Consider the following 57,266-nt stretch of genomic DNA (forward strand, 5'->3'; position numbering starts at 1 on the left):
TCATGACTCCCATTGTCCTCCTCCGCACGGCCGCGGGGGCCGCCACGGGCCGGGCGGGGGAGGAGGACGGGGAGTCGGCGTCGGGGAGGAACGTCAGGACGCGTCCTTCACCATCCCGCGGACCGAGAGCTGGACGACCAGCGGCCGGTGGTCGCTCCCGGCGTCGTCGCGGTCGTCGACGACCTGGTAGCCCGAGACCTCCCAGCGTCCGGAGAAGAGGACGTGGTCGATCGGGGCGCCGAGCGCGGGCGGGACCGAGGACGGCCAGGTGCCCAGGGCGGCGCCGCCCGCGACGGTCCCCGCGTCGCGGCAGCCGCCCAGCGTGGCCGAGCCCGGCAGCCCGGTCCAGTGGTCGACCGTGGAGTTCAGATCGCCGAGGACCACGACGTCCTCCTCCGCGGAGCAGAGCGCGGAGACCGAGAGCAGATCGCTCCGCCACTCCGCGAGGCGCGAGGGGATCGGCGCCATGGTGTGCACCGCGGCGAGGACGGGGCGCTCGGGAGTGTCGGGGCGTGCGACGAGGGACGGTGTCGATCCGGTGACGACCGCGGCGGTGTCGACGCTGTAGCCGCCGAGCGAGGGGGAGAGCAGCAGGGCCGCCCCGTCGTCGGCGCCCGACCCGGCGTAGTGGAGGGTCATCGACATCCCCTGGGCGCTGAGCGCGTTCACGACGTCCTGCGCGTGCGTCTGCGAGACCTCGAGGAGGGCGATGCCGTCGACCGCGCTCTCCCGGGCGAGCGAGGCGATCGTGTCGACGGGCACGCCGTCGTGCAGCACGTTCCAGGTCGCGAGGCGCACGTCGGCGAGGCGGTGGGCGCGCGGAGCGGCGGAGTCGTAGCCCCGCGCTCCCTGCACTCCCGCGAGCACGAGCGCGAAGACGACGCCGAGCGCCGCGAGGGCCAGCGCGAGGCGCCTGACCGGAGCGACGAGGACCGCGATCACGACCAGGACAGCGGCGAGCCCGACGGCCGCCGCGCCCGTCGCGAGCCGGAACGGCACCAGCTGGGCGAAGGGGGCCTCCCGGGCGATCCCGAAGAAGCCGGGCGCCGCGACCACCAGCAGAGCGATCGCCACGATCACCGCCACCGCGGTCTTCACCAGTCTCGTCCCCATCGCCGCCCAGGCTACTAGGGCATCGGAGGGCTCGCAGGCGGCGCGTCTACGATGAGCGCATGCATGTCGACGGGGGCCGTTACGACCTCCACACCCACTCCGTCGTCTCCGACGGCACCGAGGCTCCGGCCGTCCTGGTGCGGGCCGCGGCCGCGGCCGGGCTCGCCGGAGTGGCGCTCACCGACCACGACACGACCGGCGGCTGGGCCGAGGCGCTCGCCGCGGCCGAGGAGGCGGGCATCGACCTGCTGCCCGGCATGGAGCTCTCCTCCCGCGTCGGCTGGGCCAGCGTCCACGTCCTCGCGTACCTCGTCGATCCGGCGGATCCGGGGCTCGTGGCCGAGACCGCGCGCATCCGCTCGGCCCGCACGCACCGCGCGGAGGCGATCGTCACCGCGATCGCGGCCGACTACGACCTCACCTGGGACGACGTCCTCGCCCAGACCAGCCCGGGCACGACCATCGGGCGTCCGCACATCGCCGACGCGCTCGTCGCCCGCGGCCTGGCCACCGACCGCTCCGCGGCCTTCGCGGGGATCCTCGACTGGCGCGGCGGCTACTACCGCCCGCACTACGCCCCCGACCCGGTCGACGCCGTGCGCCTGGTTCGCGCGGCGGGCGGGGTCCCGGTCATCGCGCACCCGGCCGCGAGCGCCCGCGGGATCGCGGTCGAGTCGATCCTCCCGCAGCTCGTCGACGCCGGCCTGTTCGGCCTCGAGGTCGAGCACCGCGAGAACACGGCCGACGGCAAGCGCCGCCTGCGCGAGCTCGCCGAGCAGTACTCGCTCGTCACCACGGGCTCGAGCGACTACCACGGCACGGGCAAGCCCAACCGCCTGGGCGAGAACACGACCGCGCGCGCGACCGTCGACGCGATCCGCTCCTCCGCCCGCTGAGTCGCGGAGAGCCGCTGACAGGCGGAGAGCCGCCGGATCACCGTGACCGCTGAGAGGCGGAGAGCCGCTGAGTCGCGGGAGAGCCGCTGAGACGCCGGGAGCCCGCCCTCCCGCGACGGATCGCGGGGGGACGGGCTCGGGGCGCGGAGGCTCAGGCCTGCGCGTCGGGGCGCGGCGAGCGGCGGCGCGACCGGGTGCGGCGGCGCGGCTCGCTGTTGCCGTCGTGATGCTCCTTGCTCTCGCTCGAGGGAGCGGGGCCGGTCTGCTGCGGAGCGGTCGAGTCGGCGGAGTCGGAGCGGGTGCGGCGACGCGGCGGCCGGTCGCCCCGCTCGGAGCGCTCGCCGCGGTCGGAGCGCTCGCCCCGGTCCGGGCGCGCGTCGGCCTTCGCCTCGGCGGGGATCGGGGTCGGCTTCAGCCGTCCCTTGGTCCCCGCGGGGATGTCGAGGTCGGTGTAGAGGTGCGGCGACGACGAGTAGGTCTCGACCGGGTCGGGCTGGCCGAACTCCAGCGCCCGGTTGATGAGGGCCCACTTGTGCAGGTCCTCCCAGTCGACGAAGGTCACCGCGATGCCGGTCTTGCCCGCGCGCCCGGTGCGGCCGACGCGGTGCAGGTAGGTCTGGTCGTCGTCCGGGATCGTGTGGTTGATCACGTGGGTGACGTCGTTCACGTCGATGCCGCGCGCGGCGACGTCGGTGGCGATCAGGATGTCCTTCTTGCCGGCCTTGAACGCCGCCATCGCGCGCTCGCGCTGCTCCTGGTTGAGGTCTCCGTGCACGGCCGCCGCGTTGAAGCCGCGGTCGTTGAGCTCCTCGACGATGCGGGCCGCGGCGCGCTTCGTGCGGGTGAAGATGACGGTCTTGCCGCGGCCCTCGGACTGCAGGATGCGCGCGATGACCTCGTCCTTGTCGAGCGAGTGCGCCCGGTAGACGATGTGCTTGATGTTCGCCTGCGTGATGCCCTCGTCGGGGTCGGTCGCGCGGATGTGGATGGGCTTGTTCATGAAGCGGCGCGCGAGCGCGACGATCGCGCCCGGCATCGTCGCCGAGAAGAGCATGGTGTGGCGGGTGGGCGGCGTCTGCGCGAACAGCTTCTCGATGTCCGAGAGGAAGCCCAGGTCGAGCATCTTGTCGGCCTCGTCGAGGACCATCACCTGCACGTTGGCGAGCGAGAGCAGGCGCTGCCCGGCGAGGTCGAGGAGCCGGCCGGGCGTGCCGACGACGATCTGCGCGCCGGCCTTCAGCTGCTCGATCTGGCCCTCGTAGGCCTTGCCGCCGTAGATCGAGACGATCTTGGTCGGCCGGTTGGAGGCCGCCAGCTCGATGTCCTCGGTGACCTGCACGGCGAGCTCGCGGGTCGGGACGACGATGAGCGCCTTGACGCCCGGCTCCGGGTCGGTGCCGAGGGCCTGGATGAGGGGGAGGCCGAAGCCGAAGGTCTTGCCGGTGCCGGTCTTGGCCTGGCCGATGATGTCCTGCTTCTGCAGGGCCAGGGGGATCGTCTGCTCCTGGATGGGGAACGGCTCGAGGATGCCCTTGGCGGCGAGTGCGGCGACGATGTCGTCGTCGATGTTCAGATCGGAGAAAGTCACGGAGTGAAGCGCCTGTCGTGTCGAACGGTCTACGCCCCTGTACGACTCCGGGCGCAGGGTCACCGATCCAGCGCCGGTGACATCCCGGCGAGTCTACTGCTCCCGGCCCCGCCGGCCCCGGAACCCCGCCCCTCCGGCGCCCTATGCTGAGGAAATGGCTGCCTGGTTCCGACGTCGACGTCCCCTGCTCGAGGTGCCCCGCCTGACGCCGCGCGGGGAGTCGAGCCAGAAGCGCGACCGCGTCGACCTCGCCGACCTCACCCCCGAGGTGCTGCCCTACCTCGGCCAGGTCGCCTACCTCCAGCTCGCGGTGTTCGAGGTGCTGGCGCGCGCCGTCGCCGAGACCGACGACCTCGCGGACAAGGAGGCCATCTCCTCCGCCGCCGGCACGGCGCTCGCGAAGCACCACGCCGTCGTCGCCGAGCTGCGCCGCCGCGACGTGGAGCCCGGCGAGGCCATGGCGCCGTTCCGCCCCGCGATCGACACCTTCGAGCGGCTCACCCGCGGCGCGGACCTCCACGAGACGCTGCTCTCGGCGTACATCACGGCGGGCCTGCTCGACGACTTCTTCATCCGCCTCACCGGCGGGCTGCCCACCGACGTGGGGCCGCGCATCGCGCAGACGCTCGGCGCGGACACGGGCGTCGACGGCGTGATCGCGATCCTCCGCCGCGAGATCGCCGCGGACGGGCGCCTGGGCTCGCGCCTGGCCGTCTGGGGCCGCCGCCTGGTGGGCGACACCCTCCTCGTGGCGCGCTCCGCGCTGATGGGCTCGGGCAACCACGACTCCGACGAGTCGCGGATCGAGCCGGTGTTCACCGAGCTCATCGCCTCGCACACGCGCCGGATGGACGCGCTGGGGCTCACGGCCTGACGGTTCCCGGCGTCGCACTGCCCCGGAATCCGGGACGACGGAGGCGCGGAAGTCCGAGGACTCCCGCGCCTCCGGCTCGGATCAGGGGGCGACGCGTCCCGAGAGCATCGCCTGCAGGGAGGCCTCGTCGCGGCGGGCGCGGCTGCGCCCGAGCGAGAGGCCGACCGGGACGACGACCACGGCGGTCGCGACGAGGGACAGGACCCAGATCAGGCCGCCGTCCCACGGCAGGCCCGCCCAGGTCAGTGCGACCCAGACGACTGCGGCGACGAGGCCGCCGATCGCCGGGACCAGCACGGAGCCGTGCAGGTGCCGGTGCGGCAGCCCGTAGCGCGCGGCGAGACCGATCAGGACCCCGAACAGGGTGATGAAGAGGAGCTCCACGACGTGTCCGCCCGGGACGCTCTAGGCGACGAAGCCGACGCGGCGCGACTCCTCGGAGCCGACCTCGACGAAGGCGATGGTGGCGGTCGGGACGATGTAGATCTTGCCCTTCTCGTCGCGGAGGCGGAGGACGGCGGTGCCGGCCTCGAGAGCGGTGGTCACCGTCTTCTCGACCTCGGTCACGGACATCGACGACTCGAAGTTGAGCTCGCGCGGGGTGTTGACCATTCCAATACGGATTTCCACCAGCAGTGCCTTTCGGGAGGGGACGAGGGTGTCAGGATACGGGACCGCGCTCGGACGACCGCGCCGGTTTCGCGGTGAGCGGAGCGGGCGGCCGGGGCTCCCGGCGGGGACGGGCGGGAGTGTCGGACCCGGTGGCTACCGTGGTCGTGTGACCGCTCCCGCGACCCCCGCTCCCTCCACCGCAGCCTCCGTCGGCGAGGCGCTCCCGGGCGAGCCCGCGGTCGTGCTGGACGACTCCCAGCGCGCGGTGCTCGCGCTGCCCGAGGGCCGCAGCGCCGCCGTGCTCGGGGCGCCGGGGACGGGCAAGACCACGACGGTCGTCGAGCTGGTCGCCGAGCGCGTCCTCGAGCGGGGGTACCCGCCCGAGTCGGTCGTGGTGCTCGCGGCCAGCCGCACCGCCGCCACCGCCCTGCGCGACGTGCTCGCCCTGCGGCTGGGAGTGCCGACCCGGGGCCCGCTCGCCCGGACCGCGACCTCGCTCGCGTTCGAGGCGGTCACCTCCTCCGCCAAGGAGCGAGGCCTCGAGCGGCCGACCCTCCTGACCGGCGGCGAGCAGGACGCACTCCTGTCGGAGCTCGTCGAGGGCCACCTCGAGGAGGGGACCGGCCCGCGGTGGCCGGAGGAGTTCAGCCCCGAGGTGCTGCGGCTGCGGACCTTCCGGACCGAGCTCCGCGAGTTCGGGATGCGGGCGACCGAGCACGGGCTCGACTCGGACGCGATCCGCGCCCTCGGGATCGACGCGGAGCGAGGGGAGTGGAGCGCGGCGGCCGACGTGCTCGACGAGCTGCGCGAGGTGGTCGAGTGGATGGCGCCCCAGGCGGGGACCCGCCTGGACGCTGCGGAGTTCGCGGCCTATGCGGCCGAGGCGATCCGCGCGGGCGAGGGCGGCGAGCGGATCGACGCGCTGCGTCTGGTCGTCGTCGACGACCTCCAGGAGGCGAGCGAGTCGACGCTCGTGCTGCTGCGGGCGCTGACGGAGCGCGGGGTGACCGTGATCGCGCTGGGCGATCCGGACGTGGCGACCAGCGCCTACCGCGGCGCGGCCTCCGACACGCTCGGCCGGTTCGCCGCGAGCATCGGCGCGTCCGACGTCGAGACGCTGGTGCTCGCGCGCGTGCACCGCCACTCGGCCGCGCTGCGGGCGGTCGTGTCCGCGGCCACCGAGCGGATCGGCACCGCGGCGGCCGGCCGGCAGCGGGCGGCGGTCGCGGCTCCGGCCCCCGAGGCGGGCCCGGCGCCCGTCCTGGTGCTGCACGCCCCGACGGCGGCGCGGGAGGCGGCGACGGTGGCGCGGCTGCTGCGCGAGCGGCGGCTGCGCGACGGAGTGCCGTGGCGGCGGATGGCGGTCGTCGTCCGCTCCGGAGCCGCGGTCCAGCCGCTGGTGAAGGCGCTCGCGGTGGCGGAGGTGCCGACCCGCTCCGTGCTCGCCGGACGGGCGCTGCGCGACGATCACGCGGCCCGGGCGCTGCTCGTGCTGGTCGGCGTCGCGATCGGCGAGCGGCCCCTCGACGCGGAACTCGCGGCGGAGCTGCTGCTCGGCCCTTTCGGCGGGGTCGACCGGCTGGGGCTGCGCAGGCTCCGGCTCGCGCTCCGGGCGGAGGAGCTGGCCGGCGGCGGCATCCGCGCGAGCGACCCGCTGCTGGTCGAGGCCCTCGCCGCGCCCGGCCGATTCGCGACCATCGACTCCGCTCCCGCCCGGCAGGCCGAGCGGCTGGCCGTGACGATCGACCGGGTCCGCCGCCTGCACGAGGAGGGGGGCTCGATCGAGGAGCTCCTGTGGTCGGCGTGGGAGTCCAGCCGCGTCGCGTCCTCCTGGCGCGAGCTCGCCCTCGGCACCGGCCTGACCGCCGCCGAGGCCAACCGCAACCTCGACGGCGTGGTCGCCCTCTTCAGCGCCGCGCGCCGGTTCGTGGAGCGGGCGACCGGGCACTCCGCGATCGGCTTCGTCACCGAGATCCTCGAGGCGGAGGTCCCCGAGGACACTCTCGCTCCGCGCTCCGTCGAGGACGCGGTCCTCATCGGCACGCCCTCCTCGGTCGTCGGCCTGGAGTTCGACGTCGTGGTGGTGGCGCGGCTGCAGGACGGCGTCTGGCCCAACCTCCGCCAGCGCGGCTCGCTGCTCGATCCGGACGGCCTGCTGCGGCACGCCCGCGGCGAGGGCGGACTGCCGCTCGACGCCCGCAAGGCCACTCTCGACGACGAGCTCCGGATGTTCGCCCTGGCCGCCTCGCGCGCCCGGCGGCAGCTGGTGCTCAGCGCCGTCGCGGGCGAGGACGAGACGCCCTCCCTCTTCTTCCGGCTCACCCCGCCGGACGCGCCGCGGCTCGATCCGGCCTCCGCGGTGCCGCTCACGCTGCGCGGGGCGGTGGCGGCGCTGCGCCGGACCGCCACCACACCGGACTCGACCGAGGCTCCCGCCGCCATCCGAGGGCTCAGCGCCCTGGCGCTCGCGGAGGTCCCCGGCGCCGACCCCTCCTCCTGGTCCGGGGTGCTCGAGCCCTCGACCACGGAGCCGCTCTTCGACGTCGGCGACCCCGAGCGTCCCGTCTCCGTCTCGCCGAGCCGCCTCGAGGCCTTCGAGCGGTCCCCTCTGGACTGGTTCGTCGACGCCGTCTCCGGCTCCACGACGAGCACGGCGATGGGGGTCGGCACCCTCGTGCACTGGGTCCTCGAGAACGCCGAGCGGCCCGATCCGCAGGAGCTGTGGGCGGCTCTCGAGTCGCGGTGGCCCGAGCTGGTCTTCGAATCGCCCTGGCTGGGGGAGCGGCAGAAGCGCGTCACACGGCGGCTGATCGACGGCCTCGCGGGCTACCTCGCCGACTTCGAGCGCGGGGGAGGCGTGGTGCTCGGCCGCGAGCAGCAGTTCGAGCTCGACGTCCCGCCCGCCCGGGTGCGGGGCTCGATCGACCGCGTCGAGCGCGCGCCCGACGGCTCCGTCACGATCGTCGATCTCAAGACGGGCCGCAGCACCCCCCGCAAGGACGACATCGCCGAGCACGCGCAGCTGGGCAGCTATCAGCTCGCCGTCGCCGAAGGGGCGATCGAGGCGGCCGACCCGGCCGACGGGGGAGGCGCGAAGCTGCTCTTCGTGGCGACGGGCGTGCGCGGGAAGCCGTACCGCGAGGTGGTCCAGGAGCGCTTCGGCGAGGAGGAGCTGGAGCGGCTGCGCGATCGCGTCCGCGCCGCGGCCCTGGGCATGGCGGCGGCGGGCTTCTCGGGCCTGCTCGACGCGACCCCGTTCTCCCCCGGCGACGCCCTGCGGTACCGCATCCACGCGGTGCCCGAGGTCCCGGGGGACGGACTCCTGGCGATCGACGAGGTCGACGAGACAGAGGACCTGGAGGACTCCGAGGAGCCGGGTCCCGATGCGCCGGCCGATCCTTCCGGCCCCGCCGACCCCGACCCCTCCGCCGTCTCCGAGGAGGAGCTGCCGTGATCGACGCCCTGACCATCGCTGAGCGCCTCGACCTGCGCCCGCCCACCGCCGAGCAGCGCGCCGTCATCGAGGCGCCGCTCGAGCCTGCCCTGGTGGTCGCCGGTGCAGGCAGCGGCAAGACCGAGACGATGGCGAACCGCGTCCTCTGGCTCCTCGCGAACGGCCACGCGGCGCCGTCGGAGGTGCTCGGCCTCACCTTCACCCGCAAGGCGGCGGCCGAGCTCGGCGAGCGCATCGGGCGGAGGATCGACCAGCTCGGCGCGGCGGGCCTGCTCCCGCTCGCGCCCGGGCAGTCGGCGCCCGACCCGTTCGAGGCCGCCACCGTCTCGACCTACAACGCCTTCGCGAACACGATCTTCCGCGACAACGCGGCCCTGATCGGCCGCGAGGGGGACGCGACCGTGCTCTCCGAGGCCTCCGCCTGGCATCTCGCGCGGGGAGTCGTGGCCGACACGGCCGATCCGCGCATCCTCGAGGTGGAGGCGGGCATCGACCGGCTGACCGACCTCGTCGTCTCGCTCGCGCACGACCTCGCCGACAACCTCGCCGATCCGGCCGCGGTCGCCGCGTTCGCCGAGGACTTCCTCCGCCTGGGCGAGCTGCCGCGCGGAGGCAGCGGCTCGGGGCTCTACCGCGAGCTCGAGAAGGCGCTGCAGGCCGTGGGCGCGCTGCCGGTGCTGACGGCGCTCGCCGAGCGGTTCCAGGAGGCGAAGGCCGAGCGCGGCTTCGTCGAGTTCTCGGACCAGGTGGCCCTCGCGCTGCGGATCGTCGACCGGGTGCCGCGGATCGTGGACGAGCACCGCGCGAGGTACCGGGTGGTGCTCCTCGACGAGTACCAAGACACCTCCGTGCTGCAGACCCGCCTCCTCTCGCGGCTCTTCACCGGGCAGGGAGTGATGGCCGTGGGCGACCCGCACCAGTCGATCTACGGCTGGCGCGGTGCGAGCGCCGAGGGGCTCGGCCGCTTCGGCACCGATTTCGGGGGAGCGGGCCGCTTCTCCCTCAGCACGAGCTGGCGCAACGGCCGCCGCGTGCTGACCGCCGCGAACGCGATCGTGGAGCCGCTGTCGGCGGGGAGCGCGGTCGCGGTCGACACGCTGAGCGCGGGTCCTCAGGCCTCCGAGCACCCGGTCGAGCTCACCTTCCCCGAGACGATCGAGGAGGAGGCGGACGACGTCGCCGCCTGGTTCGCCGGGCGCCTGCGCCAGAGCGCCGAGCCGCCGTCGGCCGCGGTGCTCTTCCGGGTGCGCGCGCACATGGACCGCTTCGCCGCCGCGCTGGCGAAGCACGGCGTCCGGTACCACATCCTCGGCATCGGGGGCCTGTTGCGGCAGCCCGAGATCGCCGACCTCGTCGCCGCGCTCACCGTGGTCGAGGACCCGGCCGCCGGCAGCGAGCTCGTCCGCCTCCTGGCCGGCGCCCGCTGGCGTCTGGGCGTCCGCGATCTCAAGGCGCTGCGCGACCTCGCCTCGTGGCTCGCGGCGCGCGACCACGCGCACAGGCTGTTTCCGGAGGAGGTGCGCGAGCGGATGCGCGCCTCCGTCACCGAGGGAGAGGGCGGCTCGATCGTCGAGGCCCTCGACTTCATCGCGGCGCGCCGCCCCGGCGACGACGGGCGCATCGACCACTCCGCGCTCGGCGGGTTCAGCGCCGAGGGCCTGCGGCGCCTGCACGAGGCGGGCACCCTGTTCGCCCGGCTGCGCGCCCGGGCCGGGCTCGACCTCCTCGACTTCGTCACCCTGGTCGAGCAGGAGCTGGGCCTGGACATCGAGGTCGAGGCGAACGAGTCGCGCGGGGACGGCCGCGCCAACCTCGAGGCCTTCCGCGAGGCGGTGGCCGGGTACCTGCAGACGGACGACCGCGGCGCCGGCACCGGCTCCTCCCTCCGCGGATTCCTCCGCTGGCTCGTCCTCGCGGACAAGCGCGACGGCCTGGCCCCGCGACCGGAGGACCCGGAGCCGGGGACGGTGCAGCTGCTGACGATCCACGGCTCCAAGGGTCTGGAGTGGGACCTCGTCGCCGTCCCGCGGATGGTCGACGGCGAGCTCCCCGGCACGCCGGTCGAGGGCTTCCGCGGGTGGGTCAGACTGGGTGCGATGCCCTACGCGTTCCGCGGCGACGCCGCCGAGCTCCCCGATCTCGCCTGGCGCGGCTGCAGCACGCAGAAGGAGGTCGTCGACGCGATCGGAGCGTTCGGCGACACCCTCCGCGAGCGCAACGAGGCGGAGGAGCGGCGTCTCGCCTACGTGGCCGTCACGCGGGCGCGTCACCACCTCCTGCTCAGCGGCTCGTGGTGGGCCGGCCAGGCCAAGCCGCGCGGACCGGGCGTCTTCCTTCGCGACCTCGAGGAGGCCGGCACGATCCCGCCGCTGCCGACCGAGCCCGCGAACGAGGAGAACCCGCTCGAGCGGGCCCCGCGCACGTTCCGCTGGCCCCACGATCCGCTCGGCTCCCGCGGCGACCGGGTCCGCGCCGCCGCCGCCCGGGTCCGCAGCGCCGAGCCCGCTCTGCTCGGAGCGCGCGGCGACGACATCCGCCTGCTGCTCGCCGAGCGGGCGGTGCGGCTGGCCGGGGGCGAGCGCACGCCGCTGCCCACCCGCATCCCCGCCTCCCGGTTCAAGGACATCGTCAGCACGCCGGACGAGGTCGCGGCGCAGCTGCGCCGGCCGATGCCGGATCGCCCCTACCGGCAGACCCGGCTCGGCACGACTTTCCACTCCTGGGTCGAGAACCGCTTCGGCGTCCAGGGCGGGGCGGAGGCGGTCGACACCTTCCCCGACGAGCTCGACGACGCCGGCCCCGCGAGCGTCGAGCAGGAGCGGCTCGACGCCCTGATCGCCACCTTCGAGCGCTCGGAGTGGGCCGACCGGCGCCCGGAGGCGGTCGAGATCGAGATCCACCTCCAGCTCGCAGGCCACGTCGTCGTCTGCAAGCTCGACGCGGTGTACCCGACGGAGGACGGCGTGCAGATCGTCGACTGGAAGACCGGGCGGGCGCCGAAGGACGCCGCCGACCTCGAGCTCAAGCAGTTCCAGCTCGCGCTGTACCGGCTCGCCTACTCGCGCTGGCGGGGGGTGCCGCTCGAGAGCGTCGACGCCGTGTTCTACTTCGTCGCCGACGACCTCGTGCTGCGGCCCGAGCGGTTCTACTCCGAGCGCGAGCTCGCGGAGTCGCTCTCCTCGGCGACGGGAGCGAGCCCGCGGCCGTGAGCGGAGGAGCCCGTGCGGGCTCCCGGCGTGCGGTTGAGCAGCTCCTCGACCTCCGAGACCTCCAGCACCGGGCCGGTGTCGGTCGAGAGGGGCGCGGAGAGGTCGCCGAGCACGCTGTCCACCAGCGTGTCGAGCATGGCGACCGCGTCGTCCACGATGGCGGAGTCGTCGGTCTCGGTGCCGTGCAGCAGCCAGCGGGCGAGTTCGAGCTCGGCGTAGAGCTGGGCGCGCTGGCGGATCGTGCGGTCCACTGCTCCCGCGCGCATCCGGGAGTAGGCGGAGAGCGCCGTCTCGGAGCCCGGGGCGCTCAGCAGCCAGTGCAGGTCGCGCGCCGGATCGCCGACCCGCAGCGCCGCCCAGCCGAGCACGGCCGCGACGACGTCGCCCGAGCGGAGGAAGGAGTCGGCGGTCATCGAGCCGTTCACCACGGTCGGGTCGAACTGCCAGAGCGCCTCGTCGGAGGAGGCCGACTCCCAGCGCGCGACGAGCGCCGCCGGGACGTGGCCGGTGTCGGCCGCGCGCTCGATCACCGCGACCGTCTCGTTCACGCTGTCGCGCGCGGTCGCGATCGGCAGGCCCGCCTCCTGGACGAACGACACCGGGAGCGAGTGGATCGCCCCGACGGCCCGGCCGATCGAGTCCGCGAGCCCGCTCTGCGCGGCCACGTCGTCGATGAGGACGCGATCTCCCTCGAGGTACTCGTAGACGACCGCGCGGGTGCCGTCGAACGGCGTCTGCCCGACGCTCTCCTGCAGATCGAAGGGCAGGCGGCTGCGGATGCCGGCGGTCAGCGCTCGGAGCGCGACGAGGTCGCCGAGCTGCTCCTGCTCCGCGAGCGCGGACGTGGGAACGCGCACGACGAGGCGGGCGCCCTCGCGCGTCGTCAGCAGGGCGGAGTCGAAGTCGCCGTGCGTCGAGGAGGTGAAGGGGCGCGCGGAGCGGACGTCGAGGCCCTCGACGGCCGAGGTGGCCAGCGCGGCTAGAGTGAGATGGGATCTGGCCATGGTTTCCAGGGTAGGCGGCTCGTGCCCGGCCGGCCCGCCGCCACGCGCTGTCCCGCCGATGCCGTCGAAGGCCCGCGACAGCGGTCCTCGCGGCCCCCGTCACGAAATGAGCCCCGGATGTCACTGCCCTTCGCCGATCGCCTCCCGCTCTCGCGACAGGCGGCCGACCGCGACGGCGTCGGACGCTCGCGGCCCGCGCTCTTCGACGAGCTGCTCGCCGATCCCGCCACCCGCGTGCTCGTCCTGCACCACGACCGGACTCTGGTCGAGGCCGACCGCCTCTTCCTGCGCCGCCCCGAGGACGTGACCGCCGGAACCCTCCGGATCTACCTCGGCCGCACGCTCGCCGAGGCCCCCGGCGAGCCGGTCGGAACCCCCGTCATCGCGACCGTCCTCACCGACGCGGCCGCCGCCGAGCTCGAGCCCGACGAGGAGCGGTGGAACGGCCTGCGCCCGATCGCCGAGCGCCTGAGCGACCGCGACGCGGGCCTGTTCACCGAGGCTCTCGCCATCGCGAACTGGCACGCCTCGCACGGCTACTCGCCCCGCAACGGCGACCCGACCGTCGTCGAGCAGGGCGGCTGGGTCCGCCGCTCGCCCACCGACGGCAGCCAGGTCTTCCCGCGCACGGATCCGGCGATCATCGTCTGCGTCCTCGACGCGGACGACCGCCTCCTCCTCGGCTCGAACGCGATGTGGGGCACCGGCCGCTTCTCCCTGCTCGCCGGCTTCGTCGAGCCGGGCGAGTCGCTCGAGGCCGCCGTGATCCGCGAGATCGGCGAGGAGTCGGGCATGCGCGTCGTCGACCCGCAGTACCTCGGCTCGCAGCCCTGGCCCTTCCCCGCCTCCCTCATGGTCGGCTTCACCGCCCGCCTCGCCGAGGACCAGTCCCCGGAGGATCTGCTCCCGGACGGCGAGGAGATCGTCGAGCTGCGCTGGTTCACCCGGCAGCAGCTGCACGACTCGCTCGAGTCCGTGCTGCTGCCCGGCCGCTCGTCCATCGCCCGCGCGATGATCGAGGACTGGTACGGAGGCGAGCTGGAGAACGGCCCGATCGCGTGACCCTGCTCGACGGACTCGACGAGGGGCAGCGCGAGGCGGCGGAGGCGCTGCTGGGGCCGGTCTGCGTCCTCGCGGGAGCGGGCACCGGCAAGACCCGGACGATCACGCACCGCATCGCGCACGGAGTGGCGACCGGCGTCTACACGCCCGGTCGCGTCATGGCACTGACCTTCACCAGCCGCGCCGCGGCCGAGCTGCGCTCGCGCCTGCGGGTGCTCGGCGCCGGGGGCGTCCAGGCCCGCACGTTCCACGCAGCGGCTCTCTCGCAGCTCGGCTACTTCTGGCCGCAGCTGGTGGGGGGCACGATGCCGCAGCTGCTCGACGGCAAGGCCCGCCTGCTCGGGCACGCGGCCGAGCGGCTCCGCCTGAAGCTCGACACGGCGACGCTCCGCGACCTCTCGGCCGAGATCGAGTGGCGGAAGGTGTCCGCCCTCTCGCTCGAGCAGTACGCCGTCGCCGCCCGCACGCGCCCCCTGCCCGGACGGCTCACCCTGGAGCAGACGGTCGCGCTCGTGGACGAGTACGAGGGGCTGAAGGACCAGCGCCGCCAGATCGACTTCGAGGACGTCCTGCTCGTGACCGCCGGGATGCTCGAGTCCGAGCCCGCGATGGCGATGCAGGTGCGCGAGCAGTACCGCTTCTTCGTCGTCGACGAGTACCAGGACGTCTCGCCGCTGCAGCAGCGGCTCCTGGAGCTCTGGCTCGGCGACCGGAGCGACCTCTGCGTCGTCGGCGACGCCAGCCAGACCATCTACTCCTTCGCGGGTGCGCGGGCCGACTACCTCCTCGACTTCCCGTCCCGCTGGCCGGCCGCCACCGTGGTGCGTCTGGAGGAGAACTACCGCTCGGCCGCGCCGATCGTGCAGACCGCGAACCGCCTCATGCGGGGCAGGCCCGGCGCCCTCTCGCTCCACGCCGTCGCCGCCGCCGAGGCGCCGGAGCCCGCGATCGACGCCTACCCGGACGACATCGCGGAGGCGCGCGGGATCGCGGCGCGGGTCGCGGCCGACATCGAGGCGGGGGTGCGCCCCTCCGACATCGCGGTCCTCTTCCGCACGAACAGCCAGTCGGCGGTCATCGAGCACGCCCTGCACGAGCGGGGAGTGAGCGCGCACATGCGCGGCGGCAAGCGCTTCTTCGACCTCCCCGAGGTGAAGCAGGCCGTGATGCAGCTGCGCGCGGCGTCCGTGTCGATCAGCGGCGAGCCGCTGTTCAAGTCGGTGAGCGACGTCCTCCGCTCGCTCGGCTGGAGCGCCGAGCCCCCGTCGGCGCCCGGTGCGGTGCGCGACCGGTGGGAGTCGCTGGACACGCTGGCCCGCCTCGTCGACGAGGCCCCTGCCGGATGGACCTTCCGGCAGTTCACGGACGACCTGATCGCACGCCAGCAGGCGCACCACGAGCCGGACCGCGGCGCGGTCACCCTCGCCACGCTGCACTCGGCGAAGGGCCTCGAGTGGGAGTCGGTGCACCTGATGGGGCTCGCCGAGGGCCTGCTGCCGATCTCGTACGCCGCCGGCCTCGAGGCGATCGACGAGGAGCGGCGCCTCCTCTACGTCGGCATCACCCGGGCCCGCCGGCGCCTGCGCCTGTCATGGGCGCGCTCGACGGTCGGCCGCGTCACGCGGAGGGAGCCGTCGCGCTTCCTCGAAGAGCTCGGCACGCGCACTCGGGGTGCGGCTCCCGCTCCCGCACGGTGAACGCTCCGGAGGCGTCGCTGTAGATCCGCTCGGCCCCGCGGAGCCCTCGCCAGCCCGCGAGCAGCCGCCGCAGCACGGCGTCGGCGGCCGCCACGGCGATCGCCGCGCTCGCGAGCGGCGTGCGGGTGGGGGCCGTGCGGCCGAGCACCTGGATCACGAGGCGCGCGCGATCCGGGTCGAGGTCCATCCGGTCCCGCTCGGCGCAGTGCAGGCACGGTCCCGAACCCGGCTCGACGAGGGGTCCGAGGCGCACCGATTCGTCGCCGAACACCACCGCCAGGTGCGGCACATCGGCCGCGAGCCAGTGCGCGGCGCGGGCGGGGGCGACCGTGAAGTCGGCGATCAGCACGGCGAGGTCCGGCGTCCCGTCGTCGGCGACCAGCGAGCAGCCCTCGCTCCGGAGCAGCGTGCGCAGTGCGTCCGGTGCCGCGCCCGTCCCCTCGACGACGACCCGCGGTGCCGGGGGAGGGTCGCCGGGCTCGACGCTGCGCAGCAGGACCGGCCGGAGCGCCTCGAGCACCTCGTCGACCCGCGCCTCGCTCGCTCCGGCGCGCGCCGCGATCAGGCGGACGGTGCCGGCGCTGGTGCCCACGCGGAGGGCGTCGAGCAGCAGCTCCTCCGGGTAGCCGACGCCGTCCAGCACCGCGTGCGGCCGGTCGAGGCCGAGCTGCACCGCGGTCGCGGAGCGCCAGAGCAGGGGGAGTCGGGGATCGAGCCGGAGCACCATCCGGCGATCATGGCCGAGACCGGCCCGGCGCCGCGCGAGTTGTCCACAGGCGGGCGCCGGACGGGGGGTCAGACGGGGCGGTCGCCCGTGGGGGAGGAGCCGCGGTCGTCGTCGTCCGGCGAGCCGGCGTCGTCGGTCGTGTCCGGAGCGTCTCCGGAGGCGCCGTCGCCCTCGCGCGGCATCGTGCCGTTCAGCAGGTCCTCCAGCGCGCGGTCCATCTCGTCGGGCTCCGGGGTCTCGCCGCGGGCCTCGGCCGTGAGCCGGGCGACGAGCGCGCTCGGGTCGTCCAGGTCCTCCGAGCCGGGGAGCAGGTCGGGGTGCGACCAGAGGGAGTCGCGGGCCTCGGGCCCGACGGCGTCGGTCACGGCCTGCCACATCGCGGCGGCCTCGCGGAGGCGGCGCGGGCGCAGCTCCAGGCCGACGAGGGTGGCGAAGGCGGATTCGGCCGGCCCGCCGGAGGCGCGGCGGCGGCGGACCGTCTCGGCGATCGCCCCGGCGCTGGGCAGGCGGGTGGTCGCCGCCGCGGTGACGACGTCGACCCACCCCTCGATGAGGGCGAGGACGGTCTCGAGGCGGCCGTGCGCGGCGAGCTGCTCCTCCGTCTTCGGCGGGATGAGCGCGCCGGAGGTCATCGCGTCGCGGAGCTCCTCGGGGTTCGACGGGTCGAAGCCCTCGGCCAGCTCCTCGAGGCGGGTGGTGTCGATGCTGATCCCGCGCGCGAAGTCGGTGATCTGCGAGATGAGAGCGAGACGGAGCCACTTGCCGTGCCGGAAGAGGCGGGCGTGCGCGAGCTCGCGGACCGCCAGGTACAGCTGCACCTGGTCGAGCGGGATGTCGAGGCCCTCGCCGAACGCGGCGACGTTCTGCGGCAGGATCGCCGCGTCGTTCTCCTCCAGCAGCGGGATGCCGATGTCGCCGCCCGAGACGACCTCGGCGGCGAGCTGCCCGACGACCTGGCCCAGCTGCAGGGCGAACAGGGTGCCGCCGATCCCGCGCATCATGCCCTCGGCACCGGCGATCATCGCCTGCATCTCCTCCGGGGCCTGCTCGCGGAGCACGCGGGTCAGCGCGTCCGAGATGCTCAGCGCCACCGGCTCGGCGAGCTGGGTCCAGACCGGCATCGTCAGGGAGATCCACTCGAGGCGGCTGATCGAGCGCGGCGTGCGGCTCAGCTCGGAGACGTACGCGACCTCGTCGAGCCAGAGCGCGGCGACGCCGAAGGCCGCGTCGATCGGAGCCCGCACGGAGTCGGACACCGGCGCGGACTCGGCGCGCGCGAGCTGCTTCGCCTGCTCGAGCGAGAGCGTCCAGTTGACGCCGCCGTCGCCGTTCTGCTGCATCGCGCTCTGCAGCTGCGAGAGCAGGTTCTGCAGGGCCACCGGGTCGTTCGGCAGTCCCGCCGCTCCGGCGAGCTGCGAGGGGTCGACCGGGCCGTTCCCCGAGAGGAACTGCCGCAGCATCTCCCGGAACTCGTCCTCGGAGCCGCCGCCCGCTCGGTCCGCACTGTCGCCATCGGCCATCGGGATCAGCCCTCCGTCGCTCACGTGAATCCGGTCGCCGCACCGCCTCCGCGGCCCTGCACAGGGCGCCGGTTCCGGCGCGACTCCCAGTCGTGCAAGCTACGTTAGCCCGAGCGCCCGGGGCCTCGGCGTGCAGAGCACCGCTCGGGCCCAGCCCGCTTCCGCCCGCCGCGAACATCCCGGCGGAGCCGCTCCACCCGTTGCCAGAAAGGCCCCCGTGTCGCTGTTCTCCGACGACCCGCGCCCCTCCTCCTCCCCGCGCCGCCCGTGGGTCGGACCGGTCGTCCTCCTCTCGGGTGTCGCCGTCGTGGTCGGTCTGGGCGTCGCGCCCGCCCCCTACGTGATCGAGCAGCCCGGCCCCGTGTTCGACACCCTGGGCAGCAGCAAGGACGTGCCCCTCATCTCGATCCCGGACCGCACCACCTACCCCACGGCCGGCACGCTCGACATGCTCACCGTGTCGGTCGTCGGCAACCCGCAGAGCCTGCCCACCTGGGTCGAGGTCGCGAGCGCCTGGTTCGACAGGACCAAGGCGGTCGTCCCGGTCGACGCGATCTTCCCTCCCTCCTCCACGGTCGAGGAGCGCGACGAGGCCAACCAGGCCGAGATGACCGACTCCCAGCAGGAGGCGATCGCCGCCGCGCTCACCGAGCTCGGCTACCCCGTCGAGCAGCGCGTCTCGGTCGTGCAGGTGCCCGAGGGCTCCCCGGCCGAGGGCGTCCTGGAGGCGGGGGACGAGATCCTCGCGGTCGCGGGCACCCCCGTCGCCGACGCGACCGCCCTGCGCACGACCCTGCAGACCCTCGGCACAGGCTCCCCGGTGCAGGTCAGCATCGAGCGCGAGGGCGCCCGGCAGGAGGTGGAGGTCACGCCGCGCGACTCGAACGGCGCCGCCGTCATCGGCGTCCTCCCCGGAGCGGCCTTCGACTTCCTTTTCGAGGTCGACATCCAGCTGGACGACGTGGGCGGGCCGAGCGCGGGCATGATGTTCGCCCTCGGGATCATCGACAAGCTCACCGAGGGCGAGCTCAACGGCGGGCGGAGCGTCGCCGGGACCGGCACGATCGACGCGGCCGGCGAGGTCGGCGCCATCGGCGGGATCCGCCAGAAGCTCTACGGGGCGGAGGGCGCCGGAGCCGAGTACTTCCTCGCCCCCGCGACCAACTGCAACGAGGTCGTCGGCCACGTCCCCGACGGGCTCGACGTGCTCGCGGTCTCGACCCTCGACGACGCCCTCGCCGCACTGAAGGGCATCGCGGCGGGCGACACCTCCGGGCTGCCGGACTGCAGCACCGCCGCTCCCCTCGACTGATCCCGCCCGCCGACCCCGGGTCGACGCCCAGGTGAGCCGGACAGCCGTCGCATAGCATGGGTGGCCTCCCCTCACATCTCGACAGCAAGAGGCCCTCACGTGAGTTCCACAGCAACCGAAACCCCGCCGCGGAAGAGACGGAGCGTCCTCGCCGTCACTGTCGTGGTGGTGGCCGTCCTGGTGGTGGCGTTCTTCGTCTTCGCCGGTCTGTACACCGACATCCTCTGGTACGACCAGCTCGGCTTCCTCTCCGTGCTCACGACGCAGTGGGCGGCGGCGGGCGGTCTCTTCGTCATCGGCTTCGTCGCCATGGCGGTGCCGGTGTTCATCAGCCTGATGCTGGCTTACCGCCTCCGGCCGGTCTACGCGAAGCTCAACTCGCAGATCGACCGCTACCAGCAGGTCGTGGAGCCGCTGCGGCGCCTGGCCACCTTCGGGATCCCCGCGGTGCTCGGCCTCTTCGCCGGCGTCTCCTCCGCCACCCGCTGGCAGACGAGCCTCACCTTCTGGAACCGCACGCCCTCGGGCACCACGGATCCGCAGTTCGGCCTCGACACGTCGTTCTACCTCTTCGAGCTGCCCTTCTACCAGAGCATCGTCGGCTTCGCGTCGGCGGTCCTGCTGATCTCGGCGTTCGCGACCCTCGCCACCGGCTACCTCTACGGAGCGATCCGGGTGAACGGCCGCGAGATCCGCATCTCGAAGGCCTCGCGCATCCAGCTGGCGGTCATCGCCGCCCTCTACCTCGCCGTGCAGGCGGTCAGCCTCTGGCTCGACCAGTACGCGACGCTCGCGCAGCAGGGGCCCCGCATCACCGGCGCCACCTACTCCACCGTCAACGCGACGATCCCGGGCCTGCAGATCCTGGCCGGCATCGCGGCGCTGGTCGCGATCCTCTTCGTCGTCACCGCCTTCATCGGCCGCTGGCGCTTCCCGGTCATCGGCACCGCGCTGCTGATCGTGTCGAGCCTGCTCGTCGGCTCCCTCTACCCGTGGATCGTGCAGAAGTTCCAGGTCGAGCCCAACGAGCGCACGCTCGAGCAGCCCTTCATCCAGAACAACATCGACATGACGCGCCAGGCCTACGGCGTCAGCGACGTCGACGTCATCCCCTACGACGCGACCACCGACGCGGAGCCGGGCGCCCTGCGCTCGGACGCCGAGACCACCGCGAACATCCGCATCCTCGACCCCGCCGTCGTCACCGACGCGTTCTCGCAGCTGCAGCAGTTCCGCCAGTACTACAAGTTCGGCGACACGCAGAACGCGCTCGACGTCGACCGCTACTCCATCGACGGATCGACGCAGGACGCCGTGGTCGGCGTCCGCGAGCTGAACCTCAACGGCCTCGGCACCAACCAGACCTGGTACAACCAGACGCTGGTCTACACCCACGGCTACGGCCTGGTCGCCGCGTACGGCAACCAGCGATCGGCCGACGGCGAGCCGGTGTTCATCGAGTCCGGCGTCCCGACGACGGGCGACCTCGGCGACTACGAGCCGCGGATCTACTTCGGCGAGAACTCCCCGCCGTACTCGATCGTGGGCGGCAACGACTCGCGCGACATCGAGCTCGACTACCCCTCGGGCACCGACGGCGCGCAGCAGACCTACACGACCTTCGACGGCGAGGGCGGCCCCGCTCTCGACAACGTCTTCAAGAAGCTCGTCTACGCGATCAAGTTCCAGTCCGAGCAGATCTTCCTGTCGGACGGCGTGAACGACGACTCGCAGATCCTCTACGACCGCGATCCCGTGCAGCGCGTCCAGAAGGTCGCGCCGTACCTCAAGCTCGACTCCGACGCCTACCCGACCGTCGTCGACGGCCGCGTGAAGTGGGTCGTCGACGGGTACACCACCTCGGCCGACTACCCGTACTCGGAGGTGCAGAGCCTCTCGCAGGCGATCGCCGACACGAACACGCAGCAGCAGTTCCCGACCGACGACGTCAACTACATCCGCAACTCGGTGAAGGCGACCGTCGACGCGTACGACGGCAGCGTCACGCTCTACGCGTGGGACACCGAGGACCCGATCCTGCAGACCTGGCAGAAGATCTTCCCGACCACGGTGAAGCCCGTGAGCGACATGTCGGGTGAGCTGCTCAGCCATGTCCGGTACCCGGAGGACCTCTTCAAGGTCCAGCGCGCGGTCCTCGGCACCTACCACGTGACCGACGCGGGCTCCTTCTACTCCCGCGAGGACGCCTGGGCGACGCCGAACGACCCGACCAGCGGAGCCGCGACCACGGCCGCCGCGACCGGCACCAGCCTGCAGCCGCCGTACTACCTGACGCTGCAGACGCCGGATCAGGACGTGCCGTCGTACTCGCTCTACTCGACGTACATCCCGGCGAGCGTCCAGGGCGCGCAGGCCAGCCGCAACGTGCTGACCGGCTACCTCGTGGCCGACTCCGACGCCGGCTCGACGGCGGGCTCCGTGGCCGACGGCTACGGCACGCTACGCCTGCTCGAGCTGCCGAAGGACGACACGGTGCCCGGCCCCGGCCAGGTGCAGAACGCGTTCACCACCGACCCGACGGTCGCGAACGAGCTGAACATCCTCTCCCGCGGCGACACCACCGTCACGAGGGGCAACCTGCTCACGCTGCCGGTCGGCGGCGGCCTGCTCTACGTCCAGCCGATCTACGTGCGCTCCAACGGAGACACGAGCTTCCCGCTCCTGCAGAAGGTGCTGGTCGCGTTCGGTGACGACATCGCCTTCGAGGACACCCTCGACGCGGCCCTCGACAGCCTCTTCGGCGGCGACTCGGGAGCCGACGCGGGCGACACCGGCACGCCGACGACTCCGGACGCCGGCACCGGCACCTCGGGCGGCGACACCGGAGGCGACGCGGGCGGCACGACCGGCGGCACCGGCTCCACGCCGGCCACGGGCGACCAGACGGCGCTGCAGCAGGCGCTGAACGACGCGCGGGACGCCCTCACGGCTCGCGAGAACGCCCTCAAGGCGGGCGACCTCACCGCCTTCGCGGCGGCGGACGAGCAGCTGACCGAGGCGCTCTCGCGGGCGCTGCAGGCCGAGGGCGGCCAGTAGCCCGCATGGTGCAGGTCGACCGCGGCGAGCACCTCCGCTCGGGGGAGTGGCTCGAGCTGAACCGCACGTACTGGGAGGAGCGCACCGGCGAGGGTGCGCTCCACCCGGAGCTCGTCACCGCGGCGCTCCTCGACCCCGGTCCGAGGATCCTCCAGCTCGGCTCGGGCGACGGGCTCGACGCGCTCGAGCTCGCCGAGCGCGGCGCCCGCGTGGTGGGCGTCGACTTCTCGATGCCCGCCGTGCGCCGAGCACGCGCCGGCGCCGCGGACAGGGACCTCGCCGGCTCCGCCCGCTTCGTCTGCGCGAACCTCTACGAGCTGCGGCATATGCTGCCGGAGCCCGACTCGTTCGACGTCGTGGTCTGCAGCGCCGGCGTCGTCTCGTGGCTCCCCGACCTGGAGGAGTGGGCGCGGCTGGTGGAGTGGTTCGTCGCCCCCGGCGGCGCGGTGCTCGTCGTCCCGTCGTCGTCCGCTCTCGTCGACGCCGACGTCCGCACCTGGTCGCGCACCTCGTCCGAGCTCGCAGCCGCCCTGACGGCGGTCGGGCTGAGCGTGGACGGGAGCGCCGTGCTGCGCGCCGCCAAGCCCGCCTGAGACCGGAGCCCGCTCCCACCGCCGCGTCGATTTGCACCGGCGCCGGAACGCGTGTAATGTTTCTTCTTGTGCCGCGGGGTGGAGCAGTTCGGTAGCTCGCTGGGCTCATAACCCAGAGGTCGTAGGTTCAAATCCTGCCCCCGCAACAAGAAAGCGAAAGCCGGTCCTGAGAAGGGCCGGCTTTCGTCGTTAACACGGGTCGCGGACGTGCTGCCCGCGGCTGACGGTGTTCGGGCCGAGACCTAGTCGCCCTCGATCACGCTCAGCACGTTGCCCGCCGGATCGCGGAACCAGCAGATCGTCGGCCCGTGGCCGCGCATCACTCCGTCCGCATCGGTCGGCAGCGACGGGTCGTCGTAGATCGCCGTGGTGACGCCTGCCGCGTGCAGCTCGGCGACCGCCACGTCGACGTCCTCCACCGAGAAGTTCAGGATCGTGAACGACGCCGGCTCGTGGTCCGGCTTCGGGTACGCGATCGCGCGGCCTCCGCCCGGCAGCCGGATGTCGAGGATCCCCATCGCGTTCAGCTCGACCTCGAGCCCGAGCACTCCGCCGTAGAAGGCCCGCGCCGCCTCCACGTCGTCCACGCTGAAGCCGCTGAAGGCCCTCTCGCTCCGGATCATCGCCGTCCTCCGTCCCGCGGCCGCACCGTCGCGCCCGCTCCGCTCCGGACGCTACTCCGGTCGCCCGTCCGCGTCACCGTCGGATCCGCCCGCGGCGCCGCCAACCGCGAGCCGGTCTCGCGCGACCCGCATCCGCGGACCGGCCTCCCGACGCTCCGCGCCGACGCGTGTGCCGGACCGGCCCGCACGTTAGGCTCGACCCCGATGCGAGGGGTGCTGCTGTGAGGGACGAACGCGGAGACGACGGCTCGAACGAGGGGCTCGGCGGCCGCCCGACCCGGCGGAGCCCGCGGCAGGCGCCGCACGCGCTGCCCGCGGCACGCGTCGCCACTCCGGTCCTCACGCCCGTCCGCCCCGTGCGGCGCCGCCGGGGCCGTGTCTTCCGCGCGACCGTGAGCACGGTCGCCCTCGCCGCCATCGCGGGCCTCGTGGCGGTCTCCGCGCTCCCCGCCTACTCCTTCGACCCGGCACCCGATTCGCAGGCCGCCGTCGAGGCCGCCGCCCGCGTGCAGGCGCTCGGCAACCAGAAGCTCACCGTCGCGCCGACCGCGGTCCAGGAGCAGGTCATCCGCGACTCCTTCACCGCACCGACCCAGGCCCAGCTCGACGAGGCGGCCGCCCAGGCGCGCGCGCTCGCCGCTGCCGAGCAGGCCGCCCGCGACGCCGAGACCGCCCGCCTCGCCCAGGAGGCGCAGGCCGCGGCAGGCACGACCGGCGCGGACGGCGCCGCCGCGGGCAGCGGCGGCACCAGCACCTCGGTCACGCCCCGCGAGGAGGGCGACGACTACCCCTGGCGCGACCAGCTCACCGACGACCAGGGCGGCGGCCTCTCGCCGCTGCGGTACTACTACCGCGAGTGCGTCGACTTCGTCGCCTGGCGGATCAACCGCGACCAGGGCTCGACGAGCGCACCCTTCAAGTGGACCTGGGGCAACATGACCCCGGGCGGAGGCAGCGCCTACGCGTGGGCCGGCCAGTGGGCCTCCCACGGCTGGGTGACCAGCAGCACGCCCGTCCCCGGCGCGGTCGCCTGGTTCACCGGCAACCACGTCGCCTACGTGCAGGCCGTCAACTCCGACGGCACGGTCTCGCTCGAGGAGTACAACTGGGGCAACGACCACGCGTACCACAAGCGCACCATCCCGGCCTCCCAGGTCGCCCTCTTCCTCTACCCGCCGAGCTGATGACCGGCGCCGTCGGCATGGCCGTGGCGCAGTTCGCCCCATCGACGGACCGGGAGGCGAACATCGCGACGATCGGGCGCCTGGCCCGGATCGCCGCCGAGCGCGGCGCGAGCCTGGTGGTGCTGCCGGAGTACAGCTCCGCCTTCACCGATCCGCTCGGGCCCGAGCTGGTCGCGGCGGGCGAGGCGCTCGACGGCCCGTTCGTCACGGCTCTCGCGGCGCTCGCGCGCGAGCTCCGGATCCACCTCGTGGCGGGCATGGTCGAGGCGGTGGACGGGCGCCGCATCGCGAACACGCTCGTCGCGCTCGACCCCGAGGGCGCGCTCGTGGCCCGCTACCGCAAGCTGCACCTGTACGACGCCTTCGGCCAGACCGAGTCGGAGTGGGTCGCCGCGGGGGAGATCGCCGCACCCGAGACGTTCGAGGTCGGCGGCCTCGTCGTCGGGCTGCAGACCTGCTACGACCTGCGCTTCCCGGAGGTCAGCCGCTGGCTGGTCGACGCCGGGGTCGACGTCATCGCGGCACCGGCCGAGTGGGTGCGCGGCCCGCTCAAGGAGGCGCACTGGCGGACGCTGGTCACCGCCCGCGCGCTCGAGAACACGGTGTACCTCGTCGCAGCCGACCAGACCCCGCCGATCGGGGTCGGCACGAGCATGATCGTCGATCCGATGGGCGTCGAGACCGTCACCCTCGGCGAGGTCGAGGATGTCGCCGTCGCCTGGGTCTCGCGCGAGCGGATCGACGCGGCGCGCGCGAAGAACCCCGCTCTGGCGCTGCGGCGCTTCCGGGTGCTGCCGCTCTGACCGCCGCCCCCGGCCCGACGGCGCCGGGCAGCCGACCGAATCCGTTGAGGCCGGCTCCTCAGCGCGCCATGCGGGCGAGGCCCGCGACCGCGGTCTCCAGCACCTCGAACCGCTTGCAGAAGGCGAAGCGGACGAGCGAGCGGTAGGGAGCGGCGTCCTCGGGGCGGCAGAACGCCGACACGGGCACCGCCACCACTCCCGCGAGATCCGGGAGCGCCCGGCAGAGCGCGACCCCGTCGTCGTAGCCGAGCGGGGCCGCGTCCGCGACGACGAAGTAGCCGCCCGAGGAGGGCGCGACGCCGAAGCCCGCAGCAGCCAGGCCCGCCGACAGCAGGTCCTTCTTGGCCGCAAGAGTCTGCGCCGCGCCGGTGAAGAAGGCGTCCGGGAGCCCGAGCCCGAGGGCGACGGCCCCCTGGAACGGCGAGCCGCTGACGTAGGTGAGGAACTGCTTCACGGCGAGGACGGCCGTGATCAGCTCGCGCGGGCCCGTCACCCAGCCGATCTTCCAGCCCGTGGTGCTGAAGGTCTTGCCCGCCGAGGAGACGGACAGCGTCCGCTCGAAGGCTCCGGGAAGGGAGGCCAGCGGGACGTGCGGGGTGTCGAAGCGCAGGTGCTCGTAGACCTCGTCCGTCAGGATCACGGCGTCGTGCCGCTCGGCGAGCCGCACGATCAGCTCGCGGGTCTCGGCCGGGAGGACGGCACCGGTCGGGTTGTGCGGGTCGTTCACCAGGATGACGCGCGTGCGGTCGCTCACCGCGGCGGTCAGCTCGTCGTGGTCGACCGCGAAGGAGGGGCCGCGCAGGAGCACGGTGCGGTGCACCCCTCCGGCGAGGGCGATCAGGGCTCCGTAGGCGTCGTAGTGGGGCGTGAAGGTGACGACCTCGTCGCCCGGCTCGAGCAGGCCCAGCAGAGCCGCGGCCAGGGCCTCGGTGGCGCCCGTGGTGACGAGGACCTCGCCGTCGGGGTCGAGGGCGATCCCGGAGAAGCGCAGCCGGTGCGCGGCGATCGCCTCGCGCAGGACGGGGAAGCCGGGACCCGGCGGGTACTGGTTGAGCCCGGACGCGATGGCGTCGCGCGCGGCGTCGAGGATCTCGCGCGGGCCGTCCTCGTCCGGGAAGCCCTGGCCGAGGTTCACCGCTCCGGTGCGCAGGGCGAGCGCGCTCATCTCGCTGAAGACGGTGGCGGCGACATCGCCGCCGGGGCCGAGGAGGCCGGCGCCCGCCGCGGCGCGGGACCAGGATCCGGGAATGCTCACGTGCCCAGTGTGCCCGCTCGAGCAGCCCGGCCGGTTTCATTTCCCGCTCGCAGGCCCGTCATAAGAAACCCCCAGGTACGATCGCCAAGCTATCCCCGCTTGGAAGGAGCAGCACCCATGACCGAGAGTCACGAGGGTCCTCGTCAGCCGGAGGAACCCACCACGCCGACGGAGTCCGGCGCCCGAGAGGCGACCGAGCGCACCCCCGGCGAGAGCTCCGGAGCGTCGTCCTCGACCACCGGGCCCACCGAGCCGATCCACCGGGGCGGAGCGCACCGCGAGAGCGAGAACCCGACCGTCCCCTACCCCTCCTCCTCGGCCCCCCAGCCGCCGTACACGCCGAACGCGACGGCCGGCAACGAGGCGCAGCCCGTCTCCCAGCCCGCCCGCTACGGGCAGTACGCGCCGCCCGCCGCGAACACCCTGCACGGCTCCGAGGAGCCGCCCTCCTCGAGCCCCTTCGGCCCGGGCGCCGAGTACACCCCCGCCCCCACCGCCACGAAGCGCCGAGCCGGAGTGGGCGTCGTCGCGGCGCTCGCCATCGGCGCGGTCGTGGGCGGAGTCGCGGGAGCCGGCGTGTTCGGCCTCTGGTCCGCCTCCAACGGCGGCGGGACCCGCGTGGTCTCCGCCGGCGGCTCGCAGACGATCACGGTCAACAACGCCGAGGACGCGACGACCGCCACCGCGGTCGCCGCCAAGGCCACTCCGAGCGTCGTCACCATCGCGGTGAGCGGCAGCTCGTCCGCCGGCACCGGCTCCGGCATCGTGCTCTCGAAGGACGGCTACGTCCTGACCAACACCCACGTGGTCACCCTCGACGGCGAGATCGCGAACGGCACCGTCTCGGTCACGACCAGCGACGGCCGGATCTTCGACGCGACCGTCGTCGGCACCGACCCGACCCTCGACCTCGCCGTCATCAAGCTGACCGGCGCGACCGACCTCAGCCCGATGACGTTCGCGGATTCCACCAAGATCAACGTCGGCGACACGGCGGTCGCCATCGGCGCCCCGCTCGGCCTCTCCGGCACCGTGACCGACGGCATCGTCAGCGCGCTCAACCGCAGCATCCAGGTCGCCTCCTCGGCGGCTCCGGACGACTCGGGCGACAGCTCGAGCGGCGGCACCGAGAGCCCGTTCAACTTCGACATCCCGGGCCAGCAGGCGCCGACCCAGGCGAAGAGCACCATCTCGCTGCCCGTCATCCAGACCGACGCGGCGATCAACCCGGGCAACTCCGGCGGCGCGCTGCTCGACAGCGACGGCGAGCTGATCGGCGTGAACGTCGCGATCGCGAGCGCCGGCCAGTCCTCCTCGAGCGGCCAGTCCGGCAACATCGGAGTCGGATTCGCGATCCCCAGCGCGATCGCCGAGCGCATCGCGAAGGAGATCATCGCGAACGGCTCCGCCTCGCACGGCCTGCTCGGCGCGAGCGTCTCCGACTCGACCGCGGACGTCCTCGGCGCCCGCATCGAGGAGGTCTCCGGAGGCGGTGCCGCGCAGGCGGCCGGTCTCGCCAAGGGCGACATCATCACCGCGATCGACAGCACTCCGATCACGAGCGCGTCCGACCTCACCGCGCAGGTCCGCGCGCAGGCCGCGAACGCCGCGGTCGAGCTGACCTACGTCCGCAACGGCCAGAGCTACCAGGCGAAGGCGACGCTCGGCCAGATGGCCGCCGGCTGACCCTCCGCCGCCGCGCACAGCCCCTCGAGGATCCGTCCCCGGGGGGCTGTGCTCCGCCGCCGCGCACAGCCCCTCGAGGATCCGTCCCCGGGGGGCTTTTCCGCGTCCGGGCCCGGCCCGGGGCGCGGCGCTCCCCGCTGGTAGGGTGGTGGATCCCTGCGCCCGCGCTCCTCCCGCACGAACTGGACCCATGCAGCACGAGATCCCGGAAGACGACCTCTCCGACCTGCCCGGCGTCTCCTACGTCATGCCCGTCCTCAACGAGGTCGCCCACGTGCGCGCCGCGGTCGACTCGCTGCTGCACCAGGACTACACCGGCCCCTTCGACGTCGTCCTCGCCGTCGCCCCGAGCATCGACGGCACGGAGCAGCTCGTCGCCGAGCTGAGCGCGGCCGACCCGCGGATCCGCGTCGTGCCGAACGAGGTCGGCTCCACTCCTGCGGGCCTCAACGCCGCGATCCGCGCCTCGCGCCACCCGGTCGTCGTCCGGGTCGACGCGCACTCCGTCCTGCCGCCCGAGTACGCGCGCACGGCGGTCGAGGCGCTGCAGCGCTCCGGAGCGGCGAACGTCGGCGGAGTGATGGCGGCGGAGGGCCTCACCCCGTTCCAGCGCGCGGTCGCCCGGGCCTACGGCTCCCGCATCGGGCTGGGCGGCACGCCCCACCACGTGGGAGGCGAGGAGGGCCCGGCCGACACGGTGTACCTCGGCGTCTTCCGCCGCTCCGCCCTCGAGCGCGCCGGCCTGTTCGACGAGCGCTTCAAGCGCGGGCAGGACTGGGAGCTGAACCGGCGGCTGCGCGAGCGCGGCGAGGTCGTCTGGTTCACTCCGCGCCTCACCGTCACCTACCGGCCGCGGCCCTCGATGCGCGCGCTGCTCCGGCAGTTCCTCTCGACCGGGATGTGGCGGGGCGAGCTCACCCGGATGTTCCCGGCCTCGCGGTCGCTGCGCTACTTCGCTCCGCCCGTGCTCGTCGCGATGCTCGCGATCGGGCTGCTCGTCGGGCTGGCGGGAGTCGTCCAGGTGCTCGCCGGAGCCGCGCCCTGGCTCCTGCTCGGGTTCGCGGTGCCCGCCGCCTACCTCCTCCTGGTGGCGGCGGCCACTCTCGTGGTCGCGCGGCCGGACGGCGCGCGTGCGATGCTGTGGTTCGCCGTGGTCATCCCGGCGGTCCACGTGGCCTGGGGGACCGGCTTCGTGCTCGGCTTCGCCGGGCTGACCAGCAACATCTCCGCCCACCGCCACCAGCCGCGGTCCGACTCGCCGAGGGGCGCATGACCACGACGACGAGACCCCGCTCCATCGCCGAGCTGCGCGCCGTCGCGCAGCCCCCGGAGGTGCGCGGGCGCCGCAACGCCGAGCACTGGACGGCGTCGCTCTACCTGCGCCGCTTCTCGCCCTACCTGACCTGGCTGCTGCTGAAGACCTCGATCTCGGCGAACGGCGTCACCGGGCTGATGATCCTGGTCGGCTGGAGCGCGGCGGCAGCCCTCCTGATCCCGGGGATCGCCGGAGCGGCGCTGGCGCTGCTCCTCGGCCAGCTGCAGATGCTGGTGGACTGCTGCGACGGCGAGGTCGCGCGCTGGCGCCGCACGTCCTCGCCGGCGGGCGTGTTCCTCGACAAGGTCGGGCACTACACGACCGAGGCGCTGATCCCGATCGCGCTCGGGCTGCGAGCGGCGGGCGTCCCGTTCGAGGCGCCGGCGGACTTCCTCTGGACCACGATCGGCTTCGCCCTGGCCCTGGTGATCGTCCTCAACAAGGCGCTCAACGACATGGTGCACGTGGCGCGCGCGAACGCCGGTCTCACGAAGCTGGCCGACACGAAGGGCGAGGCGGTGCCGTCCTCGTCCGGGCTGGCGGGGCTTCGCCGCGCGGCCCGCTTCCTGCCCTTCCACCGCCTCTACCACTCCGTCGAGCTGACGATGCTGGCCTTCGCGACCGCCCTCGTGGGCCTCGTCGTCGGAGCGGGCACGGCCGACCGGGTCCTCGTCGGGGCGCTGCTGCCGCTCGCCCTCCTCGCCCTGGTCGGCCACTTCGTCGCGATCATGGCGTCCAAGCGTGTCCGCTCCTGAGCCGCGGGTCGGCGTCGTCGTCCTGACGCAGGGGACCCGGCCCGACGACCTCGCCGCGGGGCTGGCCGGCGTCTTCGCGCAGGAGGGCGTCGAGCTGGACGTCGTCTGCGTCGGCAACGGCTGGGAGCCGGACGGCCTGCCCGAGGGAGTGCGCGCCCTGGCGCTGCCCGAGAACCTCGGCATCCCGGCGGGCCGGAACGCCGGAGTCGACGCCGTCGCGGGGGAGTACCTCTTCTTCCTCGACGACGACGCCCGGATCCCGTCCCCCCGCTTCCTCGTCGACGCGATCGCGCTGCTCGCCTCGAACCGCCGCATCGGCCTGGTGCAGCCCCGCGTCGACAGCACGGACGGCACGCCGAGCCCGCGGCGCTGGATCCCGCGGATCCTCAAGGGCGACCCCCGCCGCTCCGGCCCCGTCTTCTCGGTCTGGGAGGGAGCGGTCGTGCTGCGGCGCGACGTGTTCGCCCGGACGGGCGGCTGGGCGGCTCCGTTCTTCTACGCCCACGAGGGCATCGAGCTGGCCTGGCGGGTCTGGGACACGGGTCGCACCGCCTGGTACGCGGGAGAGCTCGTCGCCCAGCACCCGGTCATCCAGCCGACCCGGCACGCCGACTACTACCGGCTGAACGCGCGCAACCGCGTCTGGCTCGCCCGCCGCAACCTCGCCGCACCTCTGGCGCTCGTCTACGTGGGGTCCTGGACCGCGATCCAGTGCCTCCGCTGGCGGCGCGACCCGGCCGCCCTGCGCGCCTGGTTCGCCGGCTGGCGGGAGGGATGGCGCTCGGATCCGGGCGGCCGGCGCGTCCTCTCGGCCCGCACGGTGCTCCGGATGGCGTTCGCCGGGCGTCCGCCGATCGTCTAGCATCGGGGAATCCGCCCCCGCCGGGGCCCCCGAAAGGACGACGGTGTTCGATTCGACCCAGCTCTCCCCGCCCGAGCGCGCCGAGGCGGAGGCGACCCCTGCCGGACCGGACCTCCTGACGGCGGTCCGCGAGCGCCTCGGCGCTGTCGACGACGAGTTCTCCGGCCGCCTCGACGAGCACCTCCCGCGCCTGGTCGATCTGCTCGCCACGGTGTACGCCGGCCGCGACGACCTCGAGGACCAGCTGGTCGCGATCGTCGAGCTCGCCGCCGCCTCCTGGGAGGAGCGGCCCGAGGAGCTCCGCGCGCTCGACCGCGCCCGCGAGCAGCACCCGACCTGGTTCCTCTCGAACAAGACTCTGGGCGGGGTCTGCTACGTCGACCGCTACGCGGGCGACCTCGAGGGGCTGCGCGCCGAGATCCCGTACCTCCGCGAGATCGGCCTGAACTACCTGCACCTGATGCCGCTCTTCGATGCGCCCGAGGGCGAGTCGGACGGGGGCTACGCCGTCTCGAGCTACCGGCGCGTGCGGCCGGACCTCGGCGACATGGAGCAGCTCCGCGGGCTGGCCTCCGAGCTGCGTGAGCAGGGCATCGCACTCGTGGTCGACTTCGTCTTCAACCACACCTCGAACGAGCACGAGTGGGCGCAGCGCGCGCTCGCCGGCGAGCAGCGCTTCGAGGACTACTACTGGATCTACCCGGACCGGGAGCAGCCCGACGCCTTCGAGCGCACGACGCGCGAGATCTTCCCGGACGACCATCCCGGCTCCTTCGTTCAGCTGGAGGACGGGCGCTGGGTCTGGGCCACGTTCCACCGCTACCAGTGGGACCTCAACTACTCCAACCCCGAGGTGTTCCGGGCGATGGCGGGAGAGATGCTCTTCCTCGCCAATCAGGGCGTCGACGCCCTGAGGATGGACGCGGTCGCGTTCATCTGGAAGGAGCTCGGCACCACCTGCGAGTCGCAGCCGCAGGCGCACCTGCTGCTGCGCGCGTTCAACGAGGTCTGCCGCCTGGCCGCTCCGGCGCTGCTGTTCAAGTCCGAGGCGATCGTGCACCCCGACGAGGTGATCGAGTACATCGACGTCGAGGAGTGCCAGCTCTCGTACAACCCGCTGCAGATGGCGCTCACCTGGGAGGCGCTCGCCACCCGCGACGTCCGTCTCCTCTCGCAGGCCCTCGAGCGCCGGCACGCCCTCCCCGAGGGCACGGCCTGGGTCAACTACGTGCGCGGGCACGACGACATCGGCTGGACCTTCGCCGACGAGGACGCCGCCGAGCTCGGGATCGACGCGGCCGGCCACCGCCGCTTCCTCAACGACTTCTACACGGACCGGTTCGACGGCACGTTCGCCCGCGGAGTGCCGTTCCAGGAGAATCCGCGCACCGGCGACCGCCGCGTCTCGGGCACCACCGCGTCCCTCGCCGGAGTGGAGGCGGGCGACGCCTACGGGATCGACCGCGTGCTGCTCGCGCACTCGATCGCCCTGAGCACCGGCGGGCTGCCGCTGCTCTACCTCGGCGACGAGGTCGGCCAGCTCAACGACCACGGCTACCTCGACGACCCGACGACGGCCGGCGACTCGCGCTGGGTGAACCGGCCCCGCCGCCCCGTGGAGCGCTACGACGAGCGCGAGGTCCCGGGAACGGCCGCGAGCGAGGTCTTCGGCGGGCTGCTGCACCTCATCGCCGTGCGCAAGGCCGTGCCGATGTTCGCGGGCACCGAGCTGAGCGTCTTCGACCCGGTCAACGACCACGTGCTCGGCTACCAGCGCCCCGGCGACGGGGAGTCGGTGCTCGTGCTCGCGAACGTGTCGGACGAGGTCCAGGAGGTCGCGGCCGAGCGGTTCGGCGGGTTCGCCGCGGAGGCGGTCGACCTGGTCACCGAGATCGCGGTCGACCTGCGCGAGGGCTTCCGTCTCGCGCCGCTGCAGTTCGTCTGGCTGAGGGTGACCCCGGCCTGATCGGACCGCGCGAGGCCCCCGGCGCGGGGGCCGTCGCCGGTACCCTGGGGCGGATGACTCCCGCTCCCCGTGCCCTGCTCGCCCGCCTCCGCACCGACGGGCGACTCGCGCGCAAGGTGGGCGGCGAGCTGCTCGCGGCCCGCCGGGCCCGCCACGCGGTGGCCCGGCTGCTCGCGGAGCGCGGGCCGCTGCCCGAGGGCCGGTTCGAGATCGGCGTCTACTTCGCCGACGGCGACATCAACCTGTACCAGCTGCGGCAGTGGTACCGGCCGCTGGCCGAGCTGGCGGAGACGCACCCGGTCGTGCTGCTCAGCCGCAACGCCGGCGCCGCGGAGGTGCTGCTGCGCGAGAGCCCGGTCCCCGTCGCCTACGTCCGCTCCGTCGCCGACCTCGAGGGCACCATCGCGAGCCAGCCGCTGCGGATCGTGCTCTACGTCAACCAGAACGCCCGCAACTTCCAGATGATGCGCTACGGGCGCCGCTGGCACGTCTTCGTCAACCACGGCGAGAGCGACAAGATGTACATGACGACGAACCAGTTCAAGGCGTACGACTACAGCATGATCGCCGGGGACGCCGCCCTCGCCCGGCTGCGCCGTGTGCTCTGGGACTACGACTTCGACAGGCGCACCCTCGCCATCGGCCGTCCTCAGGCGGACCACTTCGCCGGCGCCGTGCCGTTCACGCCCGACGAGCGCCGCGTGGTGCTCTACGCGCCGACCTGGGAGGGCGACCGCCCCGCCGCGGGCTACGGCTCGATCCGGAGCCACGGCACGGCCCTCGTGCGCGGGCTCCTGGCCGACCCGCGGTTCCGGCTCGTCTACCGCCCGCATCCCCGCAGCGGCGCGGTCGACTCCGACTACGCCGCGGCCGACCGGGCGATCGTCGCGATGATCGCCGCCGCCAACGCCGCCGATCCGCGCGCCGGTCACGTGCACGACACCGGTGCCGAGCTCGGCTGGCAGCTCGCCGCCGCCGACCTCGCGATCCTCGACGTGTCGGCGATGGTCTACGACCGGCTGGCCACGGGGCGCCCGCTGCTGGTCACCCGGCCCGTCAGCGCCGAGGCCGAGGTCGACGAGAGCGGCTACCTCGGCGACGCGGAGTGGCTGCACGCCGAGGACGCCTCCGCGATCATCGCGCGGATCGACAGCGCCGAGCACGATCCGGAGTCGGTCGAGCGGCTGGAGCGCTGGGTGCACCGCTACTTCGGCGACACGTCGCCCGGAGCGGCCACGCGGCGCTTCCACGAGGCGATCGAGCACCTGCTCACCGAGTGGGAGCGGCACGCCGCTCTGCACCGGGGCGACGGCGCGGTCGACGACCACGATCCGGAGGGCTGAGCGGGCGGGAGCACCGCTCGAACGGCCGCGTCAAGGGTGGGCCGGTCGCCGGGCGGCCTCCCGGCGCCCCGCTACGCTCGTCCCATGATGACCCCGCGCGCCTTCGCCCGCTCCCGCCGGCGCCGGTCGGCACCCGCCCAGCCCGCGGTCGAGCCGGACATCGTGGTCTCCGCCGACCCGGAGAAGCCGGTCTTCACGATCCGCTCCTTCCGCATCGGCCTGTTCGGCGCGCTCGGCGTGCTGGTGGCGCTCGTCCTGGGCGGCCTCGTCGTGCAGCTGGGCACGGTGCTGACCTACATCTTCGTGGCGCTGTTCTTCGCGCTCGGCCTCGATCCGCTGGTCTCCTGGCTCGAGAGCAAGCGCCTGCCGAGGCCGCTCGCGATCACGGCGGTCTTCGCCGCGGTGGTGCTGATCTTCGCCGGCCTGCTGGTCTACATCATCCCGATCCTGGTCGAGCAGCTGACGATGTTCGTCACGAGCGCCCCGCAGATCGTCACCGACATCGCCTCGCAGCAGTGGGTGCTCGACCTCGAGCAGCAGCTGCGCGGCGTGATCGACATCGACGAGCTGATCGAGAGCGTCCAGAGCTTCATCGGCAACCCCAACAACCTGCTCTCGCTCGGCGGCGGACTGATCGCGGTCGGGACCGGGATCGCCAGCGGCGTGACCGGCGCCGTCATCGTGCTGATCCTGACGCTGTACTTCCTCGCGTCGCTGCGCTCGATGAAGGCCGTCGCCTACCGCTTCGCCCCCGCCTCGCACCGCGCGAAGGCGCACGAGGTCGGCGACGAGATCACCGGTGCCGTGGGCCGCTACGTGGTCGGCCAGGTCTCGCTCGCCGGCGTGAACGGCGTGCTCACGTTCATCCTGCTGCTCTCGATCGGCGCCCCGGTGCCGGCTCTGCTGGCCTGCGTCGCGTTCCTCGGCTCCCTGATCCCGCTGGTCGGCACGCTCTCGGGCGCCGTGATCATCTCGCTCGCCTGCCTCCTGGCCTCGCCGCTGACCGCGCTGGTCGCCGCGATCTACTACCTCGTCTACATGCAGGTCGAGGCGTACCTCCTCAGCCCCCGCATCATGAACAAGGCCGTCTCGGTCCCCGGTGCGGTCGTCGTGATCGCGGCGGTGGCGGGCGGCACCATCGCGGGCGTGCTCGGCGCCCTGGTCGCGATCCCGGTCGCGGCCTCGGTGATCATCGTCGTGCAGAAGGTCGTCTTCCCCCGTCAGGACGCCAAGTAGCGGACCGCACCGCGACGGCCGGTCCGCTCAGCGCCAGGGCGGCACCGCGCCGTCGACCGCGGCGCTGAAGCGGCGGACCGACTGCGGGACCGCGACGCCCTCCTCCGCCGGCACCGGCGCGAGCGTGCGGGTGACCAGCGGCACGACGCCCGCCCAGACCCCGGCCTCCGGCTCGTCGCCGGCTCCGTGCGCGCGCACCTTCAGGCTCGCCTCGGCCAGGGGGAGGCGCAGCACCAGCGTCGCCGCGATCTCGCGGGCGGTGCTCGCTCGCACCTCCTCGTCGCGCCCCGGGAGGAGGCGTGCCACCAGCAGATCGAGGGCCCGCGCCTTCTCCTCGCCCTCCAGCACCTCGGCCCGGCCGATCACCATCGCCGAGCGGTAGTTCATCGAGCTGTCGAAGGTGGAGCGGGCGACGACCAGTCCGTCGACCAGCGTGACGGAAGCGGTGAGGAGCGAGTGCCGCGCCGCCTCCCGCAGCAGTCCTCCGCCGCTCGACCCGTGCAGCAGGAGGGAGTCGCCGTCGCGGGCGAAGAGGATCGGCAGCACGATCGCGGCGCCGTCCCGCACGACGGCGACGTGGGCGACGAGCGCCTCGTCGAGCAGGGCGTGCAGCTCGGCGGGATCGGTGCGCTGGCGGTCGCGGAGACGGGAGACGCGGGTGCGGTCGGTGACGGGGAGGCTGTCCATGTCGGAATCGTCCCGCGCCGACTGGATCTGCCAGGATGCCACTGGGCCGCGATCGGAGTGGTCCAGAGCGGAGCGGTCGATGGCGTCGGGCGATCTGGAGATCCCGCTCCTCCTCGGGCCGTCGCCGCGCGGCTCGGTCCGCGCCGGGCTCGCCGAGGCGCTGCGCCAGGCGGTGCTGGACGGGCGCTACCGGGCGGGCGATCCGATCCCGTCGAGCCGCGTGCTCGCCGAGCGCCTCGGCGTCTCGCGGGGCTCCGTCGTCGCCGCGGTGGATCAGCTGGTGGGGGAGGGCTACCTCGTCGCCCACCCGCGCGCAGCGGTGACTGTCGCCTCCGACGGACTGCTGGCGCCGGCGCCGCAGGAGCCGCGGCCGGAGTCCAGGGAGACCGTCGTCCAGCCCGCCGCGGCGGACCTGAGGCCGGGCCGGCCGGACACCCGCGCCCTCGACACCCCGGAGTGGCGGGCCGCCTGGCGCCTGGCGCTCGCCTCGCCGCCCTCGGCGCCTCCTCGGGGTTCCGGGGACCCGGCCCTGCGGGAGCAGATCGCCGAGCAGCTGCGCCGGTCCCGCGGCGTCGACGTGCAGGCGTCGGACGTGGTGGTGACCAGCGGCACCGCGGGCGCCGTCGCGCTCCTGGCCCGCGCCGCCTCGGCCTCGCTCGGACGCGAGGTGCGCGTCGCCGTCGAGGACCCCGGCTACCCGGCCGTCCGGCGCCGCCTGCGCGCCGACGGGCACGAGGTCGTCGGCGTCCCGGTGCGCGGCGACGGCATCGACCTCGACGCTCTCGCGAGCTCCGGCGCGGACGTGGTCGTCGTGACTCCGTCGCACCAGTACCCGACCGGAGGCAGGCTCGCCCTCGCCGAGCGCCTGGAGCTGGTGCGCCGCGCGTCGGCCGGCCCCCTGCTCGTGGTGGAGGACGACTACGACAGTGAGTTCCGCTACGTCGGCGCCCCGCTGCCCGCGCTCGCCTCGCTCAACTCCGGCGGCGGAGTCGCCCATGTCGGGTCGTTCTCGAAGACCGTCTCGCCGTGGCTCCGCATCGCCTACCTGGCCGTTCCGCCGGCGTCCTGGCTCCGCGGGGCGCTGGCCGGCCTCGACGACGAGAAGGACGCCTCCGCCTCGGGTCCGACGCAGGCGGCGCTCGCGCAGTTCATGGCGAGCGGGGCGTTCCGGAGGCATCTCACGCGCTCGAGACGGCGCTACGCCCACCGCCGTGAGCTGGTCCACGCATTCGGGGAGTCGGTGCCGTGGGGGCGCGCAAGCGGACTAGACGGGGGTCTGCACGTCGTCCTCTCCCTGCCCGCGCCTCTGGACGCGCAAGCCGTCGCAGCCGCACTGCTCCGGGAGGGACTGCTCGTCGCCACTCTGCACGAGTACGCCCTGTCGGGACGGGCTGCGACCGAGGCGCTGGTCCTCGGCTACGGCCATGTCGGCGACCTCGAGCTCGCTGCGGCGCTGGACCTCGTCGACCGGACCGTCCGCGCGCTCGCCGCCGGGGCCGTCCGTGGTATCCCTGGAGGATGACCCGCGACTCCGCCCTGCACATCACCGACGATCCCGACGCCGACGCGCTGCTCAGCCGCGACCCGCTGGCGCTGCTGATCGGGATGCTCCTCGACCAGCAGGTCGCGATGGAGACGGCCTTCTCCGGGCCCCGCAAGATCGAGGAGCGCCTCGAGGCGGAGGGCGCCTCGTTCGACGCCGCGTCGATCGCGGGCTTCGACGAGGACGCGTTCTCGGAGCTCTGCCGGACTCCGCCCGCGATCCATCGCTACCCGGCGAGCATGGCGGGGCGCGTGCAGGTCCTCTGCCGCGCTCTGGTCGACGACTGGGACGGCGACGCCGCGGCGGTCTGGACGCGCGACGAGCCCGACGGCCGCACGGTCCTCGCGCGTCTGAAGGCGCTGCCCGGCTTCGGCGAGCAGAAGGCGCGGATCTTCCTCGCCCTGCTCGGCAAGCAGCGCGGATTCTCGGGGGAGGGCTGGCGCTCGGCCGCGGGCGCCTACGGAGAGGAGGGCGCCTTCCGCTCGGTCGCCGACATCGTCTCTCCGGAGTCGCTGACGAAGGTCCGCGCCACCAAGCAGGCCGCGAAGGCCGCCGCCAAGGCGGAGAAGTAGGGCCGGGGGCGGCGGCCGGATGGATCGAGCGCTCGACGACGGTCCCGGTCACCGTCTCCGCAGTCGCAGGCCGAGCAGCCCGGCCCGATGATCCCCGCCGCCACCGCCCGGCTGCGCTTCCGTGAGATGACCGCCGAGGACCTCCCCGACATGGCGGACCTGCTCGGCGACCCGGTCGTGATGCGGTACTACCCCGCGCGGAATGACCGCGAGCAGGCAGCCGCCTGGATCGAGTGGAACCGGCGCAACTACCGCGAGCACGGCTTCGGGCTGTGGATCGTCGAGACCCTCGACGGCGAGTTCGTCGGCGACTGCGGGTTGACCTGGCAGCGCGGCGACGGCGGGATCGAGCTCGAGGTCGGCTACCACGTGCGGGCCGGTCTGCACGGCCGCGGCTACGCCACCGAGGCGGCTGCGGCCTGCCGCGACCTCGCGCTCGCCCACCGCCTCGCGGGACGACTCGTGGCGCTCGTGCACCCGGACAACGCCGCCTCGAGGCGCGTCGCCGAGAAGACCGGCCTCCGCGTGATCGCCGAGGACCGCGACGGCGGCGGACTCGTCCGCACCGTGCTCGGGATGCCGCTCGTCGGGCCCGGGCGCCGGCCTCGGGAACGCTGACCGAACGCCTCCGACGGCTCCGGACCACAGCGCGCGGCCCGCGCCGAGCAGGATGGTCTGAGCTAGATCCGGTCCTCCAGCGCCGCGATCAGCGCCGCGCGGTCCTCACGGAGGATCGAGGCCCCACCCCCCGGCACGGTCCGCACCTCGACGCCGCGGGCGGCGAGGACGCCGCCCAGCGAGCCGTGGCCCAGCGGGTCCTCCGGCATCACGGCGAGCGTCGGCACGGGGAACGTCTCGGGGGCCTCGGCCGCACCCCGTGCCGTCAGCCCGCCGGCGGAGTCCTGCTCCCAGAGCGCGTGGGCCGACACGTCGAGCTCGATCTGCTCGTCCGTCCAGATCGGGTGGCGGTGGCGGAGGGAGCCGGCGTCGCCCTTCTCGACGTGCGCGACCGAGCCGCCGCGGTGGAGCGCGCTCGTCAGTCCGCGGGCGTCCGAGAACGCGGGGTCGAGCAGGACGAGCCGGTCGGCGCCGTACTCCGGGGCGAGCCGGGTGGCGACGACGGCGCCGAGGCCGTGGCCGATGACGAGATCGGGGGTCTGCAGCACCGAGGCGCGGACGTCCGACGCCCAGCGCTCCGGCGAGTACACGGGCGACGCCGGCGAGCCGCCGTGACCGGCGAGATCGGGGGCCACCACCCGGTAGCCGTGCTCGTGAAGCGTCGGGACCAGGGCGTACCAGATCCGGGAGTCGGAGCCGAGGCCGTGGAGGAGGAGCGCCGTCCGCTCGCCCGTTCCGCCGTAGTCGCGGACGAACAGCGCCAGCGGCTCGGCCGGCGCGGCGGCCAGCGCCTTCCGCTCGGCGCGGGTCGGCTCGAGCACGAGGGTGTTGCCGAACGCCTGCGGTGCCGGCCCGAACGCATCGCGCGCGCTGTGGATCACCTTGCGGCCCAGCATCGCGTTGCCGACGCCGCCCAGTGCCGCTCCGATCCCGAACGGCATCGCCCGGCCGACCAGGCCCGCGCCCTGCTGGGCGAGGAAGTGCTTGGCGAAGGACTTCTTGGCGCGGTCCGCCAGCTCGCCCACGAGGAAGGACGGCAGGCCCTTCGTGACCACGGAGCCCCAGTACTGGTTGAGGCCGCTGCCCCCGCCGACGGCCTGCCCGGCCACCTGGCGCACCATCTCGCTGCCGGAGGAGCCCATCATCAGCGTGAGCACGAGGGCCCGAGCGCGGTCCGGGTCCTCGAGCGGGATCCCGTGCACCTCCGTCACCGACTGCGCGAAGAGCGCGCTCGCCTCCAGGAACCCCGCCGCTCCCGCGCCGGAGAGGGCCACCGAGGCGGCCGTGCCGATGCCGGGGACGACGGCGGTCGCCCCGATCGCCGCGCCTCCCGCGGCCACGCTCGAGAGGTACTGCCGCTCGAGCGACGTAATGATCTGCTCCGGAGTCGCCCCGGGACGCCGGCGCCGCAGCAGGCGGATGTTCGCCAGCACGGCCGGGCGTTGCACCGCGAGGAGCCGGTCGAGCAGCTTCGCCAGCTGCGCGTTCTCGGAGCCGTCGGCCTGCTCCACCTCGCCGGCCCTCTCCACGGCGCGCTCGCGCTTGCGGTCCTTCTGGGCCATGTCGTGCACTCCTGCGTCCTCGGGCGCCGCGTGCGGGAGGGGTCAGTCGTCGGAGACGGTGCCCTGGACGGGCGGGCCCTCGGCCGGCGCCGTGCTGCTCCGCGGTGTCGGCGCGTAGTCCTCAGCGTAACGCGCGAGCACCTCCTCGATCGGCGCGTCCAGCACCAGGCGGCCCTTGTCCAGGTAGAGGCCGCGCGTGCAGAAGCGGCGGAGGTCGCGCTCGTTGTGCGAGACGAAGAAGAGGGTGCGGCCGGAGGCGAGCAGCTCCTCGATCCGCGCGTAGCACTTCTCGCGGAACGCCCTGTCGCCGACCGCGAGCACCTCGTCCACCAGGATGATCGGCTCCTCGAGCCGCGACACGACGGAGAAGGCGATCCGCACCTTCATCCCGCTCGAGAGGTGCTTGTAGGGGGTGTCGAGGAAGTCGCCGATCTCGGCGAACTCGATGATCGAGTCAAAGCGCGCGTCGACCTCGCGCTTGGACATCCCGTGGAGACCCGCGGTCAGGTAGACGTTCTCGCGGACGCTCAGGTCGGCCACGAAGCCGCCGGTGATCTCGATGAGCGGAGCGACGCCCCCGCGCACCTCCACCGCGCCCTCGTCCGGCAGCACCACGCCGGCGACGAGCTTGAGCAGCGTCGACTTGCCCTGACCGTTCCGGCCGACGACACCGATGGCCTCGCCCGCCCGCACCTGCACGTCGAGCCCGCGGATCGCCCAGAACTCGCCGGGCCGCGAGCGGCGGGAGCGGCCGGCGAAGAGGTCCTTGAAGGAGCGGCGGCCCCGCCGGTTGCGGCGGAAGCGGATACCGAGGCCGCGGCACTCGATGACCACGGGGGCGTCGGTCATCACAGCTCCTTCAGCACCGCGCGCTCGGAGCGGCGGAAGACGACGAGGCCCAGTACCAGCACGAGCACCGAGAGGCCCGCGGAGGCGAGGATGAGCGGGACGTCGAGCTCGCTCTCGAAGAACGCGGAGCGGTAGAGGGCGAAGATCCCGCTGAGCGGGTTGAGCGCCGCGAGCGGCCGGATCTGCTCCGGCAGGTTGGCCGTGGAGTAGATGATCGGCGACGCGTAGAAGAGGAACCGGAGGACGAGCTTCACGGCCCGCTCCAGATCGCGGAAGAACACCACGAGGGGGGCCACCAGCAGACCCACGCCGAGCGTGAGCACCGCCTGCAGCAGGATCGCCACGGGGAACAGCAGCGCCGCCCAGGTCAGGTGCGCGCCGGCGATCACGGCGAAGAGCACCAGCACCGGCAGGCTCGCCACGAACTCGATGCCCTTCGAGAGCACGATCCGCCCGACCCAGATGGTCCGCGGGATCGACGTCGACCGCACCAGCTTCGCCTCGCGGAGGAACGCGCGGGTCGCGTCGGAGGTCGCCTGGTTGAACCACATCCACGGCAGCAGGCCCGCGAGCAGGAAGACGATGTACGGGTCCTCGCCGACGGTCCGCTGGAAGACGACGGTGAAGACGAAGAAGTAGATGCCCGACATGACGAGCGGGTCGAGAACCGACCAGACGTAGCCGAGCGCGCTCGTGGCGTACCGGACGGTGAGGTCGCGCCTGGTGAGCAGCCAGAGGGAGTGGCGGTAGCGCCAGGCCCGGGAGCGCCGGTGGCGCAGGGCCGTCTCGGTCGCGAGGGTGTCGGCCGTGCTCACTGCGCGACTCCTCCCGTCGGCTCCGCTCGAGCCGGGGGAGGAGCCGGGAGCGTCAGACGAAGAGGTTCGCGCGCTCGAGGTCCTCGGCGAAGTCCACCTCGACGGCGTAGAGGTCGGAGATGTCCATCGGCTCGACGAGCAGGCGGTCCTGCTCGATCGCCAACTCTATGCCACGCTCGAAGTAGTCCTGGGCGTCGACCCGGGCGAGCTGGCGCACCAGCGCGGCCTTGTCGGAGGCGGACACGTAGTTGATCCCGACCGCCTCGCCGAGGCCGCCGCGCACCGTCTTGGAGAGCTCCTGGATGAAGCCCTCGGCGCTCGTCGTGTACTTGACCTCCTCGTCCGACACCTTCGAGGTGTTGACGGTGACGAAGGAGACGTCCTTCGCGATCAGCGCGGCCGCGCGGTCGAGGATGCGCGGGTCGAAGACGACGTCGCCGTTCATCCAGAGCACGCCGCCCTGCCCGCTCGCCTGCAGCGCGCGGAGGAGGCTCTTGGAGGTGTTGGTCTGGTCGTACTGCTCGTTGTAGACGAACGTCGCCGAGGGGAAGGCCTCGATGATGTGCTCGAGCTTGTAGCCGACGACGATGCTCACCGGGACCTTCGTGCCGAAGGCGTGGTGGATGTTGTCGAACTGCTGCTGCATGATCGTGCGCCCGTCGCTGAGCGGCGTGAGCGGCTTGGGGAGGGAGCGGCCGAGCCGGCTGCCCATCCCTGCGGCGAGGATGACGACGGTGGCGGGGCTGCTGCTCGTCGAACCTGTGTGCATCATCGTGTGTTCTCCTCGAATTAACCGCTGCGTCTCGATCTGGTCGACTCCTCGGGTAGAGACCTAGTGTACAGTTCACGCCCCCCGGGGCCAGGGTGGTTGACCTCTCGCCGTGTCGCCGGGTGTCGGCGCGGGCGCCGGGGGCCCGCGGGCGAGTTGGTACCGTAGCCGGATGACGTCCGTGACGAACGCCGAGCCCGCTGAGGGTGCCGCGGATCCGGACGGCGCCTCGCCCGTCGTCTTCGAGCTGCACCAGCTGACCCGGACCTTCGGGAGGACGGTGGCGGTCGACCGCATCGACCTGGCCGTCCGCGCGGGGACCTTCTACGGGATCATCGGCCCGAACGGCGCGGGCAAGACCACCACGCTCTCGATGATGACGGGCCTCCTGCGACCCGACACCGGCCGCGTCCTCGTGCACGGCGTCGACGTCTGGAAGGACCCGTCGGCCGCGAAGCCGCTGATCGGGGTCCTGCCCGACCGCCTCCGGCTGTTCGACCGGCTCACCGGCGCCCAGTTCCTCGCCTACTCCGCCGCGCTGCGCGGCATCGACCTCGCCACGGCGAAGGAGCGCACGGTCGAGCTGGCCGAGGCGCTCGGCCTCTCCGACGCGCTGGAGCGCCTGATCTCGGACTACTCCGCGGGGATGGCGAAGAAGGTCGCCCTCGCGGCGGCGATGATCCACGCCCCGCGCGTGCTGGTCCTCGACGAGCCGTTCGAGTCGGTGGACCCGGTCTCCTCGGCCGCCGTGATCACCGTGCTGCGCCGCTTCGTCGAGGGCGGCGGCACCGTCGTCCTCTCCAGCCACGGGCTCGACTTCATCGAGCGCGTCTGCGACGACGTGGCCGTGATCGTCGGCGGGCGCGTGCTCGCCTCCGGGACGGTCGCGGAGGTCGCCGGCACCGCGACGCTGGAGGAGCGCTTCCTCGAGCTCGCGGGCGGCAAGCAGATCGCCGAGGGGCTGCAGTGGCTGCACGACTTCTCCGGCTGAGGATCGACGTCCTCCTGGGCGCGTTCCGCTCCGGGCCCGCGCGCTCGGCCGGCGCCGTCCTGGGCGTGCTCGTGGTCGTCGCGGTGACGGCACTGCTGATCGCGGCGATCGGTGCTCTGCGCTCCTCGGACGCGGCGGCGGGCGCTCTCGTGACCGCCGGCGGACTCGTCTCCGTCGGCTTCCTGGTGCTGCCCTTCCTGCTCGGCCCGCTCGACCCGATGGATCCGCGCGCGTTCCGCCTCTTCGGCCTTCCGCCGCTCCGCCTCGCCGGGGCGCTCGCCCTGGCCGGCCTCGTCTCGGTCCCCACGCTCGCTCTGCTGGTGGTCGGGCTCGCGAGCGCGCCGCTCGTCCCGGGCGCAGGCGCCTTCGCCGTGGTCGGCCCGCTCCTCGCGGTGGCGACGGCCTCGCTGTTCGCGCGGATCGGCCTCGCCGCCTCCGCCGCACTCGTCCCCTCCCGGACCGCCCGCGAGCTGCTGGCCGTCCTCGGCCTGCTGCTGATGCTCGGCGGTCCCGCCGCCCTCGGTGCCGCCGCGCTGGTCGACACGGGGGACACCCCGGTGCTCGAGCGCTGGGGTGCGGCGATGGGGGCCACTCCGTTCGGTGCGGCGTGGATGATCGCCCCGGCCGCCCGGACCGGCGACGCGCTCGGCCCGCTCCTGCTGGCCCTGGCGACGCTCGTCGCGGCGGGCGCGCTCTGGTGGCTCGTCGTCCGCCTGCTGACGGAGCGGCCCGAGCGCACGCACCGGCCGCCGCGCGGCCTCCGGCTGGGCTGGTTCGACGTCCTCGGCTCGACCCGGACCGGCGCGATCGCGGCGCGCAGCATCACCTACTGGCTCCGGGATCCGCGCTACCAGGCGTCGCTCGTCGCCGTGCCGGTGCTGCCGGTCGCGGCCCTGCTGCTGCTCGCGGTCGTCGGCGTCCCCTTCCCGCTGCTCTCGCTGCTCCCGGTCCCGCTGATCGCGCTGTTCCTCGGCTGGTTCCTGCACAACGACGTCGCCTACGACGGATCGGCGTTCTGGCTCCACGTGGCCGCGGGCGTCCGCGGCTGGTCGGACCGGCTCGGCCGCGCCTTCCCGACCCTCCTGCTCGGCGTGCCGGTCGTCGTGCTCGGCTCGCTGATCAGCAGCGCGACCTCGGGGCTCCCCGATGCGCTGCCCGTCGTGCTCGCGGTGAACACCTGCCTCCTGCTCGTCCCCGCCGGCGTCGCCAGCGCCGTCTCGGCACGGCTCGCCTATCCGGCTCCGCGCCCGGGCGACAGCGCGTTCACGCAGCCCCAGGCCCCCGGAGCCAGTGGCGCCGGTCCGCAGTCCCTCGCGTTCGGCCTGGGGCTGCTCCTCTCGGCTCCGGCCGTGGTGCTCGGCGTCCGGGCCCTGTTCGTCGACCCGGAGGCGGCGGGCGACGCCGTGCTCGTCGGCTTCGGCAGCGCCGTGGTCGTCTTCGCCCTCGGCGTGCTCCTCGGCGGCCGGCTGTTCGAGCGCCGCGCGACCGAGCTGGTCGCGTTCACCAGCCGCTACTAGCGCCGCCCGATCCGGAGCGCACGGCCGCGGGCCCGGGCTCCGCGCGTAGGATCGTCGGCATGATTCCGCGCGTCCAGAACAGCAGCACCGACCCCCTCGAGGGAGGCGGAGGAACCGCCACGCTCGACCGCGAGCTCGAGGAGCTCCTCAACCAGGAGTCCATCGAGCCGGGCGACCACGAGCGCTTCTCCCACTACGTGCCGAAGGACAAGATCCTCGAGAGCGCCATCACCGGCAAGCCGGTCCGCGCGCTCTGCGGCAAGAAGTGGCTCCCGGGCCGCGACCCGGAGAAGTTCCCGGTGTGCCCGGCCTGCAAGGAGATCTACGCGAAGATGAAGTGATTCCCGCCCCGCTCACTCGTAGCGGGTCGGGATGACGGGCTCGCCGCGGCCGAGCCGGAGCGCGTCGATCGGCAGCTCGAGGACCGCGTTCGCGTGGTGCGCGCGGGCTGCCGCCACTCCCTCGATGCCGAGGTGCTCGGGACGGATCGTCCCGTCCTCGATCAGGGGGACGAGCAGCGCCCGCTCGCCCTCGCCGACGGCGCCCTCGGGGCCGGCGCCCACGTGCACGACCTCGGCCTCGGCGACCCCGTCGTCCGAGAGCAGACGGCCGGCGGCCTTCCGCCCGCCGATCGACGCCTTCGAGACCGACTTCTTCGCCACCGCGACCCACTCGCCCGCGTCGTCCTCGTGCGCGACCAGCTTGTAGACCATGCCCGCCGTCGGGTGGCCCGAGCCCGTCGCCACCGAGGTGCCGACGCCGTAGGAGTCGACCGGTGAGGCCGCGAGCGCGGCGATCCCGTACTCGTCGAGGTCGTTGGTGACGGTGATGCGCGTGCCGGTCGCGCCGAGCGCGTCCAGCTGCTGCCGGACGGCGGCCACCTGCTGGGGGAGGTCGCCGGAGTCGATGCGCACGGCGCCGAGGCCGGTGCCGGCGACGCGGACCGCCAGGTCGACGGCGGCTGTCACGTCGTAGGTGTCCACCAGGAGGGTCGTGCCGGGGCCGAGCGCGGCGACCTGCGCGCGGAACGCCTCCTCCTCCGAGTCGTGGAGGAGGGTGAAGGAGTGCGCGGAGGTGCCCATCGTGGGCACGCCGAAGCTGCGGCCCGCCTCCAGGTTCGAGGAGGCGCCGAATCCGGCGATGTACGCGGCGCGAGCCGCGGCGACGGCGGACCGCTCTCCGGCGCGGCGCGAGCCCATCTCGGCGAGCGGTCGCCCGTCGGCGGCCGAGACCATCCGCGCGGCGGCGCTCGCCACGGCGCTGTCGTGGTTGAGGACGCTGAGCACCAGGGTCTCCAGCAGCACGCCGTCGGCGAAGGGCGCCTCGACGATGAGCACGGGGGAGCCCGGGAGGTAGACCTCGCCCTCGCGGTAGCCCCAGACGTCGCCCCGGAAGCGGTAGTCGGCGAGCCAGTCCAGCGTGCGGGAGTCGACGACGCGGTTCTCGCGGAGCCAGGACAGCTCGTCGTCGCCGAAGCGGAAGCGCGAGATCAGCTCGAGGAGCCGGCCGGTGCCCGCGAGCACGCCGTAGCGGCGTCCGGGCGGGAGGCTCCGGGCGAACACCTCGAACATGCAGCGGCGGTCGGCGGTGCCGCTGCCGAGGGCGCCCTCGACCATCGTGAGCTCGTACCGGTCGGTGAGGAAGGCCGTGGAGTCCATCCGCTCAGTGTTCCACGGCCGCCCCCGCGCGGCCCAGGCGCGGGTGCCGGGGCTTGCGCACGCCGCCGGGCCCGGGAACGGCGTGCGGCCGGAACCGGGCCGCAGGGCGCGGGTAGGCTGTTCCTCCGTGACGGACGCACCGCTGGGCATCTTCGACTCCGGAGTCGGCGGGCTCACCGTCGCCCGCTCCGTGATCGACCAGCTGCAGAACGAGTCGATCGTCTACCTCGGCGACACCGCGCACTCGCCCTACGGGCCCAAGCCGCTCGCCGACGTCCGCGCCTACGCCCTCGACACCCTCGACACCCTGGTCGACCAGGGCGCCAAGCTGCTCGTCATCGCCTGCAACACCGCCTCTGCCGCGATGATGCGCGACGCCCGCGAGCGCTACACGCTCGGCCGCGGCATCCCGGTGATCGAGGTCATCCAGCCCGCCGTCCGCAGCGCTGTCCGCGACACCCGCAACCGCCGCGTCGGGGTGATCGGCACGGTCGGGACGATCCGCTCCCGCGCCTACGACGACGCCTTCGTCGCCGCGCCCGACCTGCAGCTGTTCACCGCCGCCTGCCCGCGCTTCGTCGAGTTCGTCGAGGCGGGCGTCACCTGGAGCGACGAGCTGCTCGCGGTGGCGGAGGAGTACCTCGCGCCGCTCAAGGCCGCGGGGGTCGACACGCTCGTCCTCGGCTGCACCCACTACCCGCTGCTGCGCGGTGCCATCGCGTACGTGATGGGGCCGGACGTCCGCCTCGTCTCGAGCGCCGAGGAGACCGCGCTCGACGTCTACCGGACCCTCGTGGCGCACGGCCTGCAGCGCACCTCCGCCGCGCCTCCGACCTACCGGTGGGAGGAGACGGGCTCGAGCGACTTCGTCCGCCTCGCCCGCCGCTTCCTCGGTCCGGAGGTCTCGAGCGTCGACCTCGTCGAGACCGGCACCATCAACCTGCGCGAGCTCGATCGGGCCGCGCTCCCGCACGATCGAGGGAGACCCGAGTGACCGACAGCACCGCATCGAAGGCCGCGCGCAAGGACGGGCGGGCGCCCGACGAGCTGCGCACCGTGACGATCGAGCGCGGCTGGAGCACCCAGGCGGAGGGCTCCGCGCTCGTCTCGTTCGGGAACACCAGGGTGCTCTGCACCGCCTCCTTCACGAACGGCGTGCCGCGCTGGCTGCAGGGCAAGGGCAAGGGCTGGGTCACCGCCGAGTACGCGATGCTGCCCCGCTCCACCAACTCCCGCATGGACCGCGAGTCGGTCAAGGGGAAGGTCGGCGGGCGCACGCACGAGATCTCGCGGCTGATCGGCCGGAGCCTCCGCGCGGTGGTCGACACGAAGGCGCTCGGCGAGAACACCCTCGTGATCGACTGCGACGTCCTCCAGGCCGACGGCGGCACCCGCACCGCGGCGATCACCGGCGCCTACGTGGCGATGGCCGACGCGATCGAGTGGGCGCGCGGCAAGAAGTACGTGGGGCAGAAGGCGCAGCCGCTGATCGACAGCCTCTCGGCGGTGTCCGTCGGCATCATCGACGGCGTGCCGATGCTCGACCTGGCCTACGTCGAGGACGTGCGCGCCGAGACCGACATGAACGTCGTCGTCACCGGACGCGGCCTGTTCGTCGAGGTGCAGGGCACCGCCGAGGGGGCCCCGTTCGACCGCCGCGAGCTCGACGCCCTGCTCGACCTCGCGGTCGCCGGTGCCTCCGACCTCGCCCGCATCCAGGCCGAAGCGCTCGCCGCGGAGCCCGGAGCGTGAGCCTGGACCTCGTCCTCGCCACGCACAACGCGGGCAAGGTGGAGGAGTTCCGCGCCATGCTGGCCGGCGCGCTCCCCGGAGTCGGCGTCCGCGCCTACGACGGACCCGAGCCCGTCGAGGACGGCGTGAGCTTCGCCGAGAACGCGCTGATCAAAGCGCGCGCGGCGGCGGCGCACACCGGCCTCGTGGCGCTCGCGGACGACTCCGGGATCTGCGTCGACGTCCTCGGCGGCGCGCCGGGCATCTTCTCGGCCCGCTGGTCGGGACGCGCGCACGACGCGACGGCCAACCTCGAGCTCCTCCTGGCGCAGCTGCACGACGTGAAGGCGGAGCACCGCGGTGCGCACTTCAGCTGCACCATCGCCCTCGTGGTGCCGGACTCCGTGCTCCCGGGCGGACAGGAGACGGTGGTCGAGGGCCGCTGGGACGGCGCGATCGCGACGGCTCCCCGCGGTGCGAACGGCCACGGCTACGACCCGGTGTTCGTCCCCGAGGCCGGGGCGCTCACGGCGGCCGAGCTCGCTCCCGAGCAGAAGAACGCCCGGAGCCACCGCGCCCGCGCCTTCACCGCGCTGCGCGCCGAGCTCGCCGCCCTGTCCGCCCGGCTCTGACCCCGGCGGGATGCCACTCCGGTGCACGCCTGTCGGCGTGCCGCGTGCCGGAGTGGCGTCCCCCGGAGGCGGAGGTCAGGACTTCGGGTGCTTGTCGTCCAGGGTGTCGGCGTCGAGCACGTAGGCGGCCGACTCGGTCGAGTCGGTCTCGGGGTCGGCGGCGAGCTTCGCCTTGCGCTGCTGCTGGAAGAAGTGGAACAGCGTCGGCACCAGCGCGAGCACGACCGCGCCGATCAGGATCACGTCGATGTAGTGCGAGACGAAGTCGGCGACCGGCGGGATGAAGGCGAGCAGCCACCCGATCAGGGTGACCCCGCTGCCCCAGATCAGGGCGCCGATGAGGTTGTAGAGGCTGTACTTGCGGTAGTTCATGTGAGCCACGCCGGCCGCGATCGGCGCGAAGGTGCGGACGATCGGCACGAAGCGCGCGAGGATCACGGCGAGGCCGCCGAAGCGCTCGAAGAACGCGTTGGTCCGCTTCACGTTCTCGATGCTGAAGAAGCCGGACTCCTTGCGCTCGAAGATGCGCGGGCCGGCCTTGTGCCCGATCAGGTAGCCGACCTCGCCGCCGACGAAGGCCGAGAACCCGACGGCCAGGCAGATGAGCCAGATCGGGACGCCGAGGCCGCCGTTCGACGCGTTCTCGTGCGCCAGCAGGCCCGTGATGATCAGCAGCGTGTCGCCCGGGAAGAGGAAGCCGATCAGCAGTCCGGTCTCGGCGAACACGATGAGGCAGACCACGAGCACGCCCCAGGGGCCGAACGAGGTCAGGATCGTCTCCGGATCGAGCCAGGGGACGAGGGCGGCGTGGTTCAACGGATCTCCAGTCGACGGGGGCCGGTGGCCGGTCGGCGGTCACGCGAGCGCGCTCAGCGTACCGGCCGATCCCGTGCGGAAGGAGGGACTCGAACCCTCACGCCTCTCGGCACAGGAACCTAAATCCTGCGTGTCTGCCATTCCACCACTCCCGCGTGCGGGCTCCAGTGTAGGAGGAGGGCTCCGCGCCTCAGCCGCGGGGAGCCGCCCGGGGGAGGTACCGCGGGATCCAGCGGGCGAGCGCCCCCGCTCCGCCCAGACCGAGCACCCCCATCACGACGGCGGCGAAGGGGAGGGAGATCAGGGCGGTGAGCGCCGACACGACGATCGGGGCGGCGGCGTTGCCCGCGTCGCCGGTGAAGCGGAACGCGCCGAGGAACGGGGCCGGATCGGCCGGGGGCGCGAGATCGGCGCCGATGGTCATCAGGATCCCGGAGCCGATGCCGTTCGCGGCCGCGAGCACGCAGGCCACGGCGACGAACCAGGGCACCGGATCGAGGGCGAGCACCGAGGCGGCGAGGGCGAGGTGGCCGAGCCCGAGGCCGATCATCGAGGGGATCGCGGTGGCGCCCCGGCCGAAGCGGTCCATCAGCTGGCCGCCGGCGTAGAAGAGGGCGAAGTCGAGCGCGCCGGCGATGCCGATGATGATCGCGGTGTCGGTCTCGGCGAGCCCGATGCTCACCGCCCAGAGGGGGAGGATCAGCGTCCGGCTCGCCCGCAGCGCCCCGATCACGGCGGCGCCGGTCCCCATCCGAGCGAGGACCCCGCGGTGCTCGCGCAGCGTCCCGAGCAGCGACTGCGGCGACTCCGGGACGGTCGCCGACGCCTCCGCGGCGACCACGTCCTCCGGAGCGGCGCGGTCGGCCGCGGCCTGCGCCCGCCGCAGCACCGTCGCGGGGTCGGGCACGAGCAGCAGGACCACGACCGCCGCCACGCAGCAGACGATGTGCACCCAGAAGACGGACTCGACGGAGCCGGTGAGGTGCACCACCCCGGCCGCCAGGAACGGGCCGATCAGCCAGCCGGCGCGGAACGCCCCGGCGAGGGCGCTGAGCGCGCGGGCGCGGTGCGTGATCGGGACGAACGACGTCATGAACGCGTGCCGCGCCAGCGCGAAGACCGCGGTCGCGAGGCCGATCACGAAGACGCCGATCGTCAGCCCGACCCATGACGTCGAGAGCAGGCACACCACGAGCCCGAGGATCGACGCGGCCGAGGCTCCGAGCATCGCGCCGCGCTCGCCGATCCGGGAGACGATCCAGCCGCTGGGGATGTCGCCCGCCAGCTCGCCGATCATGATCATCCCCGCCACGAGGCCTGCCAGGGCCAGCGTCGCGCCGAGGTCGCCGGCCGCGGCCGGCAGGAGGGGGATGATCGCCCCCTCGCCGATGGAGAAGAGGAGGGTGGGGAGGAAGGTCGACAGCAGCAGCGGCCCGACGGGGAAGGGGCGCGGAGCGGTGCTGGTCACCGTCCCCAGGGTACGCCCGGGCCGGAGGGCGGCCCCCGGCCCCCGGTAGTCTGGACGCACCATGCTGGACAACGACTTCACCGAGCAGATCACTGCTCTCCGCTCCACCTTCGCCGACATCCGCGCCGTCATCGACGTGGACGGTCTCCGCTCGAAGATCGCCGAGCTCAGCGAGCAGGCCGGCGCCCCCGACCTGTGGGACGACACGGCCAACGCGCAGAAGGTGACCAGCGCCCTCAGCCACCGCCAGTCCGAGCTCGCGCGGATCACCGCGATCGACCGGCGCCTGGACGACCTCGAGGTGCTCGTCGAGATGGCGAACGAGGCCGAGGACGCCGAGTCCGAGCAGGAGGCGATCGCCGAGCTCTCCTCCCTCCAGAAGGTCATGGGCGAGCTCGAGGTGCAGACCCTGCTCGACGGCGAGTACGACGACCGCCCCGCCGTGGTCACCATCCGCGCGGGAGCGGGCGGCGTCGACGCCTCCGACTTCGCCGAGATGCTCATGCGCATGTACCTCCGCTGGGCCGAGAAGCACAAGTACGCGGCGACCGTCATGGACGCCAGCTACGCGGAGGAGGCGGGCATCAAGTCGGCCACCTTCCAGATCGACGCCCCCTACGCCTTCGGCACGCTCTCGGTCGAGGCCGGCACCCACCGCCTCGTGCGGATGAGCCCCTTCGGCGCCGCGGGCAAGCGCCAGACCTCCTTCGCCGCGGTCGAGGTCATCCCGCTGATGGAGGAGGCCGGGGCGATCGAGATCCCCGACAACGACATCCGCGTCGACGTCTTCCGCTCCTCCGGCCCCGGCGGCCAGTCGGTGAACACCACCGACTCCGCGGTGCGCCTCACCCACCTGCCCACCGGCACCGTCGTGTCGATGCAGAACGAGAAGAGCCAGATCCAGAACCGCGCCGCGGCGATGCGCGTGCTCCAGTCGCGGCTCCTGCTGCTGCAGAAGGAGCAGGAGGCGGCCACCAAGAAGGAGCTCGCCGGCACCATCACCGCGAGCTGGGGCGACCAGATGCGCAGCTACGTCCTCGCTCCGTACCAGATGGTGAAGGACCTGCGCACCGACCACGAGGTCGGCAACCCCTCGCACGTGTTCGACGGCGATCTGGACGGCTTCATCGCCGCCGGGATCCGCTGGCGGAAGTCCTCCTAGCGCGGCTCGGGCGCGTCCCCACCGACGCGCCGCGCGCCCCCTCGGCGGACTCTTCGGGATCGTCGCTTACCCTCGTACCGACATGATTCGCTTCGACAACGTCTCCAAGCAGTATCGGGGCGGCACGAGACCCGCCCTCAACGCCATCGATCTCGAGATCCTCCGGGGCGAGTTCGTCTTCCTCGTCGGCGCCTCCGGCTCCGGCAAGTCGAGCTGCCTCCGCCTGATCCTCAAGGAGGAGCGCCCCTCCTCCGGGTCGATCCACGTGCTCGGGCAGAACCTCGGCAAGATCTCGAGCCGCAAGGTCCCGTACTTCCGCCGCAACATGGGCGTCGTGTTCCAGGACTTCCGGCTGCTGCCGAACAAGTCGGTCTTCGACAACGTCGCGTTCAGCCTCCAGGTGATCGGCAAGTCGAAGGGCTACATCCAGGAGGCCGTCCCGGACACGCTCAAGATGGTGGGCCTCGCGGGCAAGGCGTCGCGCCTGCCCCACGAGCTCTCCGGCGGCGAGCAGCAGCGCGTGGCGATCGCCCGCGCCGTCGTCAACAAGCCGGCCGTCCTGCTGGCCGACGAGCCCACGGGCAACCTCGACCCGACCACGAGCGCCGGCATCATGGCGCTGCTCGAGCGGATCAACGCGGGCGGCACGACCGTGATCATGGCGACCCACGAGGCCGGCATCGTCGACCAGATGAAGCGCCGCGTCATCGAGCTCTCGGCAGGCAGCATCGTCCGCGACGAGAGCCAGGGCGGCTACGGCCAGACCGAGAGCATCACCGTCGTCCACGACGGCGTCGTGGTCGTGGCGGCCGACGACCACGCGGTCGCCGAGCAGCCCGCGCCCCCGGCGATCATCGACAGCGAGCTCGCGCCCGCCGAGGTCCCCGAGATCGACCTGCGCCAGGAGGCCCCGGCCCCGCCGCCCGAGCCGGCCCGCCTCTCGCAGACCGCCGCCCAGCCCCGCGTCCCCGAGGGCCGCCGCTCCGCCGCCGTCGAGCCGGAGCGCGAGCCGGAGCCGGCCGCCGAGCCCGCCGCCGCCCCGCGCGTCGTCGAGCTGCAGAGCCAGACCGGTCCGATCTTCCTCCCCGCCGACAACGGGGCCCTGCCCGAGGAGTCGCTCGCCGCGCGCCTCGGCCTCCGCGCCCACACGGGCGAGGGCGACGAGACCGGCGACGACCAGCAGAACGTAGGACCCGTCAAGTGAGATTCGCACTGATCTGGTCGGAGGTCGCCAGCGGCCTCCGGCGCAACGTCTCCATGGTCGTCTCGGTGATCCTGGTGACCTTCATCTCCCTCACCTTCGTCGGCACGGCGATCCTGCTCCAGATGCAGATCGGCCAGATGAAGAACTTCTGGTACGACAAGGCGCAGGTCGCGGTGTACATGTGCACCGCCACCTCCGGCGGCTCGAACTGCAGCGGCTCCGACGCCACCGCCGAGCAGATCGACGCGGTGCAGGGCCAGCTCGAGGGCGCCACGCTCGCGCCGTACATCGACCGCTCCTACTTCGAGGACCACGACCAGGCCTACGCGAACTTCCAGGAGCAGTTCGCGGGCAACCCGGTCGCCGAGTACGTCACTCCCGACCTGCTCAACCAGACCTTCTGGATCAACCTGAAGGACCCGACCCAGTCGGACGTCATCGTGGAGAGCCTGTCGAGCGTCTCGGGAGTCGAGAGCGTCACCGACCAGCGGCAGTACCTCGACCAGATCTTCTCGATCCTCAACGCGGCGAGCTACACGGCGATCGGCATCGCCGTCCTGATGCTCGTCGCGGCCGTGCTGCTCATCGCCACCACGATCCGCCTCTCGGCGTTCTCGCGGAGACGGGAGCTGGGCATCATGCGGCTCGTGGGGGCCTCGAACAGGTTCATCCAGACCCCGTTCATCCTCGAGGGGGTCTTCGCCGCGCTGGTCGGCTCGATCCTCGCGGGAGTCGCGGTGGTCGCCATCGTGCAGGTCTTCGTGCAGGGGTTCCTGGCGTACCGGATCCCGCTGACCTCCTTCGTGGGACTCGACGACGCTCTGATCGTCGTGCCGATCCTGATCGTGGTCGGCATCGTCCTGGCCGCCGTCTCGGCGAACGTCGCGATCGCGCGGTACCTGCGGGTCTGATCCCGGACCGGACGTATACTGGTGGGCTGTCCCGTTTGGGGCGGCCCACCGGTGCATCGCCCCGACGATGCCCGCCCCCTTCATCCGCTCGCGACCCGAGGAGCAGCCGTGCCCAGAGAACAGGGACAGAAGGTCGTCGCGACCAACCGCAAGGCGCGCCACGACTACCTCATCGAGGACACCTACGAGGCGGGCCTCGTGCTCACCGGCACCGAGGTGAAGTCCCTCCGGGCCGGCCGGGCCTCGCTGGTCGACGGCTACGCGTTCGTCGACGGGGGAGAGGCGTGGCTCGACGCCGTCCACATCAACGAGTGGGCGCAGGGCACCTGGACGAACCACCCGCCGCGCCGCAAGCGCAAGCTGCTGCTGCACAAGGCGCAGATCCTCAAGATCCACAACAAGGTGAAGGAGGGCGGGTACACGCTGATCCCGCTCTCGCTGTACTTCAGTGACGGTAAGGCCAAGGTCGAGCTTGCCGTGGCCAAGGGCAAGAAGGACTACGACAAGCGCCAGGTCCTCCGAGAGCGCCAGGACCGCCGCGAGGCGGACCGTGCGATGTCGACCCGCCGCCGCCTCGGCGAGTAGGCCCCGGCGGGCAATGTCCGACGGGTGCCGCGCAAGCCTCTTCTTCGCGCCCCGTGCTTTGGGAGACTGGGGCGCGTGACCTCCCCCGAGAACAGCGCCCCCGCCGCCCTGAGCGCCGCCGACGAGAAGACGCGGTGGCGCGCCTTCGCGGTGAGCGTCGGAGTCGCGGCCATCACGATCCTCGACCTCTCGAAGGTCAACGTCGGCCTGCCGTCGATCGAGCGCTCGCTCGGAGCGGACGCGAGCCAGCTGCAGCTGATCGTCGCGGGCTACGCGCTCGCCTTCGGACTGGCGCTCGTGCCGGCCGGTCGGCTGGGCGACATCCGCTCGCGCCGCCTGCTGTTCCTCATCGGGCTGACCGCGTTCACGGTGACGAGCCTGCTCTGCGCGCTCGCGCCGTCGATCGAGCTGCTCGTCGTCGCGCGCTTCCTGCAGGGCGTCGCCGCGGGCATCCAGATGCCCCAGGTCCTCGGGCTGGTGCAGCAGATGTTCACCGGCGCCGAGCGGGCCCGGGCCTTCGGGGTCTTCGGCGCGACCATCGGCCTGTCGACCGCCTTCGGCCCGACCCTCGGCGGCCTCCTGATCGCGATCGGCGGCGAGCAGGACGGCTGGCGCCTGCTGTTCTGGATGAACATCCCGCTGGGCGTCGCCGCGCTGGTCTTCGCCTGGAAGCTCATCCCGAAGAAGCGCTCGCGGCCCGAGGGAGACCGGTCCCTCGACCCGGTCGGCCTGCTCCTGCTGGCGGTCGCGATCTTCGCGTTCATGCTGCCGTTCCTGCTGACCACGGGCTCCTCCTCGGACTCGCCCTACCGCTGGTTCTGGCTGGTCCTCGCCGCGGCCGCCGCCGCCGTCTTCGTGCGCTGGGAGGCGCACTACGCCGCGTCGGGGCGGACGCCCGTCATCGACTTCCGCATCTTCCGGACCAGCTCCTACCGCAACGGCATCCTGGTCGCGACCTCCTACTTCGCCGCGATCCCGGCGACCTTCCTCCTCACCACGCTCTTCCTCCAGCAGGGGCTCGGCCTCGAGCCGGTGTTCGCCGGCATGGTGAGCATCCCGTTCGCGCTGACCTCGGCGGTGACAGCCTGGTACGGCGGCAAGCTCGTGCAGCGCTACGGCCGCGCACTGGTGGTGCTCGGCATCGTGCTCGTGGTCATCGGCTTCACGCTCGTGCTGCTCGCCGCCGAGCTCCTCCCGGCCGAGACCGCGGCCTACGGCATGGGTGCCGCGATGCTCGTCGCCGGGGCCGGCGGCGGCTTCGTCGTGTCGCCGAACCAGACGCTCACCCTCGCCGAGATCCCGCCGGCGCAGGGCGGCGTGGCGGGCTCCGTGGGCCAGCTCGGCCAGCGCGTGGGCACCGCGGTCGGCACCGCCTGCGCCTCCGCCGTCTTCTTCGCGACGCTGGCGAGCGAGCAGGGGATGGCGGAGGG

General features: G+C 73.3%; 49 protein-coding genes and 2 tRNA genes (1 of these 51 running past the window's edge). 33 read left to right on the top strand and 18 right to left on the bottom strand.

Features of this window, described 5'->3' with window-relative positions:
- Positions 1-93: 93 nt before the first annotated feature.
- Positions 94-1,113: an endonuclease/exonuclease/phosphatase family protein gene (locus tag C5C95_RS02375; RefSeq protein ID WP_146078796.1), complete on the bottom strand. Its 1,020-nt coding sequence runs from the start codon at positions 1,111-1,113 to the stop codon at positions 94-96.
- 59 nt (positions 1,114-1,172) lie between these two features.
- On the opposite strand from C5C95_RS02375, the gene C5C95_RS02380 reads away from it, so the two are divergent.
- Positions 1,173-2,009, top strand: a complete 837-nt coding sequence (locus tag C5C95_RS02380) for a PHP domain-containing protein (RefSeq protein WP_104224845.1) — start codon at positions 1,173-1,175, stop codon at positions 2,007-2,009.
- A gap of 151 nt (positions 2,010-2,160) precedes the next feature.
- On the opposite strand, the gene C5C95_RS02385 is transcribed toward C5C95_RS02380, so the two are convergent.
- Positions 2,161-3,597, bottom strand: a complete 1,437-nt coding sequence (locus C5C95_RS02385) for a DEAD/DEAH box helicase (RefSeq protein WP_104224844.1) — start codon at positions 3,595-3,597, stop codon at positions 2,161-2,163.
- Between the two features lie 154 nt (positions 3,598-3,751).
- Here C5C95_RS02385 and C5C95_RS02390 point away from each other — a divergent pair, with 154 nt between their 5' ends.
- Positions 3,752-4,471 (top strand): ferritin-like fold-containing protein, encoded by a 720-nt coding sequence (locus C5C95_RS02390; protein ID WP_104261755.1) that lies wholly within the window; start codon positions 3,752-3,754, stop codon positions 4,469-4,471.
- Positions 4,472-4,552: 81 nt separating this feature from the next.
- Here the strand turns inward: C5C95_RS02390 and C5C95_RS02395 are convergent, their stop codons facing one another.
- Together C5C95_RS02395 and C5C95_RS02400 are read right to left on the bottom strand one after the other, a co-directional pair.
- Positions 4,553-4,855 (bottom strand): hypothetical protein, encoded by a 303-nt coding sequence (locus tag C5C95_RS02395; protein WP_104226942.1) that lies wholly within the window; start codon positions 4,853-4,855, stop codon positions 4,553-4,555.
- A 21-nt stretch (positions 4,856-4,876) separates the two neighbouring features.
- Positions 4,877-5,101 (bottom strand): DUF3107 domain-containing protein, encoded by a 225-nt coding sequence (locus tag C5C95_RS02400; protein ID WP_104224841.1) that lies wholly within the window; start codon positions 5,099-5,101, stop codon positions 4,877-4,879.
- Between the two features lie 148 nt (positions 5,102-5,249).
- Here C5C95_RS02400 and C5C95_RS02405 point away from each other — a divergent pair, with 148 nt between their 5' ends.
- Positions 5,250-8,537, top strand: a complete 3,288-nt coding sequence (locus C5C95_RS02405; protein ID WP_104323721.1) for an ATP-dependent DNA helicase — start codon at positions 5,250-5,252, stop codon at positions 8,535-8,537.
- Positions 8,534-11,746: an ATP-dependent DNA helicase gene (locus C5C95_RS02410; RefSeq protein WP_104323722.1), complete on the top strand. Its 3,213-nt coding sequence runs from the start codon at positions 8,534-8,536 to the stop codon at positions 11,744-11,746. Before C5C95_RS02405 ends, C5C95_RS02410 begins: the two co-directional genes overlap by 4 nt.
- Here the strand turns inward: C5C95_RS02410 and C5C95_RS02415 are convergent.
- On the bottom strand, positions 11,683-12,750 hold the full coding sequence (locus C5C95_RS02415; protein ID WP_104224838.1) for a phosphotransferase: 1,068 nt from the start codon (positions 12,748-12,750) through the stop codon (positions 11,683-11,685). The genes C5C95_RS02410 and C5C95_RS02415 overlap by 64 nt on opposite strands.
- A gap of 117 nt (positions 12,751-12,867) precedes the next feature.
- On the opposite strand from C5C95_RS02415, the gene nudC reads away from it, so the two are divergent.
- Positions 12,868-13,812, top strand: a complete 945-nt coding sequence (gene nudC, locus C5C95_RS02420) for an NAD(+) diphosphatase (RefSeq protein WP_104323723.1) — start codon at positions 12,868-12,870, stop codon at positions 13,810-13,812.
- A complete protein-coding gene (locus tag C5C95_RS02425) occupies positions 13,809-15,509 on the top strand; it encodes an ATP-dependent helicase (RefSeq protein ID WP_104323724.1) in 1,701 nt (566 codons plus the stop codon). The genes nudC and C5C95_RS02425 overlap by 4 nt, the downstream gene beginning before the upstream one ends.
- Here the strand turns inward: C5C95_RS02425 and C5C95_RS02430 are convergent.
- Positions 15,430-16,236: a hypothetical protein gene (locus tag C5C95_RS02430; RefSeq protein WP_104323725.1), complete on the bottom strand. Its 807-nt coding sequence runs from the start codon at positions 16,234-16,236 to the stop codon at positions 15,430-15,432. The genes C5C95_RS02425 and C5C95_RS02430 overlap by 80 nt on opposite strands.
- A gap of 68 nt (positions 16,237-16,304) precedes the next feature.
- Positions 16,305-17,756, bottom strand: coding sequence for a zinc-dependent metalloprotease (locus C5C95_RS02435; protein ID WP_104238192.1), 1,452 nt, complete (start codon positions 17,754-17,756; stop codon positions 16,305-16,307).
- A 217-nt stretch (positions 17,757-17,973) separates the two neighbouring features.
- On the opposite strand from C5C95_RS02435, the gene C5C95_RS02440 reads away from it, so the two are divergent.
- From C5C95_RS02440 to C5C95_RS02455, 4 genes are all read left to right on the top strand, one after another.
- Positions 17,974-19,068, top strand: a complete 1,095-nt coding sequence (locus tag C5C95_RS02440; RefSeq protein WP_104323726.1) for a PDZ domain-containing protein — start codon at positions 17,974-17,976, stop codon at positions 19,066-19,068.
- Between the two features lie 99 nt (positions 19,069-19,167).
- The gene (locus tag C5C95_RS02445) at positions 19,168-22,125 is read left to right on the top strand and encodes a UPF0182 family protein (RefSeq protein WP_181027225.1); all 2,958 of its coding nucleotides are present in this window, start codon (positions 19,168-19,170) and stop codon (positions 22,123-22,125) included.
- A 5-nt stretch (positions 22,126-22,130) separates the two neighbouring features.
- A complete protein-coding gene (locus C5C95_RS02450) occupies positions 22,131-22,718 on the top strand; it encodes a class I SAM-dependent methyltransferase (protein ID WP_104323727.1) in 588 nt (195 codons plus the stop codon).
- Between the two features lie 72 nt (positions 22,719-22,790).
- Positions 22,791-22,864, top strand: a tRNA-Met gene (locus tag C5C95_RS02455).
- Between the two features lie 96 nt (positions 22,865-22,960).
- Here the strand turns inward: C5C95_RS02455 and C5C95_RS02460 are convergent.
- Positions 22,961-23,341, bottom strand: coding sequence for a VOC family protein (locus C5C95_RS02460; RefSeq protein ID WP_104308148.1), 381 nt, complete (start codon positions 23,339-23,341; stop codon positions 22,961-22,963).
- Between the two features lie 221 nt (positions 23,342-23,562).
- On the opposite strand from C5C95_RS02460, the gene C5C95_RS02465 reads away from it, so the two are divergent.
- Together C5C95_RS02465 and C5C95_RS02470 are read left to right on the top strand one after the other, a co-directional pair.
- The gene (locus tag C5C95_RS02465) at positions 23,563-24,525 is read left to right on the top strand and encodes a CHAP domain-containing protein (protein WP_104317468.1); all 963 of its coding nucleotides are present in this window, start codon (positions 23,563-23,565) and stop codon (positions 24,523-24,525) included.
- Positions 24,525-25,328 (top strand): carbon-nitrogen hydrolase family protein, encoded by an 804-nt coding sequence (locus C5C95_RS02470; protein ID WP_104247828.1) that lies wholly within the window; start codon positions 24,525-24,527, stop codon positions 25,326-25,328. Before C5C95_RS02465 ends, C5C95_RS02470 begins: the two co-directional genes overlap by 1 nt.
- Positions 25,329-25,386: 58 nt before the next feature.
- Here C5C95_RS02470 and C5C95_RS02475 read toward each other — a convergent pair whose 3' ends face one another.
- Positions 25,387-26,583, bottom strand: a complete 1,197-nt coding sequence (locus C5C95_RS02475) for an aminotransferase class I/II-fold pyridoxal phosphate-dependent enzyme (protein WP_104250125.1) — start codon at positions 26,581-26,583, stop codon at positions 25,387-25,389.
- Between the two features lie 117 nt (positions 26,584-26,700).
- Here C5C95_RS02475 and C5C95_RS02480 point away from each other — a divergent pair, with 117 nt between their 5' ends.
- The 7 genes from C5C95_RS02480 (at position 26,701) to C5C95_RS02510 (ending at position 35,746) form a co-directional block, all read left to right on the top strand.
- Complete coding sequence (locus tag C5C95_RS02480) at positions 26,701-28,269, top strand: S1C family serine protease (RefSeq protein ID WP_104250126.1); 1,569 nt, start codon at positions 26,701-26,703, stop codon at positions 28,267-28,269.
- A 190-nt stretch (positions 28,270-28,459) separates the two neighbouring features.
- Positions 28,460-29,542 (top strand): glycosyltransferase family 2 protein, encoded by a 1,083-nt coding sequence (locus C5C95_RS02485; protein WP_181067779.1) that lies wholly within the window; start codon positions 28,460-28,462, stop codon positions 29,540-29,542.
- A complete protein-coding gene (locus tag C5C95_RS02490; protein ID WP_104223579.1) occupies positions 29,539-30,339 on the top strand; it encodes a CDP-alcohol phosphatidyltransferase family protein in 801 nt (266 codons plus the stop codon). Before C5C95_RS02485 ends, C5C95_RS02490 begins: the two co-directional genes overlap by 4 nt.
- Positions 30,326-31,201: a glycosyltransferase family 2 protein gene (locus tag C5C95_RS02495; RefSeq protein WP_104283832.1), complete on the top strand. Its 876-nt coding sequence runs from the start codon at positions 30,326-30,328 to the stop codon at positions 31,199-31,201. The genes C5C95_RS02490 and C5C95_RS02495 overlap by 14 nt, the downstream gene beginning before the upstream one ends.
- A 115-nt stretch (positions 31,202-31,316) precedes the next feature.
- Positions 31,317-33,167, top strand: a complete 1,851-nt coding sequence (locus tag C5C95_RS02500; protein ID WP_104323780.1) for an amylosucrase — start codon at positions 31,317-31,319, stop codon at positions 33,165-33,167.
- 53 nt (positions 33,168-33,220) lie between these two features.
- Positions 33,221-34,510: a hypothetical protein gene (locus tag C5C95_RS02505; protein WP_258072610.1), complete on the top strand. Its 1,290-nt coding sequence runs from the start codon at positions 33,221-33,223 to the stop codon at positions 34,508-34,510.
- An 84-nt stretch (positions 34,511-34,594) separates the two neighbouring features.
- Positions 34,595-35,746 (top strand): AI-2E family transporter, encoded by a 1,152-nt coding sequence (locus C5C95_RS02510; RefSeq protein WP_244229611.1) that lies wholly within the window; start codon positions 34,595-34,597, stop codon positions 35,744-35,746.
- Between the two features lie 27 nt (positions 35,747-35,773).
- On the opposite strand, the gene C5C95_RS02515 is transcribed toward C5C95_RS02510, so the two are convergent.
- Positions 35,774-36,433 carry a pyridoxamine 5'-phosphate oxidase family protein gene (locus tag C5C95_RS02515; RefSeq protein ID WP_104323728.1) on the bottom strand — a complete coding sequence of 220 codons (660 nt, stop codon included), beginning with the start codon at positions 36,431-36,433 and terminating at the stop codon, positions 35,774-35,776.
- 79 nt (positions 36,434-36,512) lie between these two features.
- On the opposite strand from C5C95_RS02515, the gene C5C95_RS02520 reads away from it, so the two are divergent.
- The 3 genes from C5C95_RS02520 to C5C95_RS02530 all read left to right on the top strand — a co-directional run bounded on the left by C5C95_RS02520 (position 36,513) and on the right by C5C95_RS02530 (position 39,166).
- On the top strand, positions 36,513-37,955 hold the full coding sequence (locus C5C95_RS02520) for a PLP-dependent aminotransferase family protein (RefSeq protein WP_181125524.1): 1,443 nt from the start codon (positions 36,513-36,515) through the stop codon (positions 37,953-37,955).
- Positions 37,952-38,548, top strand: a complete 597-nt coding sequence (locus C5C95_RS02525; protein WP_104223574.1) for an HhH-GPD-type base excision DNA repair protein — start codon at positions 37,952-37,954, stop codon at positions 38,546-38,548. The genes C5C95_RS02520 and C5C95_RS02525 overlap by 4 nt, the downstream gene beginning before the upstream one ends.
- A gap of 87 nt (positions 38,549-38,635) precedes the next feature.
- Complete coding sequence (locus tag C5C95_RS02530) at positions 38,636-39,166, top strand: GNAT family N-acetyltransferase (RefSeq protein WP_104323730.1); 531 nt, start codon at positions 38,636-38,638, stop codon at positions 39,164-39,166.
- 62 nt (positions 39,167-39,228) lie between these two features.
- On the opposite strand, the gene C5C95_RS02535 is transcribed toward C5C95_RS02530, so the two are convergent.
- Genes C5C95_RS02535 through C5C95_RS02550 form a run of 4 tightly spaced genes read right to left on the bottom strand, consistent with a single transcriptional unit; the run spans position 39,229 to position 43,161 of the window.
- Positions 39,229-40,728 carry an alpha/beta fold hydrolase gene (locus tag C5C95_RS02535; RefSeq protein WP_104323731.1) on the bottom strand — a complete coding sequence of 500 codons (1,500 nt, stop codon included), beginning with the start codon at positions 40,726-40,728 and terminating at the stop codon, positions 39,229-39,231.
- Positions 40,729-40,770: 42 nt separating this feature from the next.
- Complete coding sequence (locus C5C95_RS02540; RefSeq protein WP_104233195.1) at positions 40,771-41,577, bottom strand: ABC transporter ATP-binding protein; 807 nt, start codon at positions 41,575-41,577, stop codon at positions 40,771-40,773.
- Positions 41,577-42,392 (bottom strand): ABC transporter permease, encoded by an 816-nt coding sequence (locus tag C5C95_RS02545; protein ID WP_374954309.1) that lies wholly within the window; start codon positions 42,390-42,392, stop codon positions 41,577-41,579. Before C5C95_RS02545 ends, C5C95_RS02540 begins: the two co-directional genes overlap by 1 nt.
- 52 nt (positions 42,393-42,444) lie before the next feature.
- A complete protein-coding gene (locus C5C95_RS02550; RefSeq protein ID WP_104226983.1) occupies positions 42,445-43,161 on the bottom strand; it encodes an NTP transferase domain-containing protein in 717 nt (238 codons plus the stop codon).
- Positions 43,162-43,333: 172 nt separating this feature from the next.
- Between C5C95_RS02550 and C5C95_RS02555 the strand changes: the two genes are divergently transcribed.
- Genes C5C95_RS02555 through C5C95_RS02565 form a run of 3 tightly spaced genes read left to right on the top strand, consistent with a single transcriptional unit; the run spans position 43,334 to position 46,010 of the window.
- The gene (locus tag C5C95_RS02555) at positions 43,334-44,152 is read left to right on the top strand and encodes an ABC transporter ATP-binding protein (RefSeq protein ID WP_104323732.1); all 819 of its coding nucleotides are present in this window, start codon (positions 43,334-43,336) and stop codon (positions 44,150-44,152) included.
- The gene (locus tag C5C95_RS02560; protein ID WP_104323733.1) at positions 44,128-45,669 is read left to right on the top strand and encodes an ABC transporter permease; all 1,542 of its coding nucleotides are present in this window, start codon (positions 44,128-44,130) and stop codon (positions 45,667-45,669) included. Before C5C95_RS02555 ends, C5C95_RS02560 begins: the two co-directional genes overlap by 25 nt.
- Positions 45,670-45,728: 59 nt before the next feature.
- Positions 45,729-46,010 carry a DUF3039 domain-containing protein gene (locus tag C5C95_RS02565; protein ID WP_104223568.1) on the top strand — a complete coding sequence of 94 codons (282 nt, stop codon included), beginning with the start codon at positions 45,729-45,731 and terminating at the stop codon, positions 46,008-46,010.
- 12 nt (positions 46,011-46,022) lie between these two features.
- On the opposite strand, the gene C5C95_RS02570 is transcribed toward C5C95_RS02565, so the two are convergent.
- Positions 46,023-47,327, bottom strand: a complete 1,305-nt coding sequence (locus C5C95_RS02570; protein WP_104233197.1) for a nicotinate phosphoribosyltransferase — start codon at positions 47,325-47,327, stop codon at positions 46,023-46,025.
- Between the two features lie 127 nt (positions 47,328-47,454).
- On the opposite strand from C5C95_RS02570, the gene murI reads away from it, so the two are divergent.
- Genes murI through rdgB form a run of 3 tightly spaced genes read left to right on the top strand, consistent with a single transcriptional unit; the run spans position 47,455 to position 49,690 of the window.
- Complete coding sequence (murI, locus tag C5C95_RS02575) at positions 47,455-48,321, top strand: glutamate racemase (RefSeq protein WP_104223566.1); 867 nt, start codon at positions 47,455-47,457, stop codon at positions 48,319-48,321.
- The gene (rph, locus tag C5C95_RS02580) at positions 48,318-49,079 is read left to right on the top strand and encodes a ribonuclease PH (RefSeq protein WP_104233199.1); all 762 of its coding nucleotides are present in this window, start codon (positions 48,318-48,320) and stop codon (positions 49,077-49,079) included. Before murI ends, rph begins: the two co-directional genes overlap by 4 nt.
- Positions 49,076-49,690: an RdgB/HAM1 family non-canonical purine NTP pyrophosphatase gene (gene rdgB / locus C5C95_RS02585; RefSeq protein ID WP_104223564.1), complete on the top strand. Its 615-nt coding sequence runs from the start codon at positions 49,076-49,078 to the stop codon at positions 49,688-49,690. The genes rph and rdgB overlap by 4 nt, the downstream gene beginning before the upstream one ends.
- A 75-nt stretch (positions 49,691-49,765) precedes the next feature.
- On the opposite strand, the gene C5C95_RS02590 is transcribed toward rdgB, so the two are convergent.
- The 3 genes from C5C95_RS02590 to C5C95_RS02600 form a co-directional block, all read right to left on the bottom strand.
- Entirely contained in the window at positions 49,766-50,506 is a 741-nt protein-coding gene (locus C5C95_RS02590) for a DedA family protein (protein WP_104238166.1), read from the bottom strand.
- A gap of 74 nt (positions 50,507-50,580) precedes the next feature.
- A tRNA-Leu gene (locus C5C95_RS02595) sits at positions 50,581-50,661 on the bottom strand.
- Positions 50,662-50,696: 35 nt separating this feature from the next.
- Positions 50,697-51,974 carry an MFS transporter gene (locus tag C5C95_RS02600; protein ID WP_258069356.1) on the bottom strand — a complete coding sequence of 426 codons (1,278 nt, stop codon included), beginning with the start codon at positions 51,972-51,974 and terminating at the stop codon, positions 50,697-50,699.
- 61 nt (positions 51,975-52,035) lie between these two features.
- Between C5C95_RS02600 and prfB the strand changes: the two genes are divergently transcribed.
- From prfB to C5C95_RS02625, 5 genes are all read left to right on the top strand, one after another.
- On the top strand, positions 52,036-53,136 hold the full coding sequence (prfB, locus tag C5C95_RS02605) for a peptide chain release factor 2 (protein ID WP_104226967.1): 1,101 nt from the start codon (positions 52,036-52,038) through the stop codon (positions 53,134-53,136).
- 82 nt (positions 53,137-53,218) lie between these two features.
- Positions 53,219-54,340 carry a cell division ATP-binding protein FtsE gene (gene ftsE / locus C5C95_RS02610; protein ID WP_104323734.1) on the top strand — a complete coding sequence of 374 codons (1,122 nt, stop codon included), beginning with the start codon at positions 53,219-53,221 and terminating at the stop codon, positions 54,338-54,340.
- Positions 54,337-55,251: a permease-like cell division protein FtsX gene (ftsX, locus tag C5C95_RS02615; RefSeq protein ID WP_104223559.1), complete on the top strand. Its 915-nt coding sequence runs from the start codon at positions 54,337-54,339 to the stop codon at positions 55,249-55,251. The genes ftsE and ftsX overlap by 4 nt, the downstream gene beginning before the upstream one ends.
- A 108-nt stretch (positions 55,252-55,359) precedes the next feature.
- A complete protein-coding gene (smpB, locus tag C5C95_RS02620; RefSeq protein ID WP_104223558.1) occupies positions 55,360-55,836 on the top strand; it encodes an SsrA-binding protein SmpB in 477 nt (158 codons plus the stop codon).
- A gap of 75 nt (positions 55,837-55,911) precedes the next feature.
- On the top strand, positions 55,912-57,266 hold the 5' portion of the coding sequence (locus C5C95_RS02625) for an MFS transporter (protein WP_104223557.1). 133 nt of this gene lie beyond the right edge of the window; the window shows 1,355 of its 1,488 coding nt (coding positions 1-1,355); it begins with the start codon at positions 55,912-55,914; its stop codon lies beyond the right edge, outside the window.

Source organism: Rathayibacter sp. AY1B7, from assembly GCF_002932735.1.
GTDB lineage: Bacteria > Actinomycetota > Actinomycetes > Actinomycetales > Microbacteriaceae > Rathayibacter.

Excerpts from the sequence above, each read along its gene's own strand:
- C5C95_RS02530 (WP_104323730.1), top strand. The coding sequence starts at position 38,636 with ATGATCCCCGCCGCCACCGCCCGGCTGCGCTTCCGTGAGATGACCGCC.
- C5C95_RS02550 (WP_104226983.1), bottom strand. The coding sequence starts at position 43,161 with ATGCACACAGGTTCGACGAGCAGCAGCCCCGCCACCGTCGTCATCCTC.
- C5C95_RS02505 (WP_258072610.1), top strand. The coding sequence starts at position 33,221 with ATGACTCCCGCTCCCCGTGCCCTGCTCGCCCGCCTCCGCACCGACGGG.
- C5C95_RS02570 (WP_104233197.1), bottom strand. The coding sequence starts at position 47,327 with ATGGACTCCACGGCCTTCCTCACCGACCGGTACGAGCTCACGATGGTC.
- ftsE (WP_104323734.1), top strand. The coding sequence starts at position 53,219 with ATGATTCGCTTCGACAACGTCTCCAAGCAGTATCGGGGCGGCACGAGA.
- C5C95_RS02515 (WP_104323728.1), bottom strand. The coding sequence starts at position 36,433 with ATGGACAGCCTCCCCGTCACCGACCGCACCCGCGTCTCCCGTCTCCGC.
- C5C95_RS02565 (WP_104223568.1), top strand. The coding sequence starts at position 45,729 with ATGATTCCGCGCGTCCAGAACAGCAGCACCGACCCCCTCGAGGGAGGC.
- C5C95_RS02470 (WP_104247828.1), top strand. The coding sequence starts at position 24,525 with ATGACCGGCGCCGTCGGCATGGCCGTGGCGCAGTTCGCCCCATCGACG.
- C5C95_RS02535 (WP_104323731.1), bottom strand. The coding sequence starts at position 40,728 with ATGGCCCAGAAGGACCGCAAGCGCGAGCGCGCCGTGGAGAGGGCCGGC.
- C5C95_RS02490 (WP_104223579.1), top strand. The coding sequence starts at position 29,539 with ATGACCACGACGACGAGACCCCGCTCCATCGCCGAGCTGCGCGCCGTC.
- C5C95_RS02480 (WP_104250126.1), top strand. The coding sequence starts at position 26,701 with ATGACCGAGAGTCACGAGGGTCCTCGTCAGCCGGAGGAACCCACCACG.
- C5C95_RS02460 (WP_104308148.1), bottom strand. The coding sequence starts at position 23,341 with ATGATCCGGAGCGAGAGGGCCTTCAGCGGCTTCAGCGTGGACGACGTG.
- prfB (WP_104226967.1), top strand. The coding sequence starts at position 52,036 with ATGCTGGACAACGACTTCACCGAGCAGATCACTGCTCTCCGCTCCACC.
- C5C95_RS02520 (WP_181125524.1), top strand. The coding sequence starts at position 36,513 with ATGGCGTCGGGCGATCTGGAGATCCCGCTCCTCCTCGGGCCGTCGCCG.
- C5C95_RS02485 (WP_181067779.1), top strand. The coding sequence starts at position 28,460 with ATGCAGCACGAGATCCCGGAAGACGACCTCTCCGACCTGCCCGGCGTC.
- nudC (WP_104323723.1), top strand. The coding sequence starts at position 12,868 with ATGTCACTGCCCTTCGCCGATCGCCTCCCGCTCTCGCGACAGGCGGCC.
- C5C95_RS02375 (WP_146078796.1), bottom strand. The coding sequence starts at position 1,113 with ATGGGGACGAGACTGGTGAAGACCGCGGTGGCGGTGATCGTGGCGATC.
- C5C95_RS02450 (WP_104323727.1), top strand. The coding sequence starts at position 22,131 with ATGGTGCAGGTCGACCGCGGCGAGCACCTCCGCTCGGGGGAGTGGCTC.
- C5C95_RS02435 (WP_104238192.1), bottom strand. The coding sequence starts at position 17,756 with ATGGCCGATGGCGACAGTGCGGACCGAGCGGGCGGCGGCTCCGAGGAC.
- C5C95_RS02430 (WP_104323725.1), bottom strand. The coding sequence starts at position 16,236 with ATGGTGCTCCGGCTCGATCCCCGACTCCCCCTGCTCTGGCGCTCCGCG.
- C5C95_RS02390 (WP_104261755.1), top strand. The coding sequence starts at position 3,752 with ATGGCTGCCTGGTTCCGACGTCGACGTCCCCTGCTCGAGGTGCCCCGC.
- C5C95_RS02380 (WP_104224845.1), top strand. The coding sequence starts at position 1,173 with ATGCATGTCGACGGGGGCCGTTACGACCTCCACACCCACTCCGTCGTC.
- C5C95_RS02555 (WP_104323732.1), top strand. The coding sequence starts at position 43,334 with ATGACGTCCGTGACGAACGCCGAGCCCGCTGAGGGTGCCGCGGATCCG.
- C5C95_RS02415 (WP_104224838.1), bottom strand. The coding sequence starts at position 12,750 with ATGGCCAGATCCCATCTCACTCTAGCCGCGCTGGCCACCTCGGCCGTC.
- C5C95_RS02525 (WP_104223574.1), top strand. The coding sequence starts at position 37,952 with ATGACCCGCGACTCCGCCCTGCACATCACCGACGATCCCGACGCCGAC.
- C5C95_RS02510 (WP_244229611.1), top strand. The coding sequence starts at position 34,595 with ATGATGACCCCGCGCGCCTTCGCCCGCTCCCGCCGGCGCCGGTCGGCA.
- C5C95_RS02540 (WP_104233195.1), bottom strand. The coding sequence starts at position 41,577 with ATGACCGACGCCCCCGTGGTCATCGAGTGCCGCGGCCTCGGTATCCGC.